A 57,336-nucleotide genomic window follows, 5' to 3' on the forward strand; every position below is an offset into this window, starting at 1 on the left:
GCGCGGGCGCTCCCGTCCAGGCGCGGTCCGAGACGACCGTCCAACTGGGCTCGATGCGCGGCGCGGGCGCTCCCGCGCGGACGGCGTCCGAGACGCCTGCCCATCCGGGTCCGATGCCCGGCGCGGGCGCTCCCGTCCAGGCGCGGTCCGAGACGACCGTCCAACTGGGCTCGATGCGCGGCGCGGGCGCTCCCGCGCGGACGGCGTCCGAGACGACCGCCCAGCCGGACCCCGCGCGCCGCACCGTCGTCCCCGCCGAGACGGTGTCCGAGACCACCACCCGCCTGCGCCCGGTCCCCGCCGGGGCACCGGCATCGGCCCCGTCCGCGGCCGCCACCGGCGGCGCGGGCGCGCCCGAGGGCGCCGGGGGCCGCCGCGGCCGCCCGGGCGACGGGCCCACACCGCCCATATCCGCCGGTGCCGCACACCCCGCCCCCGGCCGGCCGCTCCCCGGCCACGCGGTGCCGGCCCCCGGCCCGGTCCCGCCCTGGAGCACGCCCGTCCCCGGACCCGGCGCCGGTCCCTTCGCCCCCTTCGCGGAACCGGAGCGGCACGACGGCGGATACGGCGAGCCGGACCGGCCACGCCGCTTCGGCGGCCGCGGCCGGTCCCGGATCCTCGCCGCCACCGTCTGCCTCGTGCTCGGCGCGGGCCTCGTCAGCGGGGCCGTCGCCGGCAGCTGGCTCGCCGGGGACCCGGCGCGGGGCGGCGCCCGGGGCGCGTTCGCCGCGGCCGGGGACCTGTGGCACAGCGTGCCGGTCGACCGGCTCTTCCCGCCGACCGTCCAGGGCCGGGGCGCGGGCCCCGGCGGCGCCGACCGCACCTGGACGCGGATCGCCGTCGCCCCCGACACCGGCTGCGCCGGCGCCTTCGACCCGCTGCTCCGCAAGGTCCTCGACCCGGCCGGCTGCGCCCGTCTGCTGCGCGCCACCTACACCGACGCCACCCAGAGCCACGTCACCACCGTGGGTCTGCTCTTCACCAAGGCCGACGCCGCCGCCATGACGTCGCTGGCCCGCCGCTTCGAGAAGGAGGGCCTGGAACGCCGCGGCGACCTGATGCCCCTGCCGTACGCCGCGAAGGGCACCGTGGCCGCCGGCTTCGGCCCCTCCCAGCGGGCGTCGTGGACCGTCTCGGTCCTCACCGACGCCCCCGTCGTCGTCTACGCCGTCTCCGGCTGGGCCGACGGGCGCGCCGTCGACGACCCGCGGCCCGCCGCGGAGGCCATGGCGTCCGGCGCCACCACCGCCCCCGCCCAGGCCGGCCTCGGCCACGAGGCCCGCGGCCTCGCCGACCGCATCGAACGGAGCCTGCGCAAGAACGCCGCCTCCGCCACGGAGCAGCCCTCGTGACAGCCACCGCCCGCCGCGCCGGAACCCTCGGCGTCCTCCTCGCCGCGACCCTCGCCCTCCTCCCGCCCGCCACCGCCCACGCCGACGGCATACGCGCCAAGCAGTGGGCCCTGGAGGCCCTGCACACGCAGGAGATCTGGCGCACCACCAAGGGCGCGGGCGTCACCGTCGCCGTCCTCGACACCGGCGTCGAGGCCGACCACCCCGACCTCGCCGGCAACGTCCTCACCGGCAAGGACATGGTCGGCTTCGGCGCGCGCGAGGGCGACCGCGCCTGGGCCCGCCACGGCACCGCGATGGCCGGGATCATCGCCGGTCACGGCCACGGGCCCGGCGGCGCCGACGGCGTCATGGGCGTCGCCCCCGAGGCGAAGATCCTGCCCGTCCGGGTCATCCTGGAGGACAGCGACCCCTCCCGCGCCAAGGCCCGCAAGACCCGCGGCAACGCCCTCGCCGAGGGCATCCGCTGGGCCGCCGACCACGGCGCCGACGTCATCAACCTCTCCCTGGGCGACGACTCCGCCTCCGCCCACCCCGAGGCCGCCGAGGACGAGGCGATCCAGTACGCCCTGAAGAAGGGCGTCGTCGTCGTCGCCTCCGCCGGCAATGGCGGCGAGAAGGGCGACCGCGTCTCCTATCCGGCCGCCTACCCCGGCGTCATCGCCGCGACCGCCGTCGACCGCTACGGCACCCGCGCCTCCTTCTCCACCCGCCGCTGGTACGCCACGGTCAGCGCCCCCGGCGTCGACATCGTCATCGCCGACCCCGACCACCGGTACTACGAGGGCTGGGGCACCAGCGCCGCCGCCGCGTTCGTGTCCGGCGCCGCCGCCCTGCTCAAGGCGGCCCACCCCGGCCTCACCCCCGCCCAGGTCAAGCGGCTCCTGGAGGACACGGCCGGCGACGCCCCCGCCGACGGGCGCGACGACTCCCGCGGCTTCGGCTTCGTCGATCCGGCCGCCGCCATCGAGGCGGCCGGGCGCCTGAAACCCGAGGGCCTGCGGCCCGCGGCGTACGGCGAGGAGTACTTCGGTCCCGGCCCGGACACCGCCCGCTCCGGCGACGCCACCACGGCCTGGGCCGCGCCGCTCGCGGGCGGTGCCGGGGGCGTGCTGCTGGTGGCGGCGGTCGTCCTGTGGCGCGGGCGCCGCACCCGCCACGGCGGCCTCTGACGGGAACCGGGGCCCGCCACCGGGTTCGGGCCGGACAGCGACCCGCTCCCGAAGACAGACCCCGCCCGGCCACCGGGACGGGCCCGCCCGATCCCCGCCGCGACCCCCCGATAGGGTCGGGAACCGTGGCGAACAAGAACATCCCCGACTCCGGCTTCTCCGACGACGACGGCTCCGCCGATCCCCGGCTGAGCGCGGCGCTCGCCGCCTGGGCCGAGGACCGCACCGCCGTCGGCCCGGTCCTTTCGGCCCTCAAGGGCGCCCGGCTGCTCGTCCCCGTGGTGGCCGTGCTCGGCGAGGTTGAGCAGGACGAGAACGGGCTGCGCCGCGAGAAGACCAGCGAGATGGCCGTACCGACCCTGAAGGCCGCCGGCCGCACCGCCCTGCCCGCCTTCACCTCCACCGACAGCCTCGCCCGCTGGGACCCGGCGGCCCGCCCCGTGGCCGTCCCGCTGCACCAGGCCCTCCAGGCCGCCGCGCACGAGAAGGCGGACACGGTCGTGCTGGACCTGGCCGGACCGGTGCCGTTCGAACTGACCGGGCCCGCGCTGCTGGCGCTGGCGGAGGGGCGTACGACGACCGACCCGCTGGCCGACCCGGCCGTCGTGGAGGCCGTACGGAGCGCCGTGGCCGCCGAGCCCGCCGTGCTCCGCGCCCACCTCGGGCCGGGGCAGGCCGACGGCACCCTCGCCCTCGTCCTCGACCCGGCCGCGCCGCCCGCCGAGGCCGCCCGCGCGGTCGCCGAGCGCCTGGCCGCCGACGAAACGCTCAGGGCCCGCCTGGTGCGCGGCCTCGACCTGGCACTGCTGCCGGCCGGGGCGACGCCGCCGGGCGAGCCCTTGTACGTACGTCGGTGAACCGGGCGCGTCAGCCGTAGACGGGGCCGGTGTACTTCTCCCCGGGGCCCTGGCCCGGGTCGTCCGGGACCAGCGACGCCTCGCGGAACGCCAGCTGGAGCGACTTCAGGCCGTCGCGCAGCGGCGCCGCGTGGAAGGAGCTGATCTCGGTCGCGCTCGCGTCCAGCAGACCGGCCAGCGCGTGCACCAGCTTGCGGGCCTCGTCCAGGTCCTTGTGCTCGTCACCCTCCTCGGTCAGACCGAGCTTCACCGCGGCGGCGCTCATCAGGTTCACGGCGACCGTCACGATCACCTCGACCGCCGGGACCTCGGCGATGTCGCGGGTCATGGCGTCGAAGTCGGGCGTCTCAGGAGGGGTCTCACTCATGCCCACACGATAGGCGCAGCCGGGACGCCCGCCGCCCGCGGGAGGCCGGTGCACGACGGTTCGCGGCATCCCCGGCGAACTGCTAACCTTGTGTAACGACCGGCCGGACACGTATGCCACGGCACGTGCCCGGCCCACAAGTGGAGGCTTCCGAACTCCCACCTGGCCGTCCCCGGGACGGCGGGTCACCGGTCAGGCGGTCCCGCTCCGGCGGCGACCGGCCCGAAAGCGCGCCCCGCGGTCACGCGGCGGTGCTCCGGTAGTTCGAGGAGCCCCGTTGTGATCGTCCGGGGCATTTTTGCTGTCTCGGCGCGGTTAGGTCTAACGAACACAGACGTTACGCGGCTGTCCGCCAGACCGTCGCGTGGTGCTACCGAGGAGGATCCATCAGCGCCGAGCCCCGCATCAACGACCGGATTCGCGTTCCCGAGGTGCGACTTGTCGGTCCCAGCGGCGAGCAGGTCGGGATTGTCCCGCTTGCCAAGGCCCTGGAGCTTGCGCAGGAGTACGACCTCGACCTCGTCGAGGTCGCGGCGAACGCCCGTCCGCCCGTGTGCAAGCTCATGGACTACGGGAAGTTCAAGTACGAGTCGGCCATGAAGGCCCGTGAGGCGCGCAAGAACCAGGCGCACACGGTCATCAAGGAGATGAAGCTCCGGCCGAAGATCGACCCGCACGACTACGACACCAAGAAGGGTCACGTCGTCCGGTTCCTCAAGCAGGGCGACAAGGTCAAGATCACGATCATGTTCCGTGGTCGCGAGCAGTCCCGGCCCGAGCTGGGCTACCGGCTGCTCCAGCGCCTCGCGGAAGATGTCCAGGACCTCGGTTTCGTCGAGTCGAACCCGAAGCAGGACGGCCGCAACATGATCATGGTCCTCGGTCCGCACAAGAAGAAGACCGAGGCGATGGCCGAGGCTCGCCAGGCGCAGGAGGCCCGCAAGGCGGAAGCGAAGGCCAACCCCGGCCGTTCGATGAACGCCGCGGACCCCGGCGCCGCCAACGCCGAGGCTCCGGCCGACGCTTCCGCCGAGGCGTGACCCCCGGGGGCGCGAGCCCCCAGGACGTAACCGAAACAACAGCGACGCTCCATCGTGGTGCCCGGTTCTCGCGACCGGGCACCGGAGCGCCACCGACGAGGAGAGAACGGCGCTATGCCGAAGAACAAGTCGCACAGCGGTGCCAGTAAGCGCTTCAAGATCACCGGCTCCGGCAAGGTGCTCCGTGAGCGCGCCGGCAAGCGCCACCTGCTCGAGCACAAGTCGTCCCGTGTGACGCGTCGCCTCACCGGCAACGCCGAGATGGCCCCGGGCGACGCCGCGAAGATCAAGAAGCTTCTCGGCAAGTGACGCGTCGGCGCTGATCGTCCGATCCGCGCCCGCCGTACGTCAGGACCGGGACCCAATCGTTTCCGGGCCGCGTGAGCACCACCGCGGCCCCGCTACAAGGAGTTAACAAGTGGCACGCGTCAAGCGGGCAGTCAACGCCCACAAGAAGCGCCGGGCGATCCTCGAGCAGGCCTCCGGCTACCGCGGTCAGCGTTCGCGCCTGTACCGCAAGGCCAAGGAGCAGGTCACCCACTCGCTGGTCTACAACTACAACGACCGCAAGAAGCGCAAGGGCGACTTCCGTCAGCTGTGGATCCAGCGCATCAACGCCGCTGCCCGCGCCAACGGCATCACGTACAACCGCTTCATCCAGGGCCTGAAGGCCGCCAACGTCGAGGTCGACCGCAAGATCCTCGCCGAGCTGGCCGTCAACGACCCGAACGCGTTCGCCGCGCTCGTCGAGGTCGCCCAGAAGGCGCTGCCGAGCGACGTCAACGCGCCGAAGGCTGCGTGACGCCGCGCCGGCCCGAGCCGACGTGACGAAAGGGACCCGCAGGCCGGCCCGGCCTGCGGGTCCTGCCGTGTCCGTGAACCGCTGAACTCCAAGGTGAACCGCATGCCCCCCGCCTCCCCCGAGCTGATCTCCCCCCGCTCTCCGCGCGTGCTGGCCGCGCGGCGGCTGGCCAAGCGGAACTTCCGGGGCAAGGAACGGCTCTTCCTCGCCGAGGGGCCCCAGGCCGTGCGGGAGGCGGCCACCCACCGGGCCGGCGGCACGTCCCCGCTCGTCGAACTGTTCGCCACCACCGAGGCCGCCGACCGCTACGCCGACATCATCGGCGCCGCCCGCGACGCCGGCGCCCGCGTCCACCTCGCCGCCGAGCAGGTCATCGCCGACATCTCCACCACCGTCACCCCGCAGGGACTCGTCGGCGTCTGCCGGTTCCTGGACACCCCCTTCGACGACATCCTCGCCGCCCGCCCCCAGCTCGTCGCCGTCCTCGCCCACGTCCGCGACCCCGGCAACGCCGGCACCGTGCTGCGCTGCGCCGACGCCGCCGGAGCCGAGGCCGTCGTCCTCACCGACGCCTCCGTCGACCTGTACAACCCCAAGGCCGTGCGCGCCTCGGTCGGCTCCCTGTTCCACCTGCCCGTCGCCGTCGGCGTCCCCGTCGAGCGGGCCGTGGCCGGGCTGAAGGACACCGGCGTCCGGGTGCTGGCCGCCGACGGGGCGGGCGAGCGCGACCTCGACGCCGAACTGGACCGGGGCACCATGGGCGGACCCACCGCCTGGGTGTTCGGCAACGAGGCGTGGGGGCTGCCGGAGGAGACCCGCGCCCTGGCCGACGCCGTCGTCCGCGTGCCCATCCACGGCACGGCCGAGAGCCTGAACCTCGCCACCGCCGCCGCCGTGTGCCTGTACGCCTCCGCGCGTGCACAGCGCGCCGCCGGAGGGTGCCGCTCCGTCACCAAGAGCTAGTAGGGTGACCACCTCGGGGCCCCTGCACGGCGGAGAGGTGGGGTACGGGGATGAGCGTCGGCACGAGCAGCGCACCGGGATCACGGGAGGCGCGGCGAGCGCCCGCGTCCCGGCCGCCCGGTGAACGCGCCGACCTCGCCGGCCTCGGCATCGACCCCGACGACCTGCCCGACGGCCTCGTCGTCGCCGACGAGCACGGCCGGGTGGTCTGCTTCAACGCCGCCGCCGAGCGCGTCACCGCCCGGCGCGCCGCCGACGCGCTCGGACAGCCGCTGGAGCGGGCCCTGCCGCTGGAGGACCTGGAGGGCCGGCGCTGGTGGCAGCTCACCGACCCCTACGGTGGGCTCGCCATCCGGGTCCGCCAGCCCGAGCGCAACCTGCTGCTGCCCGGCGGGCGCGAGGTGCTGGTCTCCGCCCGGTACGTCCGCGTCCGGCCCACCGGCCCCGTCCGCCGCGTCGTCGTCACCCTGCGCGACACCGAGGCCCGCCGCCGCACCGAGCGCAGCCACGCCGAGCTGATCGCCACCGTCGCCCACGAACTGCGCTCGCCGCTCACCTCCGTCAAGGGCTTCACGGCCACGCTGCTGGCGAAGTGGGCGAGGTTCACCGACGACCAGAAGCGGCTGATGCTGGAGACCGTCGACGCCGACGCCGACCGGGTCACCCGACTCATCGCCGAACTGCTCGACATCTCCCGCATCGACTCCGGGCGGCTGGAGCTGCGCCGCCAGCCCGTCGACATCGGCGCCGCCGTCGGCCGCCACATCCAGGCGTACGTCGCCGCCGGCCAGCCCGCCGGCCGCTTCCTGCTCCGCGTCCAGCAGCCGCTGCCCGGTCTGTGGGCCGACCCCGACAAGATCGACCAGGTGCTTAGCAACCTGATCGAAAACGCCGTGCGGCACGGCGAGGGAACCGTCACCATCGACGTCACACCCGCCGCGTCCCCCCGGGAGGGAGAGGACGCCGGTACGTCGGTCACGGTGAGCGACGAGGGGCCCGGCATCCCGGAGGAGTCCATGAACCGCGTCTTCACCCGCTTCTGGCGGGGCAGCAAGCGCGGCGGCACGGGCCTCGGGCTCTACATCGTCAAGGGCATCGTGGAGGCCCACGGCGGCACCATCACCGTCGGCCGCGCCCCCGGCGGCGGCGCCGAGTTCCGCTTCACGCTGCCCGTGGCGGCCCCGGCCTACCTGGTCTGAGCCCCCCACGGGCGCATCCGCATACCGCCACCCCGTTAGACTCGGCCTTTGGCACCTTTGTGTCCCGAGAACCGGGACGAGCAGTCCACGAGTCGGTGACGGGGACCTTCAGCCAGCCAATCGGAAGCACGGGAAGAGATGTCGGCACCCAATAAGTCGTACGACCCTGTCGAGGTCGAGGCGTTGAAACCGGAAGAGATCGAGCGCATGCGGGACGAGGCGCTCGCCGCCTTCGCCGCCGCGGACTCCCTCGACGCGCTCCACGAGGCGAAGGTCGCCCACACCGGCCCCGCCTCCCCGCTGGCCCTCGCCAACCGCGAGATCGGCGCCCTGCCCCCGCACGCCAAGGCCGAGGCCGGCAAGCGCGTCGGCATGGCCCGCGGTGCCGTGAACAAGGCCCTCGCCGCCCGCCAGGAGGAACTGGAGGCCGAGCGGGACGCCCGGGTGCTGGTCGAGGAGGCCGTGGACGTCACGCTGCCCTACGACCGGATCCCGGCCGGCGCCCGCCACCCGCTGACCACGCTGTCGGAGCGCATCGAGGACATCTTCGTGGCCATGGGCTACGAGGTCGCCGAGGGCCCGCAGGCCGAGGCCGAGTGGTTCAACTTCGACGCGCTGAACATCGGTCCGGACCACCCGGCCCGCGGCGAGGCCGACACGTTCTTCGTGCAGGGCCCGGACGGCGGCACCGAGTCCGGTGTCGTGCTGCGCACCCACACCTCGCCCGTGCAGATCCGCTCCCTGCTCGACCGCGAACTGCCGGTCTACGTGATCTGCCCCGGCCGCGTGTACCGCACCGACGAGCTGGACGCCACCCACACCCCGGTCTTCCACCAGGTCGAGCTGCTCGCCGTCGACGAGGGCCTGACCATGGCCGACCTCAAGGGCACCCTGGACCACATGGTCCAGTCCCTGTTCGGCGAGGGCATGAAGACGCGGCTGCGGCCGAACTTCTTCCCCTTCACCGAGCCGAGCGCCGAGATGGACATGCTCTGCTACGTCTGCAAGGGCGAGTCCGTCGGCAACCCGGACCGGCCCTGCCGCACCTGCTCCAGCGAGGGCTGGATCGAGCTCGGCGGCTGCGGCATGGTCAACCCGCGGGTGCTCACCGCCTGCGGCGTCGACCCGGAGAAGTACAGCGGCTTCGCCTTCGGGTTCGGCATCGAGCGGATGCTGATGTTCCGCCACAACGTCGAGGACATGCGAGACATGGTCGAGGGTGACGTGCGCTTCACCCGGCCGTTCGGGATGGAGATCTGATGCGGGTCCCGCTTTCTTGGCTGCGGGAGTACGTCGACCTGCCGGCCACCGAGACCGGCCGTGACGTACAGGCCAAGCTCATTTCGGCCGGTCTGGAGGTCGAGACCGTCGAGCAGCTCGGCGCCGACCTCAAGGGCCCCCTGGTCGTCGGCCAGGTGCTCACCATCGAGGAGCTGGAGGGCTTCAAGAAGCCGATCCGCTTCTGCACCGTCGACGTCGGCCAGGCCAACGGCACCGGCGAGCCGCAGGAGATCGTCTGCGGCGCCCGCAACTTCTCCGTCGGCGACAAGGTCGTCGTCGTCCTGCCGGGCGCGGTGCTGCCCGGCGGCTTCGAGATCGCCGCGCGCAAGACCTACGGCAAGGTCTCGCACGGCATGATCTGCTCCAGCGACGAGCTCGGCATGGGCGACGACGGCACCAAGGGCATCATCGTGCTGCCGCCCGAGACCGAGGTCGGCCGGGACGCCATCGAGCTGCTGGAACTGGTCGACGAGGTCCTCGACATCGCCGTCACGCCCGACCGCGGCTACTGCCTGTCGATCCGCGGCGTCGCCCGCGAGGCCGCCATCGCCTACGGCCTGCCGCTGCGCGACCCGGCCCTGCTCGACGTCCCCGCCCCGAACGCCTACGGCCACCCGGTGCGGATCTCCGACCCGATGGGCTGCGACCGCTTCACCGCCCGCACGGTGACCGGCCTCAGCCCCGAGGCGCGCTCCCCGATCTGGCTCCAGCGCCGCCTGCAGAAGGTCGGCATGCGCCCGATCTCGCTCGCCGTCGACGTCACGAACTACGTGATGACGGAGCTGGGCCAGCCGCTGCACGCCTACGACCGCAACCTGGTCCAGGGCGCGATCGGCGTGCGCCGCGCCGAGCCGGGCGAGAAGATCACCACCCTCGACGGCGTCACCCGCACCCTCGACGCCGAGGACCTGGTCATCACCGACGAGCGCGGCCCGATCGGGCTCGCCGGCGTCATGGGCGGCGCCAACACCGAGATCGCCGACCACGACGATCTCGAGAACGCGACGACGGACGTGGTCATCGAGGCGGCGCACTTCGACGCGGTCTCCATCGCCCGCACCGCCCGCCGCCACAAGCTGTCCTCCGAGGCGTCCCGCCGCTTCGAGCGCGGCGTCGACCCGCAGGCCGCCGCCGCTGCCGCCCAGCGCACCGTCGATCTGCTGGTCCTCCTCGCGGGCGGCACCGCCGAGGCCGGTGTCACCGAGGTCATCGCCCCGTCCGCGCCGCGCACCATCACCATCCCGGCCGACCACCCGGACAAGGTCGCGGGCGTCGCCTACGGTCGCGAGACCGTCGTACGGCGGCTCCAGGAGATCGGCTGCGACGTGTACGGGCAGGACGAGCTGATCGTCACCGTCCCGTCCTGGCGGCCCGACCTGACCGACCCGAACGACCTGGCCGAAGAGGTCATCCGCCTGGAGGGCTACGAGAACCTGCCCTCCACGCTGCCCAAGCCGCCGGCCGGCCGCGGGCTGACCCGCCGCCAGCGGCTGCACCGCCGCGTCGGCCGCGCCCTGGCCGGGGCGGGATACGTCGAGGCGCCGACCTACCCCTTCGTCAGCGAGCAGGTCTTCGACCAGCTCGGCCTGGCCGCCGACGATCCGCTCCGGCGCGTCGTCAAGCTGGTCAACCCGCTCAGCGACGAGGAGCCCGCCCTGCGCACCTCGCTGCTGCCGGGCCTGCTCGGCGCACTGCGCCGCAACGACGGCCGGGGCAGCCACGACCTCGCCCTGTTCGAGACCGGCCTGGTCTTCCTCCCGCGCGAGGAACAGCGCACCGCCGTCCGGCTGCCCGTCGACCGGCGCCCGACCGACGAGGAGCTCGCCGGGCTGAACGCCGCGCTGCCGGACCAGCCGCGCCATGTCGCCGTCGTCCTCGCCGGCGCCCGAGAGCAGGCCGGCTGGTGGGGCAAGGGCCGCCCGGCCGACTGGGCCGACGCGGTCGAGGCCGCCCGGACCGTCGCCCGCGAGGCCGGCGCCGAGCTGATCGTCCGCAAGGGCCAGTACGGGCCGTGGCACCCCGGGCGCTGCGCCGAGCTCGCGGTCGCCGTCGACGGCACCGAGCGGGTCGTCGGCCACGCCGGTGAGCTGCACCCGCGCGTCCTCAAGGCGCTGGGCCTGCCCGGCCGCACCTGCGCGATGGAGCTGGACCTGGACGCCGTCGAGCGGTCCGGCCAGGCCCTGCCGCAGGCGCCGGGCATCTCCACCTTCCCGGTCGCCACGCAGGACGTCGCCCTGGTCGTCGACGCCTTCGTCCCGGCGGCGGACGTGGAGGCGGCGCTGCGCGAGGGCGCCGGAGACCTGCTGGAGTCCATCCGGCTGTTCGACGTCTACGAGAACGCCGACCAGCTCGGCGAGGGACGCAAGTCCCTGGCCTACGCGCTGCGGTTCCGCGCCGCGGACCGGACGCTGACCGTCGACGAGGCGTCGGCGGCCCGGGACGCCGCGGTCGCCCTGGCGGGCGAGCGCACCGGAGCCGTACTGCGCGGCTAGACAGCACGGCACCGGGGGCGCCACGGCACGGCCGCAGCGCCCCCCACACCCCTCGGGAGCGTGACGCTCCTCTCACTCGATCGAGTGAGATAACCGGGTGATCCGGCCCTTTCGGGCCATATCGTCGACAGAATCGGACCGGCCTTTCGAGGCCGGTCCGTCTGTGCTGTCAGGGCCTACTTGGGGGGCCATCGGCATGATCCGCATCAGGGCTGGGGTCCCCCGCAGGACAGGGCGGTCCCGGACGAACCACTCGGCGCCCGCCCCCAGGACGGGTCCCGGGGAGCTGCGCCGGGCCGTCAGAAGGGCGCTCCAGCGGGCGGCGCGCCAGGCCGGACGGCCACCACTGCGCCGGATGCGCGGCCTCGGCCTCCCCGTGGCCTGGGGCACCGTGGCGGTCACCTACCGGCTGACCTGCCCGCTCGCCCACCAGGAAGCGCTCGGTGCCCGGCTCGTCAGCAGTGCCGTGCTCTGCGCCGTCGGCACCGGCCTCCTCCTCCACGTCCGGCGGACGCTGCTGCGCGAGCTGCGCCAGGCCCGCCGGATCGCGGGCGCCGCCCAGGGGGTGCTGCTGCGCCCGCTGCCCGAGCGCATCGACGGGCTGAGCGTCGCGGCCGCCCAGCTCTCCGCCGAACCCGGCGCCGCGATCGGCGGAGACCTGTACGAGGCCGTCCCCACCGAACACGGCGTGCGCGTGGTGATGGGCGATGTCCGCGGACACGGGATCGCCGCCCTCGGGACGGTCGCCGCCGTGCTCGGCAGCTTCCGCGAGGCCGCGTACGACGAACCGGACCTGGAGCGCGTGCTGCGCCGGCTGGACCGCGCCCTCGCCCGGCACCTCGGCGACCGGGCCCGGGCCGAGCATCCCGGCCCGCCGCTCCCGGCCAACCCGGTCGCCGAGGAGTTCGTCACCCTCCTGCTGCTGGAGATCCGCCCGGACGGCGAGATCCGCGCCCTGAACTGCGGGCACCCCTGGCCGCACCACGTGGCCGGGACCCGCGTCGAGCCGCTCGCCCGCGCGGCCCCCCTGCCGCCGCTCGGGATGTTCCCCCTCCCGGCCGAGCTGCCCGTCGTGCCCTGCGGACAGCTGCTGCCGGGCGAGGCCCTCTTCCTGCACACGGACGGCGCGGAGGACGCGCGCGACGCCGAAGGGCGCTTCTTCTCGCTCCCCGACGTGCTGGCGCACGCCGTACGCGAAGCGCCCGTCGCGCCTCGGGCCCTGCTCGGGACGGTCCTCACCGCGCTCCTGCGCCACGCGGACGGCGCCCCCTCCGACGACGTCGCCCTGCTGATGCTCCGCAACGACCGCGCCCCGTCGGCGCCACGGGACGGCGGCCCCTGCGACGCGGCCGCCCGGGCGGGCCACACCGCGCCGTGTCCGCAGCCGACCAACCAGCTGCGGTAGCACACCGGCCGGAGGGCGAGGCCGGCGCCGCCGTCCACCCCGCCGGAGGGCCGGGCAGGGGGGGCCGGGCGGACGGCGTCCCCGGGCCGCCGCGCAGGGAGGGGGACCGACGGCCCGGCCGGCCTCTTGCGAGAAGACCAGTCAACCGGCCCGCCACGCTCCGCGACACCGCGTGCACCGCGCGGATTGGCGCACTCGGTTCACACCCCGTGTGAGGACGGACCCACTACGCTGGCCGCACCAGCCACCCGGGGGGCACCCATGCAGCCCAACACTCTCCTCGACGCGATCCTGGACGAGGCCGGGATCTCGCACGCGGGACTCGCCGCACACGTGAACCAGGCCGGACGCGGACGCGGCCTCGCCCTCAGATACGAACACACCGCCGTGGCCCGCTGGCTGAAGGGGCAGCGGCCGCGCGGCCAGGTGCCCGACCTCATCTGCGAGGTGCTCGCCGCCCGGCTGCACCGCCCCGTCACCCTCGACGACATCGGCCTCGGCGTGCCCGGCGAACCGACCGCCCCGCACACCGGCTCGCTGTCCGGCTTCGTCGAACGCGCCACCGCGCTCTGGCGCTCCGACCAGCAGCGGCGCCCACACCTGCTGGGCGCGCCCGCGGTCACCGGCACGCCCGCCGTGATGCCGGTGTGGGAGTGGGAGAACCCGCCCGAGGACACCGACGTCTCCCGCGGCGGGCGGCACCGGGTGACCCCGGCCGACATCGAGATGCTGCGCTCCGCCCGCACCCACTACGAGCAGATGTACCGCAAGGCCGGCGGCATGGCGACGCGCGCCCGTGTCGTCGGCTTCCTCAACGCCGAGGCCGCCCCGCTGCTGCGCGGCGGCTACACCGACGCCACGGGCCGTCAGCTGCACCGGGCCACCGGCGGGCTGGTGGCCATCGCGGGCATCTGCGCCTACGACTCCGACGCGCACGGCCTCGCCCAGCGCTACTTCCACCAGGCGCTGCGCCTGGCGAAGGCCAGCGGCGACCGGGGGCTGGGCGCCTACGTCATCGCCCTGCTGGTCAACCAGGCGCTGTACACGAAGGACTACCGGCAGGCCGTCGCCTTCGCCGAGGCCGCCCTGCGGGCCGCCGGGAAGCACATCACCCCCGCGCTCGCCTCGGACCTGTACGCGATGCAGGCCAAGGCGTACGCCCACCTCGGCGACGGCTCCGGCGCGCTGTCCTGCATCCGGCGGGCCGAGCGGGCCGCCGAGCGCATCCGGCGCGGATACGAGCCCGACGAGACGGGCTATGTGCAGCCCGGCCTGGTCAACGTCCAGGTGGCGGAGGCACTGCTCAGCCTGGGCGAGCTCGCGGCCGCGCGGGAGCACGCCGCGGCGGCCGTGGACAACCCCGCCCACGACCGGGGCCGGGTGCACCGGCTCGCCATGCTCAGCACGATCGAGCTGCGGCAGGGCAACGCCGACCGGGCCGTGGCGACCGCGGTGGAGATGGCCGAGCAGGCCCGCGGCATGGAGTCGCAGCGGCTGCGCGACCGGCTGCGGGCGGTGCGCGAGCATCTCGCGCGCAGCGGCTGCGCCGGCACCGCCGAGGCGGCCGAGCTCATCGACGGAGCACTGCGCGTGCCTCTGTGACCCCCGTGGGCCGCCACGACACGGACTCTGCGCCCGCCGCTGCGCCACGAGCGGCCGCCGTGCGCCTGCTACCGAACCGCTCGGGCTGCGATATTGCCATCTACTCGGCGGAAGGTGGCAGAACCGTGCAGTGGACGAAACTGAACGAACAGACTGTGTACTCAAACCGCTGGTTCAGCGTCAATCTGGCGGACGTGGAACTGCCGGACGGCCGGCACCTCGACCACTTCGTGGTGCGGCTGCGGCCCGTCGCCGTGGCCACGGTGGTGAACGAGGCCAACGAGGTGCTGCTGCTGTGGCGGCACCGCTTCATCACCGACAGCTGGGGGTGGGAGCTCGCGGCGGGTGTCGTCGAGGACGGCGAGGACGTCGCCGCCGCGGCGGCCAGGGAGCTGGAGGAGGAGACCGGCTGGCGGCCGGGACCCCTGCGGCACCTGATGAGTGTGGAGCCGTCCAACGGGCTCACCGACGCCCGGCACCACGTCTACTGGGCCGACGAGGCCGAGTACGTCGGGCACCCCGTGGACGACTTCGAGTCGGACCGCAGGGAGTGGGTCCCCCTGAAGCTCGTCCCCGACCTGGTCGCCCGCGGGGAGGTCCCGGCCGCCAACATGGCGGCCGCGCTGCTCCTGCTGCACCACCTCAGGCTCGGGCAGGACGTCACGCCCTGATCCCCCCCGGCGTCCGGGCCGCCCGGGCCGGTCCCGGACGGGCGTCCTCGGGCTAGCGGCCGAACGCCCGCCAGAGTGCCACGACGAGCGCGCCCACGGCCGTGAGGGCCGTGATCGCGGGCAGCGGCCAGCGGGCGTGCTCCAGGCCGGTGACCCTGGTGTTCAGCTCGTCCAGCTCCTTGGCGGTCTCCTCGGTGCGGTGACGGAGCAGGGCCAGTCCGCCTTCGACGCGGGCGTACGCCACATCGAGGCGGCGTCGTAACTCTGCGAGTTCGCCGTGAACGACCCGATGCTCGGGATCGACGGTCACGATCCGTTCCTTTCCGTAGTGGTCGGGAGGGGGAATCACATCCCTTGCGGGTGCAGAGTGAGTCAAGCGCCCTGGTGAGCGCCTGGGGAGCGTGTGTGAAGGGCGTGTGCGGGCCCGGCGCGCACACGGTGTGTGAATGCCGCGGGCCCGGCACCTTTCTTCCGGTGCCGGGCCCGTGACTGGCCGAAAATTGACCGTGTGTAATCGGCCGGATGGCCGTCAGCCGTAGGTGTAGAAGCCGGAGCCGGACTTCCGGCCCAGCCGCCCCGCGTCGACCATCCGCTGGAGCAGCGGGGGAGCGGCGTACAGCGGCTCCTTGTACTCCTCGTACATGCTGTGGGCGACCGAGGCGACCGTGTCCAGGCCGATCAGGTCGGCCAGCTTCAGCGGGCCCATCGGGTGGGCGCAGCCCAGCTCCATGCCGTTGTCGATGTCCTCGCGGCTGGCGATCCCCGACTCGAACATCCGGATCGCGGAGAGCAGGTAGGGGATCAGCAGCGCGTTCACCACGAAACCGGAGCGGTCCTGGGCGCGGATGGCGTGCTTGCCGAGCACCTTCTCGGCGAACAGCTGCGCCCGGCTGAGCGTGCCCTCCGAGGTGGTGAGGGCCGGGATCAGCTCGACCAGCTTCTGCACCGGGGCCGGGTTGAAGAAGTGGATGCCGATGACGTGATCCGGCCGGGAGGTGGCGACGGCCAGCTTCACCAGCGGGATCGAGGAGGTGTTGGAGGCCAGGATGGCGTCCGGACGGACCACGATCTGGTCGAGCACCTGGAAGATCTCGGCCTTGACCTGCTCGTTCTCGACCACGGCCTCGATGACCAGATCACGGTCGGCGAACTCGCCGAGGTCGGTGGTGAAGCCCAGGCGCGCCTGCGTCGCGTCCCGCTCCTCCTCGGTGATCTTGCCGCGCTCGGCGGCCTTGGCCAGGGAGTTGAACACCCGGGTGCGGCCGATCTCCAGGGCCTCGCCGGTGGTCTCGGCCACCTTCACGTCCAGGCCGGCGCGGGCGCACACCTCGGCGATGCCCGCTCCCATCTGACCGCAGCCGACCACGCCGACGCGTGCGATATCTCCCGAGATGCCGGTCACATCGTCCCTTTCGCTGATCTACGGCTGTGGCAGGTTCCCGGGGTCCCCGGCGCCTGCTCCGATCGTGCACGTTACCCCCGAAGTGCCGCCGATCGATCGCCCGGGTCGGGCATCCTGGGGCGCGGAGACGATCCGTGACCGTGCGGATCCGCAGCGTTCTGGGGGTCTTCCCATGAGCCGAGTGTCACGCCGGGCGTTCGCGGTGGCCGCGCTGTCGGCCCTCACGATGGCGCCCTCCGCGGCGGCGGTGCCCGGGCGGCGGCGCCGGGCGATCACCGAGATGCGGGGCATGTGGCTGGCGACCGTGGCCAACCGCGACTGGCCGTCCAAGGCGGGGCTGAGCGCCGCCGCGCAGCGCGCCGAGCTGATCGCCCACCTGGACACGGCGGTGCGGTGCCGCCTCAACACGGTGGTCTTCCAGGTGCGGCCGACCGCCGACGCGCTGTGGCCGTCGCCGTACGAGCCGTGGTCGCAGTATCTCACCGGCACCCAGGGCAAGGACCCCGGCTGGGACCCGCTGGGTACGGCGGTGGCCGAGGCGCACGCGCGCGGGCTGGAGCTGCACGCCTGGTTCAACCCGTACCGGATCGCCAACCACGCCGACCCGGCGCGGCTGGTGGCGGGCCATCCGGCCCGCGCGCACCCGGAGTGGGTGGTGCCGTACGGCGGCAAGCTCTACTACAACCCCGGGCTGCCCGAGGTCCGCGCCTTCGTGCAGGACGCGATGCTGGACGCGGTGGAGAAGTACGATGTGGACGCCGTCCACTTCGACGACTACTTCTACCCGTATCCGGTGGCGGGCCAGACCTTCGACGACGCCGCCGCCTACGCCGCCCACGGCGGCGCATTCGCCAGCCGGGCCGACTGGCGGCGGGACAACATCGACCGGCTGGTGCGGGAGACGGCGGCCCGGGTGAAGGCGGTCCGGCCCGCGGCCCGGTTCGGCATCAGCCCGTTCGGGGTGTGGCGGAACGCGGCCACCGACGCGCGCGGCTCGGACACGCAGGCGGGCGTGCAGACCTACGACGACCTGTACGCCGACACCCGCACCTGGGTGCGCGAGGGCTGGATCGACTACGTCGTACCGCAGCTGTACTGGAACATCGGCCTGCCCGCCGCCGACTACGCGAAGCTGGTGGCGTGGTGGGCCGGGGTGGCGCAGGGCAGCCCCACCCAGCTGTACGTGGGGGAGGCGCTGTACAAGGCCGGCGACCCGGCGCAGCCCGCCGCCTGGCAGGACGCGGCCGAGCTGTCCCGCCACCTGACGCTGGCCGGGGAGTACGCGCAGGTGCGCGGGCACGTCTTCTTCGCCGCCAAGGACGTGGCGGCGGACCGCGTCGGGGCGATGGCGCGGGTGGTCGCCGACCACTACGGGCAGCCGGCGAACCCCCCGCGCTGATCTCCGCGATCTACTGCTGGGTGTGCATCTCCTTGTGGCGGATTTCGGAATCGGGGCCGGGGGAGCAGACGGCCTCGTGCCCGTCCTCGAAGCGGACGCGGTACGGAGGGTTGCCCTCCTGGCCCATCACTTCGACGATCTCGGCGACCTTGTCGTGCTGACCGACCACCCTGCCGTGCTGGACAAGCCGGTCGCCCACGGTTGCACGCATCTGCGGGGCCTCCTCACCATGTGCGGGAGCAGCGGTCCGTGGCCTTGAGTCTACGGCGCAGGGGCCGGGCGGGGACCTGCGCGCACGCGCCGCTCAGCCTCGCGCCCGCTGCGTGACGGCGATGCACACCAGCACCGCCGCGGCCGTCAGCGGGGCGGCCACCGTCAGGTGCTCGCCCAGGAGCAGCACCGACCACACCAGTGTGAGCAGCGGCTGGGCGAGCTGCAACTGGCTGGCCTTGGGGATGCCGACGGCGGCCATGCCCCGGTACCAGACGACCAGGCCGAGGAACTGCGAGCCCGCCGCCAGCCACAGCACCCCGGTGACGCTGTGCGCGGTCAGCCGGACGGGCTCGTACACCAGCGCCACCGCGGTCACCGGGACCGCCAGCGGCAGGCACAGCACCAGGGCCCAGCCGATGACCTGCCAGCCCGGCATGATCCGGGCCAGCCGCCCGCCCTCGGTGTAGCCGGCCGCGCACACCAGCAGCGCCGCGAAGAGGTAGGCGTCGGCGGTGGTCAGCGTGCCGCCGCTCTGCTGCACGGTGAAGGCGACGACCGCGGCCGCGCCGGCCAGCGCCGCGATCCAGAAGGTGCGCGAGGGGCGGGTGCCGACGCGCAGGGCGGACAGCAGGGCGGTGGTCAGCGGCAGCAGGCCGACGACGACGGCGGCGTGCGCGGTGGTCGACGTCTCCAGGGCGAGCGTGGTCAGCAGCGGGAAGCCGAGGACCACGCCCGCGCCGACCACCGCGAGGCCCGCCCAGTGGCGCCGGTCGGGCAGCGGGACGCGCAGGATGAGCAGGCAGCCGCCGGCGATCAGCGCCGCGAGCACGCTCCGCACGGCGACCAGGGACCAGGGCCCGAAGCCTTCGAGGCCCCAGGCGGTGGCGGGGAAGGTGAGGGAGAAGGCGGTGACGCCCAGGGCGGCCTGGAGGACACCGGACCCGGCACGGTCCGGTTCCGTGGTGACTGCTATCGCCGGTGTCGCAGTAGCGCTACTCTGTGCTCTCATGCAAGAGCGTAGCAGCGTCGGTGAACTGGCGGAACGGCTCCGAAGAGAGCTCAACCGCTACTCACCGGGAGAGAAGCTGCCGTCCAGCCGGGCCCTCGTCGAACGCTTCCGGGTCAGCCCGGTGACCGTCTCCCGGGCCCTGGCCCAGCTCGCCGCCGAAGGACTGGTGACCACCCGCCCCGGCGCCGGGGCGTTCCGCGCGCGGCCGCACGAGCGGGCCGCGCCCGCCGGGGACACCGCCTGGCAGGAGGTCGCCCTCAGCGCCGGCCCCACCGCCGATCTCGTCCCGCGCTCCGTGGACGCCTCCGGGGTCCTGGTCTCGCTGGCCGCCCCGCCGCCCGGCGTCATCGAGTTCAACGGCGGCTATCTGCACCCCTGCCTGCAACCGGAGCGGGCGATGGCCGCGGCCCTGTCCCGGGCGGGGCGGCGGCCGGGCGCCTGGGGCCGGCCGCCCATGGAGGGGCTGCCGGAGCTGCGGGAGTGGTTCGCGCGGAGCATCGGCGGGGCCGTCACCGCCGCCGAGGTGCTGATCACCTCCGGCGGCCAGTCCGCGCTGACCACCGCGCTGCGCGCGCTGGCCCCGCCCGGCGCCCCCGTCCTGGTCGAGTCGCCCACCTACCCCGGGATGCTGGCCATCGCGCGCGCCGCCGGACTGCGCCCCGTGCCGGTCCCCGTCGACGCGGACGGCGTGAAACCGGAGCTCCTCGCCGACGCCTTCCGGGCCAGCGGCGCCCGCGTCTTCGTCTGCCAGCCGCTGTTCCAGAACCCCACCGGCGCGGTGCTCGCCCCGCGGCGGCGCGGCGAGGTGCTGCGCATCGCGCGCGAGGCCGGCGGCTTCGTCGTCGAGGACGACTTCGTGCGGCGGCTCGTGCACGAGGACGCCGGGCCGCTGCCGCGTCCGCTCGCCGCCGACGACGCGGACGGCGTCGTCGTCCACGTCTGCTCGCTGACCAAGGCGACCTCGCCCAGCTTCCGGGTGAGCGCCCTGGCCGCGCGCGGCCCGGTGCTGGAGCGGCTGCGCGCCATCCAGGTCGTCGACACCTTCTTCGTGCCCCGGCCCTTGCAGGAGGCGGCGCTCGAACTGGTCGGCTCACCGGCCTGGCCGCGCCATCTGCGCGCCGTCTCCGCGGAACTGCGGACCCGCCGGGACGCGATGACGTCCGCGCTCCGGACGCGGCTGCCCGAACTCGCCCTGCCGCACATCCCGTCCGGCGGTTACCACCTGTGGCTGCGCCTGCCCGAAGGGCTCCATGAGCCCGCCCTGACGGCGGCGGCCCTGCGCGCGGGCGTGGCGATCACTCCGGGCCGCCCCTACTTCAGCGCCGAACCCCCGGCCGGCCACCTCCGGCTGAGCTTCGCGGCGGTGGCCGGCACCGGCGAGATCGCGGAGGGGGTGCGCCGGCTGCGCTCGGCCCGCGACGAGGTGTTCCCCGGGCCGGGAAACCGCTCGACACCGGGCGTCTGAGCCGCGAGGATCCGGCCATGACCGAGACGCCGGGGCTGCCCGAGGGCTACGAGATATCCACCGACCCCGCCCGCATCGACGCCGGGCGCGTGCACCGGTGGCTGTCCACCGACGCGTACTGGGCGCTCGGCCGCGCCCGGCACCGGCAGGACCGGGCGATCGAAGCCTCGCTCAACTTCGGGGTGTACGAGGCGGTGTCCGGGGAGCAGGTGGCGTACGCCCGGGTGGTGACGGACGGGGCCACCTTCGCCTGGCTGTGCGATGTGTACGTCGACCCCTCGGTGCGCGGCAAGGGGGTGGGGACGGCGCTGGCGGTGGCCGTGCGGGAGCGTCTGCGGCCCTGCGGGGTGCGGCGCGTCCTGCTCGCCACGCGCGACGCGCACGGGGTCTACGCGAAGGCCGGTTTCGCCGCGCTGGAACGGCCGGACCAGTTCATGGCCCTGGTGTTCGAGTGACGGGCGCGCCGGCCCGTTCGTACTCCGTGGTGAGCAGCAGGTCCTTGGCCGGGCCGCCCACCCGCCACACCGTCCGCCAGCGGTCCGCGTCCCGGACGGTGAACTCCCCGCGATAGAGGTCGGCCGCGCACGGGTGCTCCGCGACATGGTGCCCGGTGGCCAGGTCCAGGCCGTGGAAGGGGCGGCCGTCCGCGAAGCGCACGTCGGCCGTGCCCGGCGCGTCCCCCGGCAGGAAGCGCAGCGTTCGCTCGGCGGGGCGGGCCACGCCCCGCCAGGTGAAGGTGCCGCTCTCCCGGCTGAGCAGACCGCCCTCCGGCAGCGGGGAGAACACGGTGACGCCCTCGAAGCGGCCCTCGTCGCCGCTCGGGAGATCCCGCACCGACCGCGTGGCGTGCCACCGCCCCGCGAGGTACGCCAGGACATCCGGCACCGGCCAGAACTCGCCCATCCCGCTCCGCTCTCTCGGTTCCGTCCGCGCCCGCGCGCACATCCGCCGCGCGCGACCCATTGACGCCTCTGCGCCCCCTACTTATCTTGCCGTTCGAAGTGCTGACCAGTGTTTGATATATCGAACAGCTCCTCCACCTCTAGAGCCGCGGAGTATTCATGTCACGCACCCGCTGGAGACTCGGTCTCAGCGCCACCGCCCTCCTGACGGCGACAGCCGTGCTGCCCGCCCCCGCGCACGCCGAGGACGTCACCGACTACACGATCACCGTCGACCCCGCCGCCCGGGGCGCGGCGATCGACGACACCATGTACGGCGTCTTCTTCGAGGACATCAACCGGGCCGCCGACGGGGGCCTGTACGCCGAGCTCGTGCAGAACCGGTCCTTCGAGTACTCCACCGCCGACAACGCCTCCTACACCCCGCTGACGTCCTGGACCGTCACCGGCACGGCCGAGGCCGTGAACGACGCCGGCCGCCTCAACGAGCGCAACCGCACCTACCTCTCCCTCGGCGCCGGCTCCTCGGTCACCAACGCGGGCTACAACACCGGCATCCGCGTCGAGCGGGGCAAGAGGTACGACTTCTCGGTGTGGGCCCGCGCCGAGGGCGGCACCACCCTCACCGTCACCCTGAAGGACACCGCGGGCACGCTCGCCACCGCCCGGCAGGTGGCCGTGCGGGGCGGCTGGGCCCAGTACAAGGCCACCTTCACCGCCACCCGCACCAGCAACCGCGGCCGCCTCGCCGTCGCCGCCACGAGCGCGGCGGCCCTCGACATGGTGTCGCTCTTCCCGCGCGACACCTACAAGAACCAGCCCAACGGCCTGCGCAAGGACCTCGCCGAGAAGATCGAGGCGCTGCGCCCGGGCTTCCTCCGCTTCCCCGGGGGATGCCTGGTCAACACCGGCTCCATGGAGGACTACAGCGAAGCGTCCGGCTGGCAGCGCAAGCGCGCCTACCAGTGGAAGGACACCATCGGCCCCGTCGAACAGCGCGCCACCAACGCCAACTTCTGGGGCTACAACCAGAGCTACGGCCTCGGCTACTACGAGTACTTCCGCTTCGCCGAGGACATCGGCGCGATGCCGCTGCCCGTCGTGCCCGCGCTGGTGACCGGCTGCGGCCAGAACCGGGCCACCGACGACGAGGCGCTGCTCAAGCGGCACATCCAGGACGCTCTCGACCTCATCGAGTTCGCCAACGGCCCGGCGACCTCGACCTGGGGCAAGGTCCGCGCCCAGATGGGCCACCCCAGGCCCTTCCGCCTCACCCACATCGGCGTCGGCAACGAGGAGAACCTCCCGCACGAGTTCTTCGCCCGCTTCCAGAAGTTCCGGGCCGCCATCGAGGCGAAGTACCCGGACATCACCGTCGTCTCCAACTCGGGTCCGGACGACTCCGGCACGGTCTTCGAGACCGCCTGGAAGCTCAACCGCGAGGGCAAGGTCGACATGGTCGACGAGCACTACTACAACAGCCCCCAGTGGTTCCTCCAGAACAACGACCGCTACGACTCCTACGACAGGAACGGCCCCAAGGTCTTCCTCGGTGAGTACGCCTCCCAGGGCAACGCCTGGAAGAACGCCCTCGCGGAAGCCGCGTTCATGACCGGCCTGGAGCGCAACGCGGACGTCGTCAAGCTCGCCTCCTACGCCCCGCTGCTCGCCAACGAGGACTACGTCCAGTGGCGGCCGGACATGATCTGGTTCAACAACCGCGCCTCCTGGGGCTCGGCCAGCTACGAGGTCCAGAAGCTGTTCATGAACAACGCCGGCGACCGGGTGGTGCCCTCGAAGGCGACCGGCACGCCCGGCGTCAGCGGTCCGATCACCGGCGCGGTGGGCCTGTCGACGTGGGCGACCAGCGCCGCGTACGACGACGTGAAGGTCACCTCGGCGGACGGCTCGACGCTGCTGAGCGACGACTTCTCCGGTGGCGCCGCGCAGTGGAAGCAGGCCGGCGGCGGAAGCTGGAGCGTCCAGGACGGACAGTACGTCCAGGCGGACGCCGCCGCCGAGAACACCCTCGTCACCGCCGGCGACCCCGCCTGGAAGGACTACGACCTGCATGTGAAGGCCACCAAGAAGTCCGGCAAGGAGGGCTTCCTCGTCGCCTTCGGGGTCAAGGACACCGGCAACTACTACTGGTGGAACCTGGGCGGCTGGAACAACACCCAGTCCGCCGTCGAGCAGGCCTCGGACGGCGGCAAGTCGACGCTGATCTCCAAGGCCGGGTCGATCGAGACGGGCCGCGCCTACGACATCGACATCAAGGTGCGGGGCCGCCAGGTCACCCTCTACCTCGACGGCCAGGAGTGGGGCAGCTTCACCGACGACAAGCCGGCCGAGCCCTTCCGCCAGGTCGTCACCCGGGACGCGCAGACCGGTGAGCTGATCGTCAAGGTGGTCAACGCCCAGGACACCGCGGCCCGTACGGCGATCGAGCTGGGCGGCGCCAAGGTCGCCTCCCGCGCCCGCGTCACCACGCTGGCCGCCGACCAGGACGCGGTCAACACCGAGACGGACACGCCGGTCACCCCGGTGACCTCGACCTTCACGGGGGTGGCGGACCGGTTCGCGTACACCTTCCCGGCGAACTCGGTCACCTTCCTTCGGATCCCGCGGCGCTGAGCCGACGGCCCCCCGGGCCCGGCGCGGTGACGCGACCGGGCCCGGGGGGCCGTCCGGCCGGGGCCGCTCACCCACGCGCCGTGGACGGCGGCGGTCATTCGGCCCTGATGTCGTCCACGTACACGACGCCCCTGGCCGGGGCACCGCTGCCGTGGCCGAGGTACAGGTTGAACGTCGCCACCTCGGCGAGGTGGGCCGCGTCGAGCACCTCCCCGGCGTGCGCGGTGTCCCAGGGGGCGGGCTTGAACGCGCTGAACGGCGCCCGGATCTCCCGTCCGCCGGTGTCGGACAGCGGGATCCCGTACTCGAAGTAGGCGCCCCGGGACACGATCTGGAGCGTCGCGCCGTTCGCCGAACCGTCGCCCCGCAGCCAGAGCACCAGCGACGAGAAGGCGGTCCAGTCCGCGCCGACCGTCTTGCCGATGCCGGTGTACCCGGCGCTGCCGAAGTCGTACGCGTAGGCCAGCCCGTAGGAGCCCGAGGCCTTGTGGTCGGCCGACAGGGTGGTGGTGTTGGCGTTGACGTGGCTGTAGGCCTCGCTGAGGGTGGCGTCGTCCCCGGCGTACCCCTCGAAGTCGTCGATCCATCCGGCGGGCAGGGGGGCGACCTCGCCGAGGAGGACCAGGGCGGAGTCGGTGAGGGTCTCGCCGCCCACCCGGGCGTCCACCGAAAGGGTCACCGACCGGTTGTCCAGCCAGGCCGGGTCGATCGACCAGGCACCGGAGTAGAAGCCGTCGGCGTCGAGGCGGAGCCGCCGGGCGCGTCCGCCGTTCACCGAGTAGGTGACCCGGCTCGCCGCCGCGTGCGTGACCCGCACCCGGACGGTGTTCTCGGGGCTCGTCAGGCGCTGCCGGTCGGTGGGGGTCACCAGGTGCGCGAACGGGGCGTTCCGGACGGCGGTGGTGCGCGCGTCGTACACGCCTCGCAGGTCGCCGGCGAACACGGTGTAGGGGTCCTGGGCGTACCGGACGAAGTCCGCGTGCAGGGCGTGGCCCGGGGTCGGCACGTAGGAGCGGTTGCCGCTCCCGAAGTTGGCCCAGGTCTGCATGTAGGTCACCCGGCGGGCCAGCGGGTCCGCCTCGATGGCGCCCAGCAGCTTGGTGAACCATCGCGGATCGCGGCCCTCTTCCCCGCTCTCGCCGAACTCGGTGTAGGCCGGGACCTTTCCCTTCTCCTCGGCCAGGCGGACCACCATCGCCAGGTCCTTCACCAGGCTCTCCAGCCAGGCGTCCGATCCGGCGGAGTTGTCGTAGGCGTCGTAGCCGAGGACGTCGACGTAACCGTCGCCCGGGTAGGTCTTGAGGTATCCCGCCGGGTCGCCGCCGAAGCCGGAGTTGGGCGAGTACGCGTAGAGCAGGTTGCGGACGCCCTTGGTGTCCCGCAGGTACTCGACCGTGTAGCGGAAGATCTCGATGTACTCCGCCGAGGTGGTGTGGCCGGCGCCCCACCAGAACCAGCCGCCGTTGTTCTCGTGGAAGGGCCGGAAGATGACCGGGATCAGGGTGCCGTCCGGCCGCCGTGCGCCCTTGACCGCCTTCGCGACGCGGTCGAGGAAGGCGTTGAACCGCGCGTGCTTGGCGCCTCCGGGGAGGATCTGGCCGACGACACGGCCCGTTGTGTCGTAGAAGTTCTCGCCGGTGACGAAGTTCGGCATGTGCGCGCTGAGCGTGTTGATCCCGCCGCGGGCGTCCGCCTGCCGGATGCACCGGGTGAGCGCGGCGATGTTCTCGGCCTCGGTCGCGTCCTTGGCGCCGGGGCGCTCGTCACCGTCGAGGATCAGGGTGTCCCAGCCGAACAGCGCGGGGTGGTCGCCCACCGCCGCCTTGGTGTCGGACTTCTCGCCGTCCTGTGTGGTGAAGGTGACGCCGTAGGACAGGGCGTGCTGGTGGCCGAAGAGGATGCCGTTGCCCTGCTGCCGCATCAGGTACGCGAACAGCGCGCGCGTGGCATTCGTCGCCTTGTCGTCCACGATCCGGACGGGCGCCGGCGCGGCGGTGGGGGCCGCCGCCGAGGCCATGGGTATCCCGGGGCCCGCCGCCATGGCGGCCGTGGCACCGAGGAGGACGAAGGAACGGCGGTTCACGACAGGGTTGTGCATGGCTGCCTCCTTGGACGTGGCCGGCTCTCACGATGAGGGGGGGGCTCGCCGCGGGCCGGGGGCCGGAACGCGGGCCACGCGCCGACGATCCGCTGGTCGATCTCCCGGGCGCGCCCGATCCTGTGGCCTGTGCGGTCGTGGTGCCGACTGTGCCGGATGCCGACAACGTTGTCTATGCCGGTGCGGCAGTTAAGCAACCGGTTTAGCGGATTGCCGCGGAGTGCCTCCCTCGTGCGGGGAGCCCGCCGGTCCGACGGCTATTGCATAAACGTGCAGCGAATCGTATAGTCATGCCATTCAGGAGGAGGATTTCCATGGCGGTACGCGCGGCAGTGGCAGGAGCGAGCGGATACGCGGGCGGGGAACTGCTGCGTCTGCTCCTGACGCACCCGGAGGTCGAGATCGGCGCCCTGACCGGCAACTCCAACGCGGGGCAGCGGCTGGGCGCGCTCCAGCCGCACCTGCTGCCGCTGGCCGACCGGGTGCTGGAACCGACCGCCCCCGAGGTCCTCGCCGGGCACGACGTGGTCTTCCTGGCGCTTCCGCACGGCCAGTCCGCCGCCGTCGCCGAGCGGCTCGGGCCCGACGTGCTCGTCGTGGACATGGGCGCCGACTTCCGGCTGAAGGACGCGGCCGACTGGGAGCGGTTCTACGGCTCGCCGCACGCCGGCACCTGGCCCTACGGCCTCCCCGAACTGCCGGGCGGCCGCGCCGCGCTGGAGGGGTCCAAGCGCGTCGCGGTTCCCGGTTGCTACCCGACCGCCGTCTCCCTCGCCCTCTTCCCCGCCTACGCGGCGGGCCTGGCCGAGGCCGAGGCGGTGATCGTCGCCGCGTCCGGCACCTCCGGCGCGGGCAAGGCGCCCAAGCCGCACCTGCTGGGCAGCGAGGTCATGGGGTCGATGTCGCCGTACGGCGTCGGCGGCACCCACCGGCACACCCCCGAGATGATCCAGAACCTCTCCGCGGCGGCCGGCGAGGCCGTCTCCGTGTCGTTCACGCCGACCCTCGCGCCGATGCCCCGCGGCATCCTCGCCACGTGCAGCGCCAAGGCGCGCGACGGCGTCACCGCGGACCTGCTGCGCGCCGCCTATGAGAAGACCTTCGCCGACGAGCCCTTCGTCCGCCTGCTCCCCGAGGGGCAGTGGCCGGCCACCGCCTCCGTCCACGGTTCCAACGCCGTTCAGGTCCAGGTCGCCCACGACGAGGCGGCCGGCCGCATCATCGCCATCAGCGCCATCGACAACCTGACCAAGGGCACCGCGGGCGGTGCCGTCCAGAGCATGAACATCGCCCTCGGCCTCCCCGAGGAGCTCGGACTTTCCACGATCGGAGTCGCACCGTGAGCGTCACGGCAGCACAGGGGTTCCGGGCGGCGGGCATCGCCGCCGGGATCAAGCAGAACGGCAACCCGGACCTGGCCCTCGTGGTCAACGACGGGCCGCGCCGCGCCGCCGCGGGCGTCTTCACCTCCAACCGGGTCAAGGCGGCGCCCGTCCTGTGGTCCGAGCAGGTCCTCAGGAGCGGGCAGCTCACGGCCGTCGTCCTCAACTCCGGGGGCGCCAACGCCTGCACCGGCCCCAAGGGTTTCCAGGACACCCACGCCACCGCCGAGAAGGCCGCCGAGGCGCTCGGCTGCGGCGCCGGCGAGGTCGCCGTCTGCTCCACCGGCCTCATCGGCGTGCCGCTGCCCATGGACAAGCTGCTGCCCGGCGTCGAGACCGCCGCCGCCCGGCTGTCCGCGCACGGCGGTGAGAAGGCCGCCCTCGCCATCAAGACCACCGACACCGTCCACAAGACGTCCGTGGTCACCAAGGACGGCTGGACCGTCGGCGGCATGGCCAAGGGCGCCGGCATGCTCGCGCCGGGCCTGGCCACCATGCTCGTCGTCCTCACCACCGACGCCGACCTGGACAGCGCCGCCCTCGACCGGGCGCTGCGCGACGCCACCCGGGTCACCTTCGACCGCGTCGACTCCGACGGGTGCATGTCCACCAACGACACCGTGCTCCTGCTCGCCTCCGGCGCCTCCGGCACCACCCCCGAGTACGCCGAGTTCGCCGAGGCCGTGCGGGCCGTCTGCGACGACCTGGGCCAGCAGCTGATCCGGGACGCCGAGGGCGCCAGCAAGGACATCAAGGTCGAGGTGGTGGGCGCCGCCACCGAGGAGGACGCCGTGGAGGTGGGCCGCTCCATCGCCCGCAACAACCTCCTCAAGTGCGCCATCCACGGCGAGGACCCCAACTGGGGCCGGGTGCTGTCCGCCATCGGCACCACGCGGGCCGCCTTCGAGCCGGACCGGCTGAACGTCGCCATCAACGGCGTCTGGGTGTGCAAGAACGGCTCGGTCGGCGAGGACCGCGAGAAGGTCGACATGCGCTACCGCGAGGTCCACATCGTCGCCGACCTCGCCGCGGGCACCGAGACCGCCACCATCTGGACCAACGACCTCACCGCCGACTACGTCCACGAGAACAGCGCCTACTCCTCATGAGCAACGCAACGACGCGCAAGCACACCGCGCTCCCCAAGGCCCGCATCCTCATCGAGGCGCTGCCCTGGCTGACCCGGCACCGCGGCAAGACCGTCGTCATCAAGTTCGGCGGCAACGCCATGGTGGACGAGGAACTGAAGGCCGCCTTCGCCCAGGACGTCGTCTTCCTGCACCACGCCGGGCTCAAGCCGGTCGTCGTGCACGGCGGCGGCCCCCAGATCAGCGCCGCGCTCGGCCGGCACGGCATCGTCAGCGAGTTCAAGGCGGGCCTGAGGGTCACCACCGAGGACGCCATGGACGTCGTCCGGATGGTGCTGGCCGGACAGGTGCAGCGGGAACTGGTCGGGCTGCTCAACCGGCACGGCCCGCTCGCCGTCGGCCTCACCGGCGAGGACGCCCACACGATCACCGCGACCAAGCACCAGCCCGAGATCGACGGCGAGCCGGTCGACATCGGGCGGGTCGGCGAGATCACCGCCATCGACACCGGCGCCATCGAGGCCCTGCTCGCCGACGGCCGCATCCCGGTCGTCTCCTCGATCGCCCGCTCCCAGGACGACGGACACGTCTACAACGTCAATGCCGACACGGCGGCCGCGGCGCTCGCCGCGGCGCTCGGCGCCGAGACCCTCATGGTCCTCACCGACGTCGAGGGCCTCTACGAGGACTGGCCGCACTCCGACGAGGTGATCAGCCGCCTCACCGCGTCCCAGCTGGAGAAACTCCTGCCGGAGCTGTCCAGCGGCATGGTGCCGAAGATGGAGGGCTGCCTGCACGCCGTACGCAACGGCGTGCACACCGCCCGGGTCATCGACGGCCGGGTCCAGCACTCGATCCTGCTGGAGATCTTCACCGACGAGGGCATCGGCACGATGGTCGTGCCCGACGAGAGCGACCAGGGGGAGTCGTGAGCAACCAGGAACTGACCGCGCGGTGGGGAAGCGCGCTCATGAACAACTACGGCACCCCTCGGCTGCCCCTCGTCCGCGGCGAGGGCGCGAAGGTGTGGGACGCCGACGGCAGGGAGTACCTGGACTTCGTCGGCGGCATCGCGGTCAACGCGCTCGGCCACGCCCATCCGGCCGTCGTGGAGGCGGTCAGCCGGCAGATCGCCTCCCTCGGCCACGTCTCCAACCTCTTCGTCGCCGAACCGCCCGTCGCCCTCGCCGAACGGCTGCTCCAGCTCTTCGGCCGCGACGGCAAGGTGTACTTCTGCAACTCCGGCGCCGAGGCCAACGAGGGCGCCTTCAAGATCGGCCGGCTGACCGGGCGGCCCCACATGGTCGCCACCCGCGGCGGCTTCCACGGCCGCACCATGGGCGCCCTCGCGCTCACCGGCCAGCCCGGCAAGCAGGAGCCGTTCCTGCCGCTGCCCGGCGACGTCACCCACGTGCCCTACGGCGACGCCCAGGCGCTGGCCGCCGCGGTCACCGAGGAGACGGCCCTGGTCGTCATCGAGCCCATCCAGGGGGAGAACGGCGTCGTCGTCCCGCCCCCCGGCTATCTCAAGGCGGCCCGCGCCATCACCGCCGCCACCGGATCGCTGCTGGTCCTGGACGAGGTGCAGACCGGCATCGGGCGGACCGGGACCTGGTTCGAGTACCAGGCCCACGACGGGGTCCTGCCCGATGTCGTGACCCTCGCCAAGGGCCTGGGCGGCGGACTGCCGATCGGCGCCACCGTCGCCTTCGGCCGCGCCGCCGACCTGCTGCGGCCCGGTCAGCACGGCACCACCTTCGGCGGCAACCCGGTCGCCTGCGCCGCCGGGCTCGCCGTCCTCGACACCATCGACGGGGAAGGGCTGCTGGAGAACGTCAAGCGGCAGGGCGAGAAGCTGCGCGGCGGAATCGAGGCCCTGGGCCACCCGCTGGCCGCCCATGTCCGGGGCGCGGGCCTGCTCCTGGGTATCGTGCTCACCGAGCCGCTCGCACCGCAGGTGCAGCAGGCGGCCCAGGACGCCGGAATCCTCGTGAACGCGCCCGCACCCGATGTCGTACGGCTCATGCCGCCGCTGACCCTCGGCGACGATGCGGTGGACGTCTTCCTCGGGGCGCTGCCCGGCATCCTGGACCAAGCCCACGGGGACGGACGAGCCGGAGAATGAGACGACGATGAGCCAGGCGCAGGACCACGGACAGCACCCCGGGCCTGCCGTGCCGCAGACCCGCACCGCACGCCACCGCCGGATCGTGGACATCCTCAACCGGCAACCGGTGCGCTCCCAGAGCCAGTTGGCGAAGCTGCTCGCCGACGACGGGCTGAGCGTCACGCAGGCGACGCTCTCCCGGGACCTGGACGAGCTGAACGCGGTCAAGATCCGCAACACCGACGGCGACCTCATCTACGCGGTACCGAGCGAAGGCGGCTTCCGCACCCCGCGCGCGCCGCTGGGGGAGTCCGCCAAGGAGGAGCGGATGCGGCGGCTCTCCCAGGAGCTGCTGATCTCCGCGGAGGCGTCCGCGAACCTCGTGGTCCTGCGGACCCCGCCGGGGGCGGCGCAGTTCCTGGCCTCGGCCATCGACCAGGCCGAGCTGCACGACATCCTCGGGACCATCGCCGGTGACGACACCCTGCTGCTGATCAGCCGGAACCCGGACGGCGGCCAGGCACTGGCGGACCACTTGCTGCGGCTGGCGCAGAACGGGGGCTGACCGGCCGGGGGCCGTCCCTCCGCCGAGGGCCCGCGCCGCGGTGCCGGCGCCTCAGTACCGGGTGATCGCCGTCGCCCCGCCCGACGTCCCGATCGCGAGGTGCGGGCGGGCCGACGGATCGGCCCAGGTCAGGATCCGGCGCATCGCCCCCGCCGGCACCGACACACACCCCGCCGTCGCCCCGCGCCCGTTGACGTGCAGGAAGATGCCCGCGCCGCGTCCGCGCACCGGACGGTCGTAGTTGAAGCCCACGACCAGCGCGTGCGCGTACCGCGCGCCGTAGGTGATCAGGTGCTCGGCCTCGGCGGCGGCGCAGTCGGACGGGCGGGGTTCGCGCCAGCGGTTGTAGGAGCGCGAGCCGTTGTCCTGGCACCACCAGGAGTCGGGGCGTACGGGGCGGTAGGGGTACGAGGTGCCGTGCGGCGCCCGGGCGATGCCGAAGGCGAACGGCAGGCGGTACAGCCCGGCGGGCGTGGTGTTCGTGCCCTGCCGGCGCTTGACGCCCTCCACCAGCCCGTTCGCCCCGAACCGCGCGGGCGCGGAACCGGTCTTCACCCACCGCCCGCCCCGGCGGTCCCACCAGGTGACCGTGCCCGTCGTCGAACCGGTCCGCGGGGCGAGGGCGGTGATCAGCTGGGTGCCGCCGCCGGTGTCGGCCATCCGCTCCGGCAAGGGCGCGGCCGGTGACCCGCCGGCGGGGGCGGCACCGGGCACGAGGAGGGACGCGGCGAGGAGGACGGCGACGACACCTGGGCGAGCGGGGCGCATGGGTCAGACCGTAGACGGGGGCAGCGGCAACGGCAGCCCGGGCAGTCCGTCCAGGCTGGTGGCGATGTGCTCCTTCTTGGCGAAGTAGGCGCTGAGCGAGGCGTCGTCCTCCCGGGCGAAGCGCTTGCCGTGCAGATCGCGGTCCTCCTCGTAGGCCATGAGGGGCACGGCGTATCCGCAGGAGTCGCGTATCAGCTCGGCCGTCACCACGATGACGGCGCGCAGGCCGTGCCGGGTGGGGTCGATGTCCGGGAAGCGGGCGACCAGCTCCGGGAAGCGCGGGTCGTCCCGCAGGACCGCCTCGCCGCGGCCGTGCACGCGGACGATGTTCGGCGGGCCCTGGAACGCGCACCACATCAGGGTGATGCGGCCGTTCTCCCGCAGGTGCGCCACGGTCTCGGCGGTGGAGCCGGCGAAGTCGAGGTAGGCCACCGTGCGCTCGTCGAGCACCGCGAAGGAGCCCTTGAGCCCTTTGGGGGAGAGGTTGACCGTGCCGTCGGCGGCCAGCGGCGCGGTGGCGGTGAAGAAGAGCGGCTGGGACTCGATGAAGGTGCGGAGCCGGCCGTCGATGCGTTCATAGGTCTTTCCCATGTCTAACGATTATGGCCGAGATTACTTCGACTGTCTAAGGAATTTTCGGATCCGCTTCCGGCCGGTTTCCCTCTGGCTCCGGGGGGGGGGTGACAGGGATCGGAGGAGTGGATTGACGAATCATGCGGGGAACTGCATACTCATGCATATCAGCGAATGCACTGTGAGGAGAACCCCGTGACCGAGCGCGTCGTACTCGCCTACTCCGGCGGTCTGGACACCTCCGTCGCCATCGGCTGGATCGCCGAGGAGACGGGCGCCGAGGTCATCGCCGTTGCGGTCGACGTCGGCCAGGGCGGCGAGGACCTGGACGTCATCCGCAAGCGCGCGCTCGCCTGCGGCGCCGTCGAGGCCGAGGTCGCGGACGCCAGGGACGAGTTCGCCGACGAGTACTGCCTCCCGGCGATCAAGGCCAACGCCCTGTACATGGACCGCTACCCCCTGGTCTCCGCCCTGTCGCGCCCGGTGATCGTCAAGCACCTGGTCGCCGCCGCCCAGAAGCACGGCGCCACCACGGTCGCCCACGGCTGCACCGGCAAGGGCAACGACCAGGTCCGTTTCGAGGCCGGCATCGTCGCCCTCGCCCCCGACCTGAAGTGCATCGCCCCGGTCCGGGACTACGCCATGACCCGCGACAAGGCCATCGCCTTCTGCGAGGAGAAGGGCCTGCCGATCGCGACCACCAAGAAGTCGCCGTACTCCATCGACCAGAACGTCTTCGGCCGGGCCATCGAGACCGGTTTCCTGGAGGACATCTGGAACGCCCCGATCGAGGACATCTACGACTACACGCAGAACCCGGCCCTCCCGCGGGAGGCCGACGAGGTGGTCATCACCTTCAAGCAGGGCGTCCCGGTCGCCATCGACGGCAAGCCGGTCACCGTCCTTCAGGCCATCCAGCAGCTCAACGAGCGCGCCGGCGCCCAGGGCATCGGCCGGATCGACATGGTCGAGGACCGCCTGGTCGGCATCAAGTCGCGCGAGGTGTACGAGGCGCCGGGCGCCATCGCCCTGATCACCGCCCACCAGGAGCTGGAGAACGTCACCGTCGAGCGCGAGCTCGCCCGCTACAAGCGGCAGGTCGAGCAGCGCTGGAGCGAGCTGGTCTACGACGGCCTGTGGTTCTCCCCCCTCAAGCGCGCCCTGGACGGCTTCGTCGAGGAGGCCAACCAGCACGTCTCCGGCGACATCCGGATGACGCTGCACGGCGGCCGCGCCGTCGTCACCGGCCGGCGCTCCGCCGAGTCGCTGTACGACTTCAACCTGGCCACCTACGACACGGGCGACACCTTCGACCAGTCCGCGGCCAAGGGCTTCATCGACATCTACAGCCTGTCGGCGAAGATGGCCGCCAAGCGCGACCTGGCGTAAGCGCCCGGCCGGCCCTCACCCGCACCAGCCCGTCCGCCGCCTCCTCACCTAACGGATCACTCACCGGTGGGGAGGCGGCGGCACATCCGCGAAACCCTCGAGGAGCAACGCAAGTGAGCAGCAACAGCGGTGACGTACGGCTCTGGGGCGGCCGTTTCGCCGACGGTCCCGCCGAGGCCCTGGCGAAGCTGTCCGCGTCCGTCCACTTCGACTGGCGGCTCGCGCCCTATGACATCGCCGGTTCCCGCGCGCACGCGCGCGTGCTGCACAAGGCGGGACTCCTCACGGAGGACGAGCTGAGCCGGATGATCGCCGGGCTGGACCGGCTGGAGGCGGACGTGGCCTCCGGGGAATTCACCGGGACGGTGGCCGACGAGGACGTCCACACCGCCCTGGAGCGCGGCCTGCTGGAGCGGCTCGGGCCCGACCTCGGCGGCAAGCTCCGCGCGGGCCGGTCCCGCAATGACCAGGTGGCCACCCTCTTCCGCATGTACCTGCGCGACCACGCCCGGATCATCGGCGGCCTGATCGCCGACCTCCAGGACGCGCTGATCGGCCTCGCCGAGGCCCACCCGGACGTGGCCATGCCCGGCCGCACCCACCTCCAGCACGCCCAGCCGGTGCTGTTCGCCCACCACGTCCTCGCCCATGCGCAGGCCCTGTCCCGGGACGCCGAGCGGCTGCGCCAGTGGGACGAGCGCACGGCCGTGTCGCCGTACGGCTCGGGCGCGCTGGCCGGTTCCTCCCTCGGCCTGGACCCGGAGGCGGTCGCCGCGGACCTCGGGTTCGAGCGCGGCAGCGCCGGCAACTCCATCGACGGCACCGCCTCGCGCGACTTCGCCGCCGAGTTCGCCTTCGTCACCGCGATGATCGGGGTGAACCTCTCCCGCATCGCCGAGGAGGTCATCATCTGGAACACGAAGGAGTTCTCCTTCGTGACCCTGCACGACGCCTTCTCCACCGGCTCCTCGATCATGCCGCAGAAGAAGAACCCGGACATCGCCGAGCTGGCGCGCGGCAAGTCCGGCCGCCTCATCGGCAACCTGACCGGCCTGATGGCGACGCTGAAGGCCCTTCCGCTCGCCTACAACCGCGACCTCCAGGAGGACAAGGAGCCGGTCTTCGACTCCATCGACCAGCTGGAGGTGCTGCTGCCGGCGTTCACCGGCATGATGGCCACGCTCACCGTCCACCGCGAGCGGATGGAGGAGCTGGCCCCGGCCGGGTTCTCGCTCGCCACGGACATCGCCGAATGGCTGGTCAAGCAGGGCGTTCCCTTCCGGGTCGCGCACGAGGTCGCCGGCGCGTGCGTGAAGGTCGCCGAAGCCGAGGGCAAGGAGCTGGACGACCTCACCGACGAGCAGTTCGCCGGGATCTCCGCCCACCTCACCCCCGAGGTGCGCTCCGTCCTCAACGTCCCCGGCGCCCTCGCCTCCCGCGACGGGCGCGGCGGCACGGCACCCGCCGCCGTCGCCGCCCAGCTCGCCGAGGTCAAGGCCGACGTGGCGGCGCAGCACGCGTGGGCGAGCGCCCGGAAGTGACGTGCGGGCATCGCGGGTTACGTTGGTCCCGGCCGCACCGAGCCGACCGAACGGAGCCCGCGATGCCCTTCGCCCGTCTCACCGCGGCGACGACCCCCGCCTGCCATCTCGGCCTCGGGCTGGCCGCCGTCGGCCGTCCCGGCTACATCACCCTCGGCCGCGAGCGCGACCTCCCGGCCGAGCGCGGCGTCGAGGCGCTGTGGACGCGCACCCACGACCTCCTCGACGCCGCCTACGCGCAGGGCGTCCGGTACGTCGACGCCGCCCGCTCCTACGGCCGCTCGGAGGAGTTCCTCGCCGAGTGGCTGCGCACCCGCCCCGAGGCCGCCGACGTGGTGGTCGGCAGCAAGTGGGGCTACACCTACACCGCCGGCTGGTCCACCGACGCCGAGCGGCACGAGGTCAAGGACCACAGCGTCGCCGCGTACGCCCGCCAGCGCGCCGAGACCGACGCCCTGCTCGGCGACCGCCTCGACCTCTACCAGATCCACTCGGTGACCCCGGACAGCCCCGCCCTCACCGACAGGGAACTGCACGCCCGCCTGGCCGAGGCCGCGGCCGAGGGCGTCACCGTGGGCTTCTCCACCAGCGGCCCCGGCCAGGCCGACGCCATCCGCGCCGCGCTCGCCGTGACGGTCGGCGGCGAGCCCCTCTTCCGTGCGGTCCAGTCGACGTACAACGTGCTGGAGACCTCCGCCGGTCCCGCGCTCGCCGAGGCGCACGACGCCGGGCTCACGGTGATCGTCAAGGAGGGCATGGCCAACGGGCGCCTGGCCGAACCGCACGCGCCGGACGCCCTGCGGACCGTGGCCGAGGAGACCACCATGGGCTGCGACGCCGTCGCCCTCGCCGTGATCCTGCGCCGGCCCTGGGCCGGCGTCGTCCTCTCCGGCGCCGTGACCACCACGCAGCTCGCCTCCAACCTGCACGCCGCCGCCGTCGACCTGGACGACGACCAGCTCGCCCGGCTGGCCGGCCTGGCCGAGGACCCCCGCGCCTACTGGGAGCGGCGCGGGCGGCTGCCCTGGCACTGACCCGAACCTGTCACCAGCGCAAGTGAGGCACACATGTTCGCTGTGAGACATGAATGTCTCACATGCGCTATGGTTGTCTCATGGCTGTCGACCGTGACCATGTCCTGCGCAGTGCCGCGGCCCTGCTGACCCGCAAATCGACCGCGACCATGGACGAGGTCGCCAAGGCCGCCGGGATCAGCCGGGCCACGCTGCACCGCCACTTCGCCGGGCGCGACGCGCTGGTGCGCGCGCTGGAGGCGCTGTGCATCGCCGAGTGCGAGGCCGCCCTGGACCGGGCCCGGCTGGACGAGGGCGGCGCGGGTGAGGCCGTAGGGCGGCTGGTGCGCGAGATCGAGCCCGCCGCCGGGCTGCTGGCCTTCCTCTACACCGAGAACCAGCTCTTCGAGGGCGGCGCGCAGCACGAGGGCTGGACCCGGCTCGACGCGCGCGTGGCCGGACTGTTCCGGCGGGGCCAGCGAGACGGCGAGTTCCGTATCGACCTCACGCCGGTCTGGCTCACGGAGGCCCTCTACGGGCTGATCGCCTCGGGTGCCTGGGCCGTACTGGACGGCCGGGTGGCCGCCAAGGACTTCCCATTCATGATCGTCGAGCTGCTGCTCGGCGGTGCGACACGGAGAGAGGGATCATGACCAGCACCCTGCGGCCGGCGTACCCGGCGGAGGTGAGGCGACCGGGCCGCTGGCTCGCCCTCGCCGTCCTCGTGCTGGCCGTGCTGCTGGTGGCCGTCGACGCGACCGTCCTCGGTCTCGCGACCCCCTACATCAGCGAGGACCTCAGGCCCTCCGGCACCCAGCTGCTGTGGATCGGTGACGTCTACTCGTTCGTCATCGCCGGACTGCTCGTCTCCATGGGCAACCTCGGCGACCGCGTCGGCCGCAAGCGGATCCTGCTCGTCGGCGCCACGGCGTTCGGCGCGGTCTCCGTCCTGAACGCCTACGCGACCACGCCCGAGCTGCTGATCCTGGCGCGGGCCCTGCTCGGCGTCGCGGGCGCCACCCTGATGCCCGCCACCCTCGCCCTGATCCGCAACCTCTTCCACGACCCCCGCGAGCGCAGTCTCGCCGTCGGCATCTGGGGCGCCACCGCCTCCGCCGGCACGGCGGTCGGCCCCATCGCCGGCGGTTTCCTGCTGGAGCACTTCTGGTGGGGCTCGGTCTTCCTGATCAACCTGCCGGTGATGGCCGTCCTCGTCCTCGTCGGCGTCAAGCTGCTGCCGGAGTCCCGCAACCCGGATCCCGGCCCGTGGGACCTGCTCAGCGTCGTGCTGTCCCTGGTCGGCATGGTCGGCGTGGTCTACGCCGTCAAGGAGGCCGCCGCGCACGGCTTCGCGTGGGGCACGCTGGCCGCGGGCCTGCTGGGCACCGCCGCGCTGGTCGGGTTCGTACGCCGGCAGCTCACCCTGCCGGCCCCGCTGCTGGACATGCGGCTGTTCCGCAACCGCGGCTTCAGCGGCGCCGTGCTGGCCGACCTGCTGACCATCCTGGGCCTGTCCGGCCTGGTGTTCTTCCTGTCCCAGTACCTCCAGCTCGTGCAGGGCAGGCGCCCGTTCGAGGCGGGGCTGGCCGAACTGCCCGCCGCCGTCGGCGCGGTGGCGGCCGGTCTGATCGCGGGCCGCGCGGCCCGGCGCTTCTCGGTGCGGGCCGTGGTCTCCGGCGGACTCGCCGCGGTCGGCGCGGCGCTCGCCGCGCTCACCGTCATCGGCCAGTCCACCGGCTATCCGCTGCTGGGCGCGGCGCTGCTGGTCGTCGGCGTCGGCGCCGGATTCTCGTTCACCGTGACCGCCGACGTGATCCTCTCCAGCGTGCCCAAGGAGCAGGCGGGCGCCGCCTCCGCGGTGTCCGAGACGGCGTACGAACTCGGCGCGGCCCTCGGCATCGCCCTGCTCGGCTCCATCGTCACCGGCGTGTACCGCGACTTCACGGGCCCGGCGGGCACCCCGGAGGCGGCGCACGAGTCGCTGGGCGGCGCCGTGGAGGCGGCCGCCCAGCTGCCCGCCCCCACGGCGTCGGCGCTGCTGGACGCCGCCCGGCAGTCCTTCGTCGACGGACTGTCCCTCGCGGCGGGCGCCGGCGCGGTGGTCCTGCTGGCGGCTTCGGTAGCGGCCTGGTTCCTGCTGCGCGGGCAGCGGCTGGAGGACGGGGCCGGGCACGGGTGACCGCCGGCGGCCGGGCTCGCCGGAACCGGCCTGTCCCGCTCCAGGGCCGCGAGAACGCCGGCCCCGGCGGAGGTGTCCGTGACCGGCGGGTGCCGGTCCGTCAGGCGCCCACGGCGGCCCCGGCGTCGCGGCACACGCGAGTGGCCTCCGCCCCCGGGCCGCGCGAGCGGCGACCGGCCGGCCCCGAGGACGGGCACGCGCGCCGGACGCGCCGCCCCGGACCCCGCCCCGCAGGGACCGCCGGCCCCGTGCCCCGGAGCCGGACAGGCGGACGGCGGGCCGCTCAGGAGGCGGCCCGCCGTCGGCGTGGTGCGGCGGATGGACGCGCTACGCGGCCTTCTTCGCCTTCGTGGCGTACATGTCCACGTACTCCTGTCCCGACAGCCGCATGACCTCCGCCATCACGGAGTCGGTCACCGCCCGCAGCACGTACCGGTCGCGGTCCATGCCCTCGTACCGCGAGAACTCCAGCGCCTCGCCGAAGCGGACCGTGACCTTGCCCGGCCGCGGGATGCCCCGGCCGCCGGGCTGGAGCTTGTCGGTGCCGATCATCGCGAACGGCACGACCGGCGCGCCGGTCATCAGGGTGAGCCGGGCGATACCGGTGCGTCCCCGGTAGAGCCGGCCGTCGGGGGAGCGGGTGCCCTCCGGGTAGATCCCGAAGATCCTGCCCTCCTCCAGCACCCGGCGCCCGGTCATGAGCGCCGCGACACCGCCGTTGGCGCCGTCCCGGTCCACCGGGATCATGCCGACGCCCGTGAAGAACCACGCCATCAGGCGGCCTTTGAGGCCCTTGCCGGTGACGTACTCGTCCTTGCCGATGAAGACGACCTGACGCTTGGTGACCAGGGGCAGGACGATCGAGTCGATGAAGGTCAGATGGTTGCCGGCCAGGATCACCGGGCCGTCGGCCGGGATGTGCTCCGCGCCCTCCACCTGTGGGCGGAACATCAGGCGCATGATCGGACCGAGCACTGCCTTGATGAGCGCGAAGCGGGACAACGGGCCCTCCGTTTGTCAAGAGAGTGTCGAGTGGTGTCGAGGACGGCGAGGCGTCGAGACGTCGAGGCATCGCGCATCGGGTACGAGTCTGTGCAGGTGAGGACATTACTCGCGGTCCAGGGGGGAACGCACGTCGGGTTCACCGGGGTCTTACGCGCTGTTGACACGCGTTCACCTGCGGGGTCGCGCCGTGGCGCGGCGGTAACCCGGCCGGAACGATGTGAGACGGGTCGCGCCCCCGGGGCGTGAGCCCGCGCGGTGTCCGTCCTCGTCCCCTCGCCGTCCGCGTACCCCGGTCCGCCGCCGCCAAGCCCACGCTCCGTCAGAGACCGGCTCCCGCGCGCCGTCCGGCGTCACCCCGGTGTTCCGCCGGGAGTCTCCCGCCCGTCATCCACGCGCCCCTACGATCGGCGCGCACCGGACGAGCCGACGGCAGGAGGCGCTCATGGGAACGCGGGAGACGGACGAGCGGACGGGCGGGGCCGGGCGGCGGGCGCTCCTGGGCGCCGCGGTGCTCGGCGCGGGCGGAGCCGTCCTCGGCCTGCCCGGCACGGCGGGAGCCGCCGGCACCCGGCCCGGCGGCGAGGGCCTGAAGGGCCTGCCCGTCCCGACGGTCATCGCGCACCGCGGCGCCAGCGGCTACCGGCCCGAGCACACCCTGGGCGCCTACCAGCTGGCCCTGGACATGGGCGCCGACATCGTCGAGGCCGGCGATCTGGTCCCCACCAGGGACGGCCACCTCGTCTGCCGCCACGAGCCCGAGATCGGCGGCACCACGGACGTCGCGGACCGCCCCGAGTTCGCCGGCCGCAAGCGGACCAAGTCGCTCGACGGCGTGGTCACCACCGGCTGGTTCACCGAGGACTTCACGCTCGCCGAGCTCAAGACCCTGCGGGCGACGGAGCGCATCCCCGCCAACCGCCCCCGCAACACCCTGTACGACGGCCGCTGGGAGATACCCACCTTCGAAGAGGTGCTCCGCTGGCAGGACCAGCAGACCCGGCGGCGCGGCGAACGGGTCTGGATCTACCCCGAGCTCAAGCACCCCACCTACTTCCGCAAGCTGGGCCTCGGCCTGGAGGAGCGGGTCGCCCGGATCCTGCGCCGGCACGGCAAGGACGGGAGGAACTCCCCGGTGATCCTCCAGTCCTTCGAGCCGACCAGCGTCCAGCGCCTGGCCAAGCTGGTCGGCAACCCGCTGGTCGTGCTGCTGTCCGGCGCGGGCAGCCGCCCCTGGGACTTCGTCGAGACCGGCGACGACCGCACGGTCGCCGACCTCGTCACCCCCGAGGGCCTGCGGGAGATCGCCTCCTACGCCCAGGGCATCGGGCCCACCCTCGACCTGGTCATCCCGCGTGACCCGGCCGGGCGCCTCAAGGAGCCGACCACCCTCGTCCGCGACGCCCACCGGGCGGGCCTGATCCTGCACCCGTACACCCTGCGCAACGAGAACCCGTTCCTGCCCGCCGACTTCCGCGAGGGCACCGCCGCCGACGCCTACGGCGACGTCTTCGGCGCCTACCGGGCCTACTTCGCCACCGGCATCGACGGCATCTTCACCGACCACCCGGACACCGGCCTGCTGGCCCGCGGGGACTTCGTCAACCGCTGAGCTCGACGGCCCCGGTTGGGGTGACCTTCCGGCCGTCCGGACAACTCGCGCCCGGACGGCCGTGTCATAGCGCGTATGACGCACGAGCTGGTCACCGCCCTGCGCCCGCTGCTCACCGCAGAGGCCGCCGCGGAGGCGTACGCGTCCGGGGCCGAGCCCGGCGATCTGGAACAGGCGGTCTGGCTGCGCCTCCTGGAGCACCTGGAAACGGACGGCCCGCCCCCCGACCTCCACGGCTGGCTGCGCGGGGCGATCCGCTCCGAGGCCCGCCGTACCCTGCGCACCACGCGTCTGGAACGGCCGTACCCGGGCGAACCCGCCGACGACACCAGCCGCGACCCCGAAGCGCTGGCCCTCGCCGCCGCCCGGCACCGGGCCGTGCGCGATGCGGTGCGCCGCCTGCCCGGCCGCTGCCCCCGGCTGATGGAGGCTCTGCTGTCTCCGAAGGACCTTACATACCGGGAAATCGCGGGGGAGTTGGGTATATCACAGGGGAGTCTTGGCCCCGAACGCTCCAGATGTCTGGGATGTCTGCGGCGACTCCTCGGTCCGGAGGTTGCGGCTCGCTGACGAGGGGGATAGGAGTGGGGGACAACAGGTGATCAGATGAGCGGGAGGCGTGCGCACATGGGCATGAGTGTGACCATCTCTGCGGCGACCGAGCAGGATGCCGAACAGATCTTCCGGCTGCAATACCTCTGCTTCCAGGGCGAGGCGGCGCTCTACGGCAACTACCGCATCGACCCGCTGGTCCAGACCCTGGACTCCGTCCGCGAGGAAGTGGCCCGGGACTGCGTCTTCGTGGCGCGGCTCGGCGACGAGGTCGTCGGCTCCGTACGCGGCCGGCTGACCGAGGACGGCGCCGCGTCCATCGGCAGGCTCTGCGTCCACCCCCGCCTCCAGGGGCACGGCATCGGCGCCCGCCTGCTCCGGGCGGCCGAGTCCGCCCTGGCCGGGGAGCGCGGCGCCACCCGCTTCCGCCTCCACACCGGTCGCCGCAGCGAGGGCAACCTGCGCCTGTACCGCCGCGTCGGCTACGAGACGGTCGGCACCGCGCAGGGCGCGGACGGCGTCCCGATGGTCGTACTGGAGAAGCCCGCGGAGGCGTACGCGACGACGGCCTGAGGTCCGGTGGGGGCCGGGCTCCGGCTCAGCCGGCGGCCGGCCGCCGCGTCCGCGCCGCCTTCCGCAGCCAGTACAGGGCGGTCAGCGGCAGCAGCACGGGGATGAAGAGGTAGCCCATCCCGTAGTCCGACCACACGGTCGCGTCCGGGAAGGCCGACGGCTCGGCCAGTGTCCAGGTCCCCACGGTCAGTACGCCCACCAGCTCGGCGGCGCAGCACACCAGCGCCGCCTTGCGGGCCGCCTCGCCGCCGCGCACCAGGGAGTACGTGATGAAGCCGTACACCAGCCCGGCCACCGCCGACAGCGAGTACGCCAGCGGCGCCCGGTCGAACTCGGTGGCGATCTGGTAGGCCGAGCGCGACACCGCGCCCACGACCATCACCCCGTACAGCCAGAGCAGCAGCATGCCGGGGCCGCCGACGAGGCGGGTCCGCGCCGCCCCCTCCTGTGTGGCCGTCATCTCAGCCTCCCCAGATGTCATAGAGGCGCACCTCCAGCACGGCCAGCACCACACCGCCGGCCGCGACCGTCACCGAGCCCCACCGGGTGCGTTCGGCCAGCGACATGAACCCCGCCGCCGGAACGCACGCGAAGGCCCCGAGCAGATACGCCACGAAGATCACCGTGCCCTGGTCGGGCTTCTCGCCCCGCGCCAGCCGCACCACGCCGACCGCCAGCTGGACCAGGGCCAGCAGCGTCACCACGGCCATCCCGATGAAGTGCCAGTCCTTCGTCGGCTGATCACGGTAGGCCGCCCAGCCGCACCATGCGGCGAGCAGCAGCGCGGCGACGCCGGTCGCCAGCGTCAGGACGTCAAGCATGGCAGCGACCCTATTACGGGCCAAAAGCCCCCCGGCGCCCGGCCCCGGCGTCGAGGGCGCGCGCCCGCGATCGCCTACCTCTCCGTACACGCCCCCGTGGCTCCGCAGCGCCATGGTGTACGTACGGAGAGACCGGCCGCGCTCCGCCCGGCGACGGCCGTGGCGTTGGCCACAGCCCGTCGGCCCCGTCCCCGGCGCCGGCCCGGCGGCCGGCGGGCCGCCGCCTCATCGATCCTGGTCACCGGCGGGGACGGAGCCGGCCGGCCGCGCGCCGCCCGGACCGCGGCCGCCCCGCCCGGTGTCCACTATGCGGACAGCGGAGTCCGGCCATGTCCATACGTCTGCTTTACTGAGCGCATGACCACGACGAGCGACCGCACCCCTGCGACCGAGGCGACGATGACGCCCGGTGCTCGTTGTCTGGGTATGCGTCGAATGTGCGCCTTCTAGAGGGCCCCTGCACGATCCGAGCCTCGCGCCCCGAAGCGAGCGCCGCTCATGTCCGCCACCGCGCCCCGCGCGGGCGGCCGAGCCGCCCCCCGCCGCCGGACGGCGCGGGGGAGCACCCCTCGCGCACACGTTTCTCCCGGTTCCCCCGCCCTCACGAGAACGTGCCGCGTTCCGAAGACCCCCGAAGAACAACGCCCGTGCCGGCGCCCACGCACGCGCCGCGCACTCGACAGTGACGGAAACCCACGTGATCACCACCACGGGCCTCACCAAGGTCTACCGCTCGCGCGGCCGTGAGGTCACCGCCCTCGACGGCGTCGACCTGCACGTCCGCGAAGGCGAGGTGTACGGCGTCATCGGCCAGTCCGGCGCCGGAAAGTCCTCGCTCATCCGCTGTATCAACCTCCTGGAGCGCCCCACCTCCGGCACGGTCACCGTCGCCGGGCAGGACCTCACCGCGCTCGCCGGCCGCGGGCCCCGCGCCGGCCGGGAACTGCGGCAGGCGCGCAGCCGTATCGGCATGGTCTTCCAGCACTTCAACCTGCTGTCCTCGCGGACGGTCCAGGACAACGTCGAGCTGCCCCTGGAGATCCTCGGCACGTCCGGCAAGGAGCGCTCCCGCAAGGCCCTGGAACTGCTCGACCTGGTCGGCCTCGCCGACAAGGCCAAGTCGTACCCCGCCCAGCTCTCCGGCGGCCAGAAGCAGCGCGTCGGCATCGCCCGCGCCCTGGCCGGCGATCCCAAGGTGCTGCTCTCCGACGAGGCCACCAGCGCCCTCGACCCGGAGACCACCCGCTCCATCCTCCAGCTGCTGCGCGACCTGAACCGGCAGCTCGGCCTGACCGTCCTGCTCATCACCCACGAGATGGACGTCGTCAAGAGCATCTGCGACTCGGCCGCGCTCATGGACAAGGGCCGCGTCGTCGAGTCGGGCACCGTCGGCGAACTGCTCGCCACCCCGGGCTCCGAGCTGGCCGCCGCGCTGTTCCCGGTCGGGGGAGAGGCGACCGCCGACGACCGCACCGTCCTGGACGTCACCTTCCACGGCGCGGCCGCCACCCAGCCGGTCATCTCCCAGCTCGCCCGGACCTACAACATCGACATATCGATCCTCGGTGCCGCCATCGACTCCGTCGGCGGCCTCCAGATCGGCCGCATGCGCATCGAACTGCCCGGCCGCTACGAGGACAACGTCGTGCCGGTCGGCTTCCTGCGCGAGCAGGGCCTGCAAGTCGACGTGGTGGACGCGCTGGACGAGCCGGACACGGCGCACGCGCCGGACACGCCGGACACGGGGAACGACGACCAGTCCGCGCTGGTGAAGGAAGGTGCCGAATGACCTGGGCCGAGATGCAGCCGCTGCTGGAGCAGGCGTGTCGCGAGACGCTGGTCATGGTCGGCTGGTCCACCCTGATCGCCGTCGTCGCCGGCCTGCCGATCGGTGTCCTGCTCGTCCTCACGGACAAGGGCGGCCTGCTCCAGAACACCCTGGTGAACAAGGTCGTCGGGCAGATCGTGAACGTCGGCCGCTCGCTGCCGTTCATCATCCTGATGGTCGCGCTGATGAACTTCACCCGCTGGGTCACCGGGACCACCATCGGCAGCGAGGCCGCGATCGTGCCGCTCGCCATCGGCGGCATCCCCTTCTTCGCCCGCCTGGTCGAGACGGCCGTCCGTGAGGTGGACAACGGCCTCGTCGAGGCCGTCCAGGCCATGGGCGGCAACACCTGGACGATCGTCCGCAAGGTCCTCGTCCCCGAGGCGCTCCCGTCGCTGATCGCCAGCACCACCACCACGGTCATCGCCCTCATCGGCTACTCGGCGATGGCCGGCACCGTCGGCGGCGGCGGTCTCGGCGACCTCGCCGTCCGCTACGGCTACCAGCGCTTCGAGACCGGCCTGATGTGGATCACCGTGGCGATCCTCGCCGTCGTCATCTCCGTCATCCAGTTCGCCGGCGACTACGCCGCGCGCACCCTGCACCGCCGCGGCGGCCGCTCCGGCCCCGGGCCCAGGCTGCGGCTGCTGAAGGCCAGGGAGCCCGCGGCGGCCGACGTCGAGAAGGTCGCGTAACCGCGCCCGTCACCAGACTCCCCGGTCCCGCCGTCACCGTGGATCCGGGGTCGCACCACCCACAAGGAAAGGCACTTTTCGTGCGTAACACCGCCAAGATCACCACCGCCGTCCTCGCCGCCTCGGCCCTCACCCTCGGGCTGTCCGCCTGCGGCTCGGACAAGGACTCCGCCTCCGACACCTCCGGACCGCTGGTCGTCGCCGCGACCCCTGTCCCGCACGCCGAGATCCTCACCTACGTCAAGGACAACCTGGCGCAGAAGGAGGGCCTCGACCTGGAGGTCAAGGAGTTCACCGACTACGTCACGCCGAACACGGCGACGGAGGACGGCTCGGTGGGCGCCAACTACTTCCAGACCGAGCCCTACCTGGCGGACTTCAACAAGAAGAACGGCACCCACCTGAAGTCCGTCGCCTCGGTGCACCTGGAGCCGCTCGGCCTGTACTCCGAGAAGGCCGACAAGCCCGGCGACCTGAAGAACGGTGCGACCATCGCCGTCCCCAACGACACCGTGACCGAGGCGCGCGCCCTTCAGCTGCTCGCCGCCAACGGGCTCCTCACCCTCAAGGACGGCGTCGGCACCGAGGCCACCCCCGCCGACATCGTCAAGAACCCCAAGAACCTCAAGTTCAAGGAGCTGGAGGCGGCCCAGACCCCGCGCTCCCTGGGCGACGTCGACGCCGCCGTCATCAACGGCAACTACGCCCTGGAGGCGGACCTCAAGCCGGCCAAGGACGCCCTCGTCCTGGAGTCCGCCGAGAACAACCCGAACGTCAACCTCCTCGTGGTCAAGGAGGGCAACGAGGACGACCCGCGCGTGAAGAAGCTCGCCAAGCTCCTCACCTCCCCCGAGGTGAAGAAGTTCATCGAGGACAAGTACGCCGGATCCGTCATCGCCTCCTTCTGACCCGCCGTCCGCCGCCACGCACGGGGTCCGCTCCGCCCGACGGCGGGGCACCCCCACGCCGTCCGGGCAGTGGGGGAGGACCCCGCGTGCGGTTCGGGGCTCTCATGCTGCATGCTGGGCAGTTCAGCAGGCCCTGACGGCTCAGAAGGTCCCAAGGTTACGGAGCGGCGCATGACGAGCACCTTCCCCGACATCTCCATCAGCACGGAGCGGTTGGTGCTGCGTCCCTTCGAGGCGGACGACGTCCCCGCCCTGGCCGCGATGATGAACGACGAGCAGGTCGGCGCCTGGACCGATGTCCCCCAGCCCTTCACCGAGCAGGGGGCCCGCGACTGGATCACCGAGCGCGCCCCGGCCCGGCGCGCCGCCGGGCGGGGACTCGACCTGGCCGTCACCGAGTTCCTCACCCAGCGCCTGGTCGGCGTCATCCAGCTCACCCGGACCAACTGGCGGGTGCGGTCCACCGAACTGTCGTACATCGTCGCCCCCTGGGCGCGCGGCGAGGGCTACGCCTCCGAGGCCGCGCTCGCCACCGCCCAGTGGCTCTTCGGCGACCAGAGGTTCGAACGCGTCGAACTGCGCACGGCCGCCGACAACACCGCCTCCCAGCAGGTCGCCCAGAAGATCGGCTGCATCAGCGAGGGCGTCCTGCGCAACGCCTGCATAGCGCACGTCCGCGCCGAGGACGGCACCTGGACCGACGTGCGCACCGACTTCATCGTGTGGAGTCTGCTGCCCGAGGACCTGGAGGGCGCGGGCGAGCACCCGGCCGACACCGGTTTCACCGCCTTCACCGACTGGAACTGACCGGGACCGGCCCCGCGGGCGGCGCCGCCGCCGTTTTCCTCAGCCGCACCGGGTACCCTCACCAAGCCCACCTCTGGGCGATTCCCGTAACGACCTGCGCAAAACACCTGGAGACTGACGACGATGGCCGACCGGGTCACGGTGATCGGCTGGGACGGTTCGCCGCTGACCGCCGCGGCACGCGCCGCGCTGGGCGCCGCCACCCTCGTGGCCGGCGCCGCCCACCACCTGGCGCTGCCGGAGGTACCGCCCGCCGCCGAGCGCGTCCGCCTCGGCAGTGTCGCCCTCGCCGCCCGCCGCATCGCCGCCCACCGCGGCACGGCGGTCGTGCTCGCCGACGGAGACCCCGGCTTTTTCGGTGTCGTACGGACCCTGCGCGCGCCGGAGTTCGGCCTGGAGGTCGAGGTCGTCCCGGCCGTCTCCTCCGTCGCCACCGCCTTCGCCCGGGCCGGCATGCCCTGGGACGACGCCCAGGTGGTCGTCGCCCATCCCCGCACCCTGCGGCGCGCGGTGAACGTCTGCCGGGCCCATACCAAGGTGGCGGTCCTCACCGCTCCCGGCGCGGGCCCCGCCGAACTCGGCCTGCTGCTGGACGGCGTCCACCGCACCTTCGTCATCTGCGAGGAACTCGGCACCGCCCACGAGCGGGTCACCGTCGTCACCTCCGACAAGGCAGCCGACCACACCTGGCGCGACCCCAACGTCGTCATCGTCATCGGCGGACCCAGCGGGCCCGGCGGCGCGGCGGACGGCGGGGGCTGGATCGCCGGCCGCGACCCGGCCGCCGGGCCCCGGGGCTGGTCGCTGCCCGCCGACGCCTACGGCGGCGGCCTCGGCGAGGGCGAGACCGACCTGCTGCGCACAGCCCAGCTCGCCCGGCTCGGACCGCGCCCCGGGGACCTCGTGTGGGACATCGGCTGCGGCAGCGGCGCGTTCGCCACCGAGGCCGCCCGCTGCGGCGCCGCCGTCATCGCCGTCGACCGCGACCCAGGCGCCTGCGCGCGCACCGAGGCCGCCGCCCGCCGCTTCGGCGTCCAGCTCCAGACCGTCTGCGGCACCGCCCCGCACGTCCTGGAGAACCTTCCCGAGCCCGACGTCGTGCGCGTCGGCGGCGGGGGAGCGGCCGTGGTCTCCGCGGTCGCCGACCGCCGTCCGCAGCGCATCGTCACGCACGCCGCCACCCGCGACACCGCCGAACTCGTCGGCCGCGACCTGACGGAGCACGGCTACGTCGTCGAGTGCGCCCTGCTCCAGTCCGTCGCCCTCGACACCCGGGCCTGGACGGAGAAGGAACGCAGCGTCGCCTTCCTGCTCAGCGGCGAACTGCCGCGGCGCCACGGCGGTGCCCCCGGACGCTGAGCACCGGGGGTTCCGTCGAGGAGCGGCGGCCGGGCGGAGGGCGGGGCTGCCGGACCGCGCCCCGTGATCCTGTTGTCGTACCGCGCGCGGTAGGCTGGCCGATCGTTGTACCGCACCGGGACACCCGAACATTCGTCGGCCGATGTCCCGAAAACGTGCTCGTCTTGGGCGGGGTGTGGTACGGCACAACCGGAGGACGCGCGCAACGTGGCGCAGTCCACAGCGGGCTGTCGCGGATCACGCTGTCGTGACGGAGGAACGACCGCGACAATGCCACTCAGTGGCTTTGTCGTCTTTTCCGGCGGGTCGTTCGTGCCGCTGGGCACGCACGCTCGTTCTTCACTGCGGGGCGGTCGCTGCGCCGTTCCGGGTGAGCCGGCCGTGGAAGCAGGAACCGATGGGCGAGGGGTACGCATGACCGACACCGGCCAGATCCCGGGCGAGGGGCTGCCGGAGAACGCAGGCACGGTGGAGCAGCCGGGCGTTCCCGCGCCCGACGCGTACGCCTACCTCTCCGAGACCACCGCCGAGGACGAGGACCTGTTGCTGCCGGGCGCCCAGGGTGCCTGGGGCAACGAGGTCCCGCCGCCCGCGCCGGAGCCGGTCGTCGAGGCCGTGCACGAGCCTGGCCCGCACGAGATGTCCGGCCGCGACAGCGGCTCGGTCGACCTCAGCGCCGTCCGGCCCCCGGCCCCCGCCGCGCCGCGCCGCCCCCTGCACCTCGGCCCGCCGATTCCCGACACCTCCGCCAGCCCGGTCCGCTCCCTCGCCGACCGCGGCCCCGCGGACGCGCCGGTACGGCAGCCCGCGCCCGCGGGCGGCCACCCCGAGCCCCAGGACGCGCCGCGTACGGCGGCGCCCTGGGGTCCGCAGGTCCCGGCGGGCTCCGGGGCACCGGCTGCCGAAACGGTTGTTCCGGCGCACGCCCCCGCTCCCGAGCCGGCCGGCGCGGCCGAGGCCGTCGTGGCACGCCTGGCGACCGAGGCGGCCGTTGCGTCCGCGGGCCGGCCCGCGCCGGCGCCGTTCGCGCGGGCCGACGGGGCCGCTCAGACGCAGCCGGCCGAGGCCGGTCCCCTGGCACAGGCCGGGCGGCCTGCCCAGACGGCGGACGCGCCCGTGCCGGGCACCGAGGGCACCGGGGAACCGGTGGCCGTGGACGGCGGCGGCGACGCCGACGGGCAGCCGGCGTACGCCGGGGACGACGTGTCCGGGGAGACCGCGGACGCCGACGGCGGCGCGAGCGGGGAGGGCGCTGACTCCGCCGGACCCGCCGATCCGGTCGACGCCGCTGTCGCCGAGGACACGCAGGCGGCCGAGCCCGCCGGCAGTGCCGTGGCCGGTGAGCCCGTCGGGGCCGGGGCCGGGGCCGTCGCGGCCGGGGCCGTGGGACCGGACGCCGCCGCCGTGCCGCTCACGGAAGCCGGACAGGTGCCGCAGGAGGAGGGTGTGACGGGCAGCCAGGAAGCCGGCCCGGACGCGCCCGCCGCCGATGACGGGCAGGGAGGCGCGCCCGAGGCCGCGGAGCCCGCCGTCGCCGCGCTGGTCGCCCAGGCCCCGCAGGAGTCCGCCGCTGCCACCGGTGGCGAGGCGGCCGTCGCGGACGCCGCCGAGAGCTTGGAAACCGCGCAGGACGGTGGAATCGGGCAGCTCGCCCAGAGCGTCCAGGACGTCCAGGCCCCCCAGGGCCCGGCAGCCGTGCGGGAGCCCGGGGCCGCGTCTGAGGATGTTCCGGCCGGAGACCAGGCCGATGACGCCCCCGTGGACGTCGTGGCCGTGGCCCGCGACGGTGCCGCGCCGGGAGCCGTGCCGCCCTCCGAGGCGGCCGCGCCGGCGGACGCTCAGGCCGTCGGGACGCCCGCGCCCGACGCCGTGCGGGAGGGCCCGGAGAGCGGCGGCGTGCCCGGCACGGGCGAGCCGTATCCGGCCGCCGGGGCCGCGGACGCCGTCCCGGCACCGGAATCGGCTGGAGCCGCGGAAGCGGCCCGGATGCCGGAGGGGGCTCAGGTACCGGAGGAGACTCAGGCGCCGGAAGAGGCTCGGGCGCCGGAAGGGGCTTGGGCTCCCGAGGCCGTCGAGACGGCGGAAGGCACCGTTCCCACCGCTCCGGTCGCCGAGGCCGCCCCCGTTTCCGAGGCAGCCCAGGGGGCCGAGGCCGCCCCCGTCTCCGAGGCCGGCGAGGCCGTGGAGGGTGACGCTCAGGCTCCCGAGGCCGCCGAGGTTTCCGGAGCCGACCCGGCCGCGGAGTCCGCGCAGGCTCCCGAAGCCGTCCAGGGCCCCGCGCCGGCTCAGGCCCCCGGTACCGTCGAAGGGATCCCTGCCGCCGAGAGCCCCGCGCAGCCACCGTTCGGCGTCGAGCCTCAGGACGCCCCGCTGCCCGAGGCGCCCGGTTCCGGCGCCGAAGGCCCCGAGCCCGCGCCGTCCGCGGCGGTTCCGGCCGAGCCGGCCGCCGCTGCCGCCGCCGGGCACGAGAACGGCCCGCACGGCCCGCACGAGTACGGCGGGCAGGAGGCGGGCGGCCACGGGGGCGCGGCCCGGACCGGCCAGGAAGCGGGCGCGCCGCAGGACCGGCAGGTTCCGCCCGCCCCTGAGGAGTGGCACGCGCCGCCCGCGCAGGGCCCGCAGTCGTTCCCGCCCGCCCCGGCGCCGCAGCCCCCCGCGGACGGGCAGGCGCCCCTCGCCGCGGCACCGGGAGAAGCCCCGGAGGAGACCGCCGTCCCCGCCGCCGTCCCCGGCCAGGCGTCCGCCCCGGCGGACGGCGGGACCCCGGCACCCGCGCCGGCGCCCACCGGTCTGCCGCCGCACCCGGAGCAGCCGGCCACCGGGTTCGTCCCGGCCGACGGCCAGGCGCCGGCCGGGCAGCAGCCGCCGGTCCCCGCCGCCGCGGTCCCCGCCCCGCGCGAGGCCGACCCCGAACTCGTACAGAACGCGGACGACCTGGACACCCGGGCCGCCGACCAGGAAGACCAGGAAGACAGCGAAGTGAGCACGGCCGCAGTGGCGGAAGCACGACAGTCCACCGGCCCGGCCGCGCCCGCCTACGACGACGTCGAACGCGAAGCCGTCCTGAAGGTCATGCGGGAGCGCCGTGACATCCGCAACGGCTTCCGCGGCGACCCCATCCCGCACGAGGTGCTGCTCCGGGTCCTGGAGGCGGCGCACACCGCCCCCTCCGTCGGCCACTCCCAGCCCTGGGACTTCGTCGTCATCCGCTCCGCCGAGACCCGGCGCGCGATGCACGAGCTGGCCGCGCGCCAGCGCGAGGCGTACGCCAAGTCGCTGCCCAAGGGCCGGGCCAAGCAGTTCAAGGAACTGAAGATCGAGGCCATCCTCGACACCCCGGTGAACATCGTCGTCACCGCCGACCCCACCCGCGGCGGCCGCCACACCCTGGGCCGCCACACACAGCCGCAGATGGCGCCGTACTCCGCCGCGCTCGCGGTCGAGAACCTCTGGCTCGCCGCCCGCGCGGAGGGCCTCGGCGTCGGCTGGGTCAGCTTCTTCGACGAGCGGGAGATGGTCCGCACCCTCGGCCTGCCCGAGCACCTCGAAGTCATCGCCTATCTGTGCGTCGGCTATGTCGACGCATTCCCTGACGAGCCCGAGCTGATGCAGGCGGGCTGGTCCAAGCGCCGCCCGCTGTCCTGGGTCGTGCACGAAGAGACCTACGGCCGCCGCGCCCTGCCCGGGGAGGAGCCCCACGACCTGCTTGCCGAGACCGTCGCACAGATCCGGCCGCTGGACGCCAAGGCGCTCGGCGAGGCATGGGAGCGACAGAAGCGCATGACCAAGCCGGCCGGGGCACTCGGCATGCTGGAGATCATCTCCGCGCAGCTGTGCGGCCTGTCCCGGCAGTGCCCGCCGCCGATCCCGGAGCCCGCGGCCGTCGCCGTCTTCGCCGGCGACCACGGCGTGCACGCCCAGGGCGTCACCCCCTGGCCGCAGGAGGTCACGGCCCAGATGGTGGCCAACTTCCTCGGCGGCGGAGCGGTCTGCAACGCCTTCGCCACCCAGGTCGGCGCCGAGGTGTGCGTGGTCGACGTGGGCGTGGCGGCCGACCTGCCCGCCACGCCCGGACTGCTGCCCCGCAAGGTCCGCGCGGGCACGGCCGACATGACCACCGGCCCCGCGATGACCCGCGAGGAGGCCAAGCGGGCCATCGAGGTGGGCATCGAGACCGCCCGCGACCTGGTGGCCGCCGGCAACAGGGCGCTGCTCACCGGTGAGATGGGCATCGCCAACACCACGGCGTCCGCCGCCCTGATCTCCGTCTTCACGGGTGCCGACCCGGCCGAGGTCACCGGCCGCGGCACCGGGATCAACGATGAGACGCTGGCCCGCAAGACCGAGGTCGTCCGCCGGGCGATCGAGCTCCACCAGCCGGACCCGGCCGACCCCATCGGCGTCCTCGCGGCGATCGGCGGCCTGGAGCACGCCGCCATGGTCGGCCTGCTCCTCGGCGGGGCCTCCCTGCGTACGCCGGTGATCCTGGACGGCGTCAGCGCCGGTGCCGCCGCGCTGGTCGCCCGCGCCATCGCACCCGAGGTGCTGGCCGCGTGCATCGCGGGCCACCGCAGCGCCGAGCCCGGCCATGTGGCGGCCCTGAACAAGCTGGGCCTGCGCCCCCTGGTCGACCTCGACCTGCGGCTCGGGGAGGGCACGGGCGCCCTGCTGGCCCTGCCGATGGTGCAGAGCACCGCCCGGGCGATGCACGAGGTCGCGACGTTCGATGCGGCGGGCGTGACGGAGAAGTAGGCGGGGACGGCGGCCACGGCCGCCGTCCCCGGCCCGGGCGGGCCCCCCGCCCGGCCCCCGGGCGGACCTCCCGCCGCGCCGCCTCCCGGTCACCGCGCCCACCCACCGGACACCCGGCCCGCCCCGCTCACCCGCGCCTTAAAATCGCGCGTCGGAACCAGCGCAGGCCGGTGCCGGCGCACACCGGTACCCGCCGCACCACCACCCCAGGCCCCCGCACCGCCGTACAACAGGAGCCGCACCGCCATGGCCGAACACCCCGCCTACCCCGTAGGTCTCCGCCTCACCGGCCGCCGCGTGGTCGTCCTCGGCGGCGGCCAGGTGGCCCAGCGCCGCCTGCCGGCCCTCATCGCGGCGGGCGCGGACATCGTCCTCGTCTCCCCGCGGGCCACCCCGTCCGTCGAGGCCATGGCGGACGCGGGCGAGATCACCTGGCGAAAGCGCCCGTACGAGGACGGAGACCTCGCGGACGCCTGGTACGCCCTCATCGCCACCAGCGACCGGCGGGCCAACGAGGCCGCCTCCACCGAGGCCGAGCGCCACCGCGTGTGGTGCGTCCGCTCCGACGACGCCGACGCGGCCACCGCCTGGACCCCGGCGACGGGCCACAGCGAGGGTGTCACCGTCGCCGTCCTCACCACGGACGCCCGCGGCCGCGACCCCCGCCACACCGCCGCCATCCGGGACGCCGTCGTGGAGGGCCTGCGCGACGGCACCCTGGTCGCCCCGCACCACCGCACCCGCACCGCGGGCGTCGCCCTGGTCGGCGGCGGCCCCGGCGACCCGGACCTGATCACCGTGCGCGGCCGCCGCCTCCTGGCCGAGGCCGACGTCGTCATCGCGGACCGTCTCGGCCCGCGCGACCTGCTCGCCGAATTGCCCCCGCACGTCGAGGTGATCGACGCCGCGAAGATCCCGTACGGCCGTTTCATGGCCCAGGAGGCCATCAACAACGCGCTGATCGAGCACGCCAAGCAGGGCAAGTCGGTCGTCCGGCTCAAGGGCGGCGACCCCTTCGTCTTCGGCCGGGGCATGGAGGAGGCGCAGGCGCTGGCCGAAGCGGGCATCCCCTGCACGGTCGTCCCCGGGATCTCCAGCTCCATCTCGGTTCCGGGCGCGGCCGGCATTCCCGTCACCCACCGGGGGATCGCCCATGAGTTCACCGTGGTCAGCGGGCATGTGGCGCCCGACGACGAGCGGTCGCTCGTCGATTGGCCGTCGCTGGCCAAGCTGACCGGGACGCTGGTGATCCTCATGGGCGTCGACAAGATCGGCAGGATCGCCGAGACGCTCGTCGCGCACGGCAAGTCCCCGGACACCCCCGTCGCCCTCGTCCAGGAAGGCACGACGGCCGCCCAGCGCCGCGTCGACGCGACCCTCGCGACGGTCGCCGAGACGGTCCGCGCGCAGGAGGTCAAGCCGCCCGCGGTCATCGTCGTCGGGGACGTCGTCCGCGTGGGCCCGCAGGGACCGGTGTAAACCGGCATGGAAAGGCGTAACCGGAGGACCGGCGGACCGGCCCCACCCACCGGTCCCGTGACGCCGGCGGGACCGGCCGGACGGCAGGACCGGAGCGGGCCGCGGGGGGCGACGACACCGTCCGGTGAGGACGACAGGAACCACCAGGTCCGGCAAGAACCGAGGACCGACGACCGAGGACAAGGCAGTACCACCCCGTGGCCGAACTGATCACCGTCGAGGACCCCGCCGACCCGCGTCTGAGCGACTACACGGGCCTGACCGACGTCGAACTGCGCCGCCGGCGCGAACCCGCCGAGGGCCTGTTCATCGCCGAGGGCGAGAAGGTCATCCGGCGGGCCCGGGACGCGGGCTACGCGATGCGGTCGATGCTGCTGTCGGCCAAGTGGGTCGACGTCATGCGGGACGTCATCGACGCGAGCCCCGCCCCGGTGTACGTGGTCGATCCCGGACTCGCCGAGCGGGTCACCGGCTACCACGTGCACCGCGGGGCACTTGCCTCCATGCAGCGCAGGCCGCTGCCGGAGGCGGCCGGGCTGGTGGCGACGGCCCGCCGTGTCGTCGTGATGGAAGCGGTCAACGACCACACCAACATCGGGGCGATCTTCCGTTCCGCCGCCGCCCTCGGCATGGACGCGGTCCTGCTCTCCCCGGACTGCGCGGACCCCTTGTACCGGCGCAGCGTCAAGGTCTCGATGGGCGCGGTGTTCTCCGTGCCGTACGCGCGCCTCGATCCCTGGCCCCGGAGCCTTGAGACGATCCGCGAGGCGGGCTTCACGCTGCTGGCCCTCACCCCCGACGAGCAGGCCACGGCGCTCGACGAGGCCGCTCCGCACCGGATGGACCGCGTCGCCCTCATGCTCGGCGCCGAGGGCGAGGGACTGTCGCGCCGTGCGCTGGCCGCCGCCGACGAGTGGGTCCGCATCCCCATGGCCCACGGGGTCGACTCGCTGAACGTGGGCGCGGCGGCAGCGGTCGCCTTCTACGCGGTCGCCACGGGGCGCCCCGGGGCCTGAGCGGGGGGCCGGGAGCCACTTGGCCTGTCACGGAGGGCTCCCGGTCCGTCAGTCCGTCAGTCCGTCCGCACGGGCGCCGGCCGCGGCGGCTTCCGGCGTACGGTCGTCGCCCGGCGGGGCGTGGCCGGGGCGTACGAGCTCCTGCTGCCGAGGTACGTCCTGCCGGTCCCCGCCGAGCCCGCGCGCCGGCCCCTGACAGCCCTGCGCCGCCGCGATACCGAGGGCCACCAGCAGCGTCACGACCACGAACACGAACAGCCGCTGGCGCAGCAGGCGCGGGTTGGCGGGACGCAGGCCCGTCCCCGTGCCACGGGGTGCCGGGCGACCGCCGCCGGTGCGCGGGGCCGGCCTGCCGCCGCCGGAACGCGTCGTGTTCCGGCCGGTGTTCCTCGCGTTGTCCCTCCCGGTGTTCCGGCCCGTGGCGTTGCGGGAGGCGGGTGCGGACCTGGGGCGGGAGCCGGACCGCTCGGGCCGCGGTCCCGTACCGCCGCGCGCGGGGTCACCGCCCCGTGAGGCGCTGCCGCCTCGCGGGGCGGCGGTGCCCCGGGCCGGGGTGGCGCCCCGGGCACCGGAGGCGCCCCGGGGCACGGGAGCGCCCTGCGCGCCCGGTGCGCTCGGCCGGTCCTGGGGGCGCCGTTGCGTCCGCTCGGGGTAGCTGCCGGCGAGCCGTCCGGTGGGCCGGTCCGCCTCACCGGTGCGCGGGGCGGGCGGCCGTACGTCGGCGAGACCCTGGGCCTCGCGGGCCGCGATCTCCTTCAGCCTCAGCGACAGCTGGAGCGTGCTCGGCCGCTCCCCGGGATCCTTCGCCAGGCACGCCCGGATGAGGGGGGCGAGGGCGTCCGGAACCCCGTGCAACTGCGGTTCCTCGTGCACCACGCGGTACAGCATCACCTCGGAACTGCCGTGCCCGAAGGGCGAGTCGCCCATCGACGCGTACGCGAGCGTGGCCCCGAGCGAGAACACGTCCGTGGCCGGTGTGACGGCCGCTCCGCGCACCTGCTC

General features: G+C 73.7%; 51 protein-coding genes (1 of these 51 cut by a window edge). 38 read left to right on the forward strand and 13 right to left on the reverse strand.

Going from position 1 to position 57,336, the window contains the following annotated elements; translation table 11 throughout:
• Positions 1-461: 461 nt before the first annotated feature.
• The 3 genes from AB0L74_RS11625 (at position 462) to AB0L74_RS11635 (ending at position 3,381) form a co-directional block, all read left to right on the forward strand.
• Positions 462-1,352 carry a hypothetical protein gene (locus AB0L74_RS11625; protein ID WP_365649527.1) on the forward strand — a complete coding sequence of 297 codons (891 nt, stop codon included), beginning with the start codon at positions 462-464 and terminating at the stop codon, positions 1,350-1,352.
• Positions 1,349-2,524 carry a type VII secretion-associated serine protease mycosin gene (gene mycP / locus AB0L74_RS11630; protein ID WP_365649005.1) on the forward strand — a complete coding sequence of 392 codons (1,176 nt, stop codon included), beginning with the start codon at positions 1,349-1,351 and terminating at the stop codon, positions 2,522-2,524. The genes AB0L74_RS11625 and mycP overlap by 4 nt, the downstream gene beginning before the upstream one ends.
• A 125-nt stretch (positions 2,525-2,649) precedes the next feature.
• Positions 2,650-3,381: an SseB family protein gene (locus tag AB0L74_RS11635; RefSeq protein WP_365649008.1), complete on the forward strand. Its 732-nt coding sequence runs from the start codon at positions 2,650-2,652 to the stop codon at positions 3,379-3,381.
• Between the two features lie 10 nt (positions 3,382-3,391).
• Here the strand turns inward: AB0L74_RS11635 and AB0L74_RS11640 are convergent, their stop codons facing one another.
• Positions 3,392-3,748, reverse strand: a complete 357-nt coding sequence (locus AB0L74_RS11640) for a DUF1844 domain-containing protein (protein ID WP_365649011.1) — start codon at positions 3,746-3,748, stop codon at positions 3,392-3,394.
• Positions 3,749-4,134: 386 nt separating this feature from the next.
• On the opposite strand from AB0L74_RS11640, the gene infC reads away from it, so the two are divergent.
• The 10 genes from infC to AB0L74_RS11690 all read left to right on the forward strand — a co-directional run bounded on the left by infC (position 4,135) and on the right by AB0L74_RS11690 (position 15,203).
• Positions 4,135-4,788: a translation initiation factor IF-3 gene (infC, locus tag AB0L74_RS11645; protein ID WP_164397799.1), complete on the forward strand. Its 654-nt coding sequence runs from the start codon at positions 4,135-4,137 to the stop codon at positions 4,786-4,788.
• A 114-nt stretch (positions 4,789-4,902) separates the two neighbouring features.
• Complete coding sequence (gene rpmI / locus AB0L74_RS11650) at positions 4,903-5,097, forward strand: 50S ribosomal protein L35 (RefSeq protein WP_003977225.1); 195 nt, start codon at positions 4,903-4,905, stop codon at positions 5,095-5,097.
• Between the two features lie 109 nt (positions 5,098-5,206).
• Positions 5,207-5,590, forward strand: a complete 384-nt coding sequence (gene rplT / locus AB0L74_RS11655) for a 50S ribosomal protein L20 (RefSeq protein WP_003977226.1) — start codon at positions 5,207-5,209, stop codon at positions 5,588-5,590.
• Between the two features lie 102 nt (positions 5,591-5,692).
• On the forward strand, positions 5,693-6,553 hold the full coding sequence (locus AB0L74_RS11660) for an RNA methyltransferase (protein ID WP_365649015.1): 861 nt from the start codon (positions 5,693-5,695) through the stop codon (positions 6,551-6,553).
• A gap of 50 nt (positions 6,554-6,603) precedes the next feature.
• Positions 6,604-7,752: an ATP-binding protein gene (locus AB0L74_RS11665; protein ID WP_365649018.1), complete on the forward strand. Its 1,149-nt coding sequence runs from the start codon at positions 6,604-6,606 to the stop codon at positions 7,750-7,752.
• A gap of 138 nt (positions 7,753-7,890) precedes the next feature.
• Positions 7,891-9,012, forward strand: a complete 1,122-nt coding sequence (gene pheS, locus AB0L74_RS11670) for a phenylalanine--tRNA ligase subunit alpha (RefSeq protein ID WP_365649021.1) — start codon at positions 7,891-7,893, stop codon at positions 9,010-9,012.
• On the forward strand, positions 9,012-11,525 hold the full coding sequence (gene pheT / locus AB0L74_RS11675) for a phenylalanine--tRNA ligase subunit beta (protein ID WP_365649024.1): 2,514 nt from the start codon (positions 9,012-9,014) through the stop codon (positions 11,523-11,525). Before pheS ends, pheT begins: the two co-directional genes overlap by 1 nt.
• 355 nt (positions 11,526-11,880) lie before the next feature.
• Positions 11,881-12,930: a PP2C family protein-serine/threonine phosphatase gene (locus AB0L74_RS11680; protein WP_365649027.1), complete on the forward strand. Its 1,050-nt coding sequence runs from the start codon at positions 11,881-11,883 to the stop codon at positions 12,928-12,930.
• A gap of 261 nt (positions 12,931-13,191) precedes the next feature.
• Positions 13,192-14,532, forward strand: a complete 1,341-nt coding sequence (locus tag AB0L74_RS11685) for a transcriptional regulator (protein WP_365649029.1) — start codon at positions 13,192-13,194, stop codon at positions 14,530-14,532.
• 125 nt (positions 14,533-14,657) lie between these two features.
• Positions 14,658-15,203: an NUDIX domain-containing protein gene (locus AB0L74_RS11690; RefSeq protein WP_365649032.1), complete on the forward strand. Its 546-nt coding sequence runs from the start codon at positions 14,658-14,660 to the stop codon at positions 15,201-15,203.
• A 52-nt stretch (positions 15,204-15,255) separates the two neighbouring features.
• Here the strand turns inward: AB0L74_RS11690 and AB0L74_RS11695 are convergent, their stop codons facing one another.
• Together AB0L74_RS11695 and AB0L74_RS11700 are read right to left on the reverse strand one after the other, a co-directional pair.
• A complete protein-coding gene (locus AB0L74_RS11695; RefSeq protein ID WP_365649035.1) occupies positions 15,256-15,513 on the reverse strand; it encodes a hypothetical protein in 258 nt (85 codons plus the stop codon).
• 219 nt (positions 15,514-15,732) lie between these two features.
• A complete protein-coding gene (locus tag AB0L74_RS11700) occupies positions 15,733-16,605 on the reverse strand; it encodes a 3-hydroxybutyryl-CoA dehydrogenase (protein WP_365649038.1) in 873 nt (290 codons plus the stop codon).
• A 172-nt stretch (positions 16,606-16,777) separates the two neighbouring features.
• On the opposite strand from AB0L74_RS11700, the gene AB0L74_RS11705 reads away from it, so the two are divergent.
• Entirely contained in the window at positions 16,778-18,004 is a 1,227-nt protein-coding gene (locus AB0L74_RS11705) for a family 10 glycosylhydrolase (protein WP_365649041.1), read from the forward strand.
• Positions 18,005-18,014: 10 nt separating this feature from the next.
• Here the strand turns inward: AB0L74_RS11705 and AB0L74_RS11710 are convergent, their stop codons facing one another.
• Complete coding sequence (locus AB0L74_RS11710) at positions 18,015-18,215, reverse strand: DUF1918 domain-containing protein (protein WP_365649044.1); 201 nt, start codon at positions 18,213-18,215, stop codon at positions 18,015-18,017.
• Between the two features lie 93 nt (positions 18,216-18,308).
• Positions 18,309-19,226 carry a DMT family transporter gene (locus tag AB0L74_RS11715; RefSeq protein ID WP_365649047.1) on the reverse strand — a complete coding sequence of 306 codons (918 nt, stop codon included), beginning with the start codon at positions 19,224-19,226 and terminating at the stop codon, positions 18,309-18,311.
• Here AB0L74_RS11715 and AB0L74_RS11720 point away from each other — a divergent pair.
• A complete protein-coding gene (locus AB0L74_RS11720; RefSeq protein ID WP_365649050.1) occupies positions 19,225-20,691 on the forward strand; it encodes a PLP-dependent aminotransferase family protein in 1,467 nt (488 codons plus the stop codon). The genes AB0L74_RS11715 and AB0L74_RS11720 overlap by 2 nt on opposite strands.
• Positions 20,692-20,708: 17 nt before the next feature.
• Positions 20,709-21,146, forward strand: coding sequence for a GNAT family N-acetyltransferase (locus AB0L74_RS11725; protein WP_365649052.1), 438 nt, complete (start codon positions 20,709-20,711; stop codon positions 21,144-21,146).
• On the opposite strand, the gene AB0L74_RS11730 is transcribed toward AB0L74_RS11725, so the two are convergent.
• Entirely contained in the window at positions 21,124-21,594 is a 471-nt protein-coding gene (locus AB0L74_RS11730) for a DUF6314 family protein (protein WP_365649055.1), read from the reverse strand. The two genes, AB0L74_RS11725 and AB0L74_RS11730, sit on opposite strands and share 23 nt — an antisense overlap.
• Positions 21,595-21,752: 158 nt before the next feature.
• Between AB0L74_RS11730 and AB0L74_RS11735 the strand changes: the two genes are divergently transcribed.
• Positions 21,753-24,227, forward strand: a complete 2,475-nt coding sequence (locus tag AB0L74_RS11735; protein WP_365649058.1) for an alpha-L-arabinofuranosidase C-terminal domain-containing protein — start codon at positions 21,753-21,755, stop codon at positions 24,225-24,227.
• Positions 24,228-24,321: 94 nt separating this feature from the next.
• On the opposite strand, the gene AB0L74_RS11740 is transcribed toward AB0L74_RS11735, so the two are convergent.
• Entirely contained in the window at positions 24,322-26,325 is a 2,004-nt protein-coding gene (locus AB0L74_RS11740) for a glycosyl hydrolase (RefSeq protein ID WP_365649061.1), read from the reverse strand.
• 314 nt (positions 26,326-26,639) lie between these two features.
• Here AB0L74_RS11740 and argC point away from each other — a divergent pair, with 314 nt between their 5' ends.
• The 5 genes from argC to AB0L74_RS11765 are packed head-to-tail and all read left to right on the forward strand — an operon-like array spanning position 26,640 to position 31,467.
• On the forward strand, positions 26,640-27,668 hold the full coding sequence (argC, locus tag AB0L74_RS11745) for an N-acetyl-gamma-glutamyl-phosphate reductase (RefSeq protein WP_365649064.1): 1,029 nt from the start codon (positions 26,640-26,642) through the stop codon (positions 27,666-27,668).
• Entirely contained in the window at positions 27,665-28,816 is a 1,152-nt protein-coding gene (gene argJ / locus AB0L74_RS11750) for a bifunctional glutamate N-acetyltransferase/amino-acid acetyltransferase ArgJ (RefSeq protein WP_365649066.1), read from the forward strand. Before argC ends, argJ begins: the two co-directional genes overlap by 4 nt.
• Complete coding sequence (gene argB / locus AB0L74_RS11755) at positions 28,813-29,727, forward strand: acetylglutamate kinase (RefSeq protein WP_365649069.1); 915 nt, start codon at positions 28,813-28,815, stop codon at positions 29,725-29,727. The genes argJ and argB overlap by 4 nt, the downstream gene beginning before the upstream one ends.
• Positions 29,724-30,920, forward strand: a complete 1,197-nt coding sequence (locus AB0L74_RS11760; protein ID WP_365649072.1) for an acetylornithine transaminase — start codon at positions 29,724-29,726, stop codon at positions 30,918-30,920. The genes argB and AB0L74_RS11760 overlap by 4 nt, the downstream gene beginning before the upstream one ends.
• A 7-nt stretch (positions 30,921-30,927) precedes the next feature.
• Positions 30,928-31,467: an arginine repressor gene (locus AB0L74_RS11765; RefSeq protein WP_044380253.1), complete on the forward strand. Its 540-nt coding sequence runs from the start codon at positions 30,928-30,930 to the stop codon at positions 31,465-31,467.
• 51 nt (positions 31,468-31,518) lie between these two features.
• Here AB0L74_RS11765 and AB0L74_RS11770 read toward each other — a convergent pair whose 3' ends face one another.
• Positions 31,519-32,235: a L,D-transpeptidase family protein gene (locus AB0L74_RS11770; RefSeq protein ID WP_365649076.1), complete on the reverse strand. Its 717-nt coding sequence runs from the start codon at positions 32,233-32,235 to the stop codon at positions 31,519-31,521.
• A gap of 3 nt (positions 32,236-32,238) precedes the next feature.
• Positions 32,239-32,826 carry a pyridoxamine 5'-phosphate oxidase family protein gene (locus AB0L74_RS11775; protein ID WP_365649079.1) on the reverse strand — a complete coding sequence of 196 codons (588 nt, stop codon included), beginning with the start codon at positions 32,824-32,826 and terminating at the stop codon, positions 32,239-32,241.
• Positions 32,827-33,003: 177 nt separating this feature from the next.
• Here AB0L74_RS11775 and AB0L74_RS11780 point away from each other — a divergent pair, with 177 nt between their 5' ends.
• The 5 genes from AB0L74_RS11780 (at position 33,004) to AB0L74_RS11800 (ending at position 38,930) form a co-directional block, all read left to right on the forward strand.
• Entirely contained in the window at positions 33,004-34,197 is a 1,194-nt protein-coding gene (locus AB0L74_RS11780; RefSeq protein ID WP_365649082.1) for an argininosuccinate synthase, read from the forward strand.
• 113 nt (positions 34,198-34,310) lie between these two features.
• Positions 34,311-35,738 carry an argininosuccinate lyase gene (argH, locus tag AB0L74_RS11785; RefSeq protein ID WP_365649085.1) on the forward strand — a complete coding sequence of 476 codons (1,428 nt, stop codon included), beginning with the start codon at positions 34,311-34,313 and terminating at the stop codon, positions 35,736-35,738.
• Between the two features lie 62 nt (positions 35,739-35,800).
• A complete protein-coding gene (locus AB0L74_RS11790; protein WP_365649088.1) occupies positions 35,801-36,772 on the forward strand; it encodes an aldo/keto reductase in 972 nt (323 codons plus the stop codon).
• An 80-nt stretch (positions 36,773-36,852) separates the two neighbouring features.
• Complete coding sequence (locus AB0L74_RS11795; RefSeq protein ID WP_365649091.1) at positions 36,853-37,404, forward strand: helix-turn-helix domain-containing protein; 552 nt, start codon at positions 36,853-36,855, stop codon at positions 37,402-37,404.
• Positions 37,401-38,930, forward strand: a complete 1,530-nt coding sequence (locus AB0L74_RS11800; protein ID WP_365649094.1) for an MFS transporter — start codon at positions 37,401-37,403, stop codon at positions 38,928-38,930. The genes AB0L74_RS11795 and AB0L74_RS11800 overlap by 4 nt, the downstream gene beginning before the upstream one ends.
• A gap of 327 nt (positions 38,931-39,257) precedes the next feature.
• On the opposite strand, the gene AB0L74_RS11805 is transcribed toward AB0L74_RS11800, so the two are convergent.
• The gene (locus AB0L74_RS11805; RefSeq protein WP_029386226.1) at positions 39,258-39,932 is read right to left on the reverse strand and encodes a lysophospholipid acyltransferase family protein; all 675 of its coding nucleotides are present in this window, start codon (positions 39,930-39,932) and stop codon (positions 39,258-39,260) included.
• A gap of 445 nt (positions 39,933-40,377) precedes the next feature.
• On the opposite strand from AB0L74_RS11805, the gene AB0L74_RS11810 reads away from it, so the two are divergent.
• The 3 genes from AB0L74_RS11810 (at position 40,378) to AB0L74_RS11820 (ending at position 42,669) form a co-directional block, all read left to right on the forward strand.
• Complete coding sequence (locus AB0L74_RS11810; RefSeq protein ID WP_365649098.1) at positions 40,378-41,544, forward strand: glycerophosphodiester phosphodiesterase; 1,167 nt, start codon at positions 40,378-40,380, stop codon at positions 41,542-41,544.
• Between the two features lie 75 nt (positions 41,545-41,619).
• Positions 41,620-42,114 (forward strand): sigma-70 family RNA polymerase sigma factor, encoded by a 495-nt coding sequence (locus AB0L74_RS11815; RefSeq protein ID WP_365649101.1) that lies wholly within the window; start codon positions 41,620-41,622, stop codon positions 42,112-42,114.
• 57 nt (positions 42,115-42,171) lie between these two features.
• Positions 42,172-42,669 (forward strand): GNAT family N-acetyltransferase, encoded by a 498-nt coding sequence (locus AB0L74_RS11820; RefSeq protein ID WP_365649530.1) that lies wholly within the window; start codon positions 42,172-42,174, stop codon positions 42,667-42,669.
• A gap of 25 nt (positions 42,670-42,694) precedes the next feature.
• On the opposite strand, the gene AB0L74_RS11825 is transcribed toward AB0L74_RS11820, so the two are convergent.
• Both AB0L74_RS11825 and AB0L74_RS11830 read right to left on the reverse strand, forming a co-directional pair.
• Positions 42,695-43,129, reverse strand: coding sequence for a hypothetical protein (locus AB0L74_RS11825; RefSeq protein ID WP_365649104.1), 435 nt, complete (start codon positions 43,127-43,129; stop codon positions 42,695-42,697).
• A 1-nt stretch (position 43,130) separates the two neighbouring features.
• Entirely contained in the window at positions 43,131-43,490 is a 360-nt protein-coding gene (locus AB0L74_RS11830; protein ID WP_365649107.1) for a hypothetical protein, read from the reverse strand.
• A 697-nt stretch (positions 43,491-44,187) separates the two neighbouring features.
• On the opposite strand from AB0L74_RS11830, the gene AB0L74_RS11835 reads away from it, so the two are divergent.
• From AB0L74_RS11835 to AB0L74_RS11870, 8 genes are all read left to right on the forward strand, one after another.
• Entirely contained in the window at positions 44,188-45,279 is a 1,092-nt protein-coding gene (locus AB0L74_RS11835; protein WP_365649110.1) for an ATP-binding cassette domain-containing protein, read from the forward strand.
• Positions 45,276-46,013: a methionine ABC transporter permease gene (locus tag AB0L74_RS11840; protein WP_365649113.1), complete on the forward strand. Its 738-nt coding sequence runs from the start codon at positions 45,276-45,278 to the stop codon at positions 46,011-46,013. The genes AB0L74_RS11835 and AB0L74_RS11840 overlap by 4 nt, the downstream gene beginning before the upstream one ends.
• 80 nt (positions 46,014-46,093) lie before the next feature.
• Positions 46,094-46,921 (forward strand): MetQ/NlpA family ABC transporter substrate-binding protein, encoded by an 828-nt coding sequence (locus AB0L74_RS11845; RefSeq protein ID WP_365649117.1) that lies wholly within the window; start codon positions 46,094-46,096, stop codon positions 46,919-46,921.
• A 171-nt stretch (positions 46,922-47,092) separates the two neighbouring features.
• On the forward strand, positions 47,093-47,728 hold the full coding sequence (locus tag AB0L74_RS11850) for a GNAT family N-acetyltransferase (protein ID WP_365649120.1): 636 nt from the start codon (positions 47,093-47,095) through the stop codon (positions 47,726-47,728).
• Positions 47,729-47,851: 123 nt separating this feature from the next.
• Complete coding sequence (gene cbiE / locus AB0L74_RS11855; protein ID WP_365649123.1) at positions 47,852-49,087, forward strand: precorrin-6y C5,15-methyltransferase (decarboxylating) subunit CbiE; 1,236 nt, start codon at positions 47,852-47,854, stop codon at positions 49,085-49,087.
• 414 nt (positions 49,088-49,501) lie between these two features.
• Entirely contained in the window at positions 49,502-53,839 is a 4,338-nt protein-coding gene (gene cobT, locus AB0L74_RS11860) for a nicotinate-nucleotide--dimethylbenzimidazole phosphoribosyltransferase (RefSeq protein WP_365649126.1), read from the forward strand.
• A 246-nt stretch (positions 53,840-54,085) separates the two neighbouring features.
• Entirely contained in the window at positions 54,086-55,318 is a 1,233-nt protein-coding gene (gene cobA / locus AB0L74_RS11865; RefSeq protein WP_365649128.1) for a uroporphyrinogen-III C-methyltransferase, read from the forward strand.
• A gap of 197 nt (positions 55,319-55,515) precedes the next feature.
• Entirely contained in the window at positions 55,516-56,334 is an 819-nt protein-coding gene (locus AB0L74_RS11870; protein ID WP_365649131.1) for an RNA methyltransferase, read from the forward strand.
• A gap of 48 nt (positions 56,335-56,382) precedes the next feature.
• Here AB0L74_RS11870 and AB0L74_RS11875 read toward each other — a convergent pair whose 3' ends face one another.
• Positions 56,383-57,336: the 3' portion of a protein kinase gene (locus AB0L74_RS11875; protein WP_365649134.1), read on the reverse strand. The gene runs 555 nt beyond the window's last position; the window shows 954 of its 1,509 coding nt (coding positions 556-1,509); the start codon falls outside the window, past its right edge; its stop codon occupies positions 56,383-56,385.

It is taken from the genome of Streptomyces sp. NPDC052020 (assembly GCF_040680575.1).
Lineage (GTDB): Bacteria > Actinomycetota > Actinomycetes > Streptomycetales > Streptomycetaceae > Streptomyces.

Excerpts from the sequence above, each read along its gene's own strand:
- AB0L74_RS11640 (WP_365649011.1), bottom strand. The coding sequence starts at position 3,748 with ATGAGTGAGACCCCTCCTGAGACGCCCGACTTCGACGCCATGACCCGC.
- rpmI (WP_003977225.1), top strand. The coding sequence starts at position 4,903 with ATGCCGAAGAACAAGTCGCACAGCGGTGCCAGTAAGCGCTTCAAGATC.
- AB0L74_RS11660 (WP_365649015.1), top strand. The coding sequence starts at position 5,693 with ATGCCCCCCGCCTCCCCCGAGCTGATCTCCCCCCGCTCTCCGCGCGTG.
- AB0L74_RS11665 (WP_365649018.1), top strand. The coding sequence starts at position 6,604 with ATGAGCGTCGGCACGAGCAGCGCACCGGGATCACGGGAGGCGCGGCGA.
- pheS (WP_365649021.1), top strand. The coding sequence starts at position 7,891 with ATGTCGGCACCCAATAAGTCGTACGACCCTGTCGAGGTCGAGGCGTTG.
- pheT (WP_365649024.1), top strand. The coding sequence starts at position 9,012 with ATGCGGGTCCCGCTTTCTTGGCTGCGGGAGTACGTCGACCTGCCGGCC.
- AB0L74_RS11680 (WP_365649027.1), top strand. The coding sequence starts at position 11,881 with ATGCGCGGCCTCGGCCTCCCCGTGGCCTGGGGCACCGTGGCGGTCACC.
- AB0L74_RS11685 (WP_365649029.1), top strand. The coding sequence starts at position 13,192 with ATGCAGCCCAACACTCTCCTCGACGCGATCCTGGACGAGGCCGGGATC.
- AB0L74_RS11705 (WP_365649041.1), top strand. The coding sequence starts at position 16,778 with ATGAGCCGAGTGTCACGCCGGGCGTTCGCGGTGGCCGCGCTGTCGGCC.
- AB0L74_RS11710 (WP_365649044.1), bottom strand. The coding sequence starts at position 18,215 with ATGCGTGCAACCGTGGGCGACCGGCTTGTCCAGCACGGCAGGGTGGTC.
- AB0L74_RS11720 (WP_365649050.1), top strand. The coding sequence starts at position 19,225 with ATGCAAGAGCGTAGCAGCGTCGGTGAACTGGCGGAACGGCTCCGAAGA.
- AB0L74_RS11715 (WP_365649047.1), bottom strand. The coding sequence starts at position 19,226 with ATGAGAGCACAGAGTAGCGCTACTGCGACACCGGCGATAGCAGTCACC.
- AB0L74_RS11725 (WP_365649052.1), top strand. The coding sequence starts at position 20,709 with ATGACCGAGACGCCGGGGCTGCCCGAGGGCTACGAGATATCCACCGAC.
- AB0L74_RS11730 (WP_365649055.1), bottom strand. The coding sequence starts at position 21,594 with ATGGGCGAGTTCTGGCCGGTGCCGGATGTCCTGGCGTACCTCGCGGGG.
- AB0L74_RS11735 (WP_365649058.1), top strand. The coding sequence starts at position 21,753 with ATGTCACGCACCCGCTGGAGACTCGGTCTCAGCGCCACCGCCCTCCTG.
- AB0L74_RS11740 (WP_365649061.1), bottom strand. The coding sequence starts at position 26,325 with ATGCACAACCCTGTCGTGAACCGCCGTTCCTTCGTCCTCCTCGGTGCC.
- argC (WP_365649064.1), top strand. The coding sequence starts at position 26,640 with ATGGCGGTACGCGCGGCAGTGGCAGGAGCGAGCGGATACGCGGGCGGG.
- argB (WP_365649069.1), top strand. The coding sequence starts at position 28,813 with ATGAGCAACGCAACGACGCGCAAGCACACCGCGCTCCCCAAGGCCCGC.
- AB0L74_RS11765 (WP_044380253.1), top strand. The coding sequence starts at position 30,928 with ATGAGCCAGGCGCAGGACCACGGACAGCACCCCGGGCCTGCCGTGCCG.
- AB0L74_RS11770 (WP_365649076.1), bottom strand. The coding sequence starts at position 32,235 with ATGCGCCCCGCTCGCCCAGGTGTCGTCGCCGTCCTCCTCGCCGCGTCC.
- AB0L74_RS11775 (WP_365649079.1), bottom strand. The coding sequence starts at position 32,826 with ATGGGAAAGACCTATGAACGCATCGACGGCCGGCTCCGCACCTTCATC.
- AB0L74_RS11790 (WP_365649088.1), top strand. The coding sequence starts at position 35,801 with ATGCCCTTCGCCCGTCTCACCGCGGCGACGACCCCCGCCTGCCATCTC.
- AB0L74_RS11795 (WP_365649091.1), top strand. The coding sequence starts at position 36,853 with ATGGCTGTCGACCGTGACCATGTCCTGCGCAGTGCCGCGGCCCTGCTG.
- AB0L74_RS11800 (WP_365649094.1), top strand. The coding sequence starts at position 37,401 with ATGACCAGCACCCTGCGGCCGGCGTACCCGGCGGAGGTGAGGCGACCG.
- AB0L74_RS11810 (WP_365649098.1), top strand. The coding sequence starts at position 40,378 with ATGGGAACGCGGGAGACGGACGAGCGGACGGGCGGGGCCGGGCGGCGG.
- AB0L74_RS11815 (WP_365649101.1), top strand. The coding sequence starts at position 41,620 with ATGACGCACGAGCTGGTCACCGCCCTGCGCCCGCTGCTCACCGCAGAG.
- AB0L74_RS11820 (WP_365649530.1), top strand. The coding sequence starts at position 42,172 with ATGGGCATGAGTGTGACCATCTCTGCGGCGACCGAGCAGGATGCCGAA.
- AB0L74_RS11825 (WP_365649104.1), bottom strand. The coding sequence starts at position 43,129 with ATGACGGCCACACAGGAGGGGGCGGCGCGGACCCGCCTCGTCGGCGGC.
- AB0L74_RS11830 (WP_365649107.1), bottom strand. The coding sequence starts at position 43,490 with ATGCTTGACGTCCTGACGCTGGCGACCGGCGTCGCCGCGCTGCTGCTC.
- AB0L74_RS11840 (WP_365649113.1), top strand. The coding sequence starts at position 45,276 with ATGACCTGGGCCGAGATGCAGCCGCTGCTGGAGCAGGCGTGTCGCGAG.
- AB0L74_RS11850 (WP_365649120.1), top strand. The coding sequence starts at position 47,093 with ATGACGAGCACCTTCCCCGACATCTCCATCAGCACGGAGCGGTTGGTG.
- cbiE (WP_365649123.1), top strand. The coding sequence starts at position 47,852 with ATGGCCGACCGGGTCACGGTGATCGGCTGGGACGGTTCGCCGCTGACC.
- cobT (WP_365649126.1), top strand. The coding sequence starts at position 49,502 with ATGACCGACACCGGCCAGATCCCGGGCGAGGGGCTGCCGGAGAACGCA.
- cobA (WP_365649128.1), top strand. The coding sequence starts at position 54,086 with ATGGCCGAACACCCCGCCTACCCCGTAGGTCTCCGCCTCACCGGCCGC.